The organism is Curtobacterium sp. ME-Dv--P-122a, from assembly GCF_030209645.1.
GTDB classification, from domain to species: Bacteria; Actinomycetota; Actinomycetes; order Actinomycetales; family Microbacteriaceae; genus Curtobacterium; species Curtobacterium flaccumfaciens.
On sequence record NZ_JARVRO010000012.1, the window covers coordinates 1 to 57,139 of the forward strand.

Here is a 57,139-nt window from a genome sequence, read left to right on the forward strand (position 1 = left end):
GCCCCGGCTGCCCCCGCGGCCGCCGCGGCTCGGGCAGCCCCGGCGGCCCGGCCCGCGCAGGCACCCGCACCCGCTCGTGTGTCCGTCGACGTGGAGCTCGCCGTCGCGGACTCCGACATCGGCATCCACCGCACCTTCGACCCCTACTTCGCCGTCCTCCGCGTGACGTTCCCCGACCTCGACGTCGCGGTCCGCCCTTCCGCCCTCGCACTAAGGTTCTCCTATGACCAGCACTGACCCGAACAGGCTCTCGGAGGGGTCGCCGTCCCTCCCGAACCCGGGAGCACGACGTGTGCGGCTGGCCATCCTCGACGACCACGAGGTGCTGCTGGACAGCCTGTCGAGCTGGATCGCGGTGAACGCGTTCGACTTCGACCTGGCCCTGACCGCGCACACCTGGCTCGAGATGGTCCACAGCGACAGCTTCCCGACCGACCTGGTGTTCCTGGACTTCCAGCTCAAGGAACCGGTCTCGATCGAGGCCCGCGTCCGCACCTGCCGTGCCGCGGGGGCGAAGGTCATCGTGCTCTCGAGCGTCGACAGCCGTGAGTCCCGAGACCGCGCCCTGGCCGCCGGCGCCGCGGCGTTCCTGTCGAAGTCGCTCCCGATGCGCGAGGTCATGGACGTCGCCCGCGAGATCATGGGCGTCGCCCGCGAGACCCCGCAGCCCCGCGAGTGGCGTCCGCTGCCGACGGGTGCCGCCGCGCACCAGCGGCCGAAGCTCAGCGCCGGTGAGGAAGAGGCGCTGCGGCTCTACGTGTCCGGCTACTCGACGAACGAGGTCGCCGCGCAGATGAACGTGCAGTACGAGACCGCCAAGACCTACCTGCGTCGCGTGCGCGAGAAGTACAGCAAGGTGGGCCGCCCCGCCTCGAAGAAGTCCGACCTCATCCGTCGGGCCGCCGAGGACGGGTTCCTCGCGTAGTGGCGAAGCTCTACTTCCGCTACGGCGCGATGAACAGCGGCAAGAGCACGGGCTTGCTGCAGGCCGCCTACAACTACGAGGAGCGCGGGCACCGGGTGCTGCTCGCCAAGCCCGCGGTGGACACCAAGGGCGACCGTGAGATCGTCTCCCGCCTCGGCGTCACCCGGACCGTCGACATCGTGTTCTCGCCGGACGCCGACGTGCGCCAGGCCGTCTCCGCCGCCGGCGCCGTCGACCCCGAGTCGGACCGCCTGGACGGCATGGTGCGGCCCGTCAGCTGCGTGCTCGTCGACGAGGCGCAGTTCCTCACCCCGCGGCAGGTCGACGACCTGCTGCGCATCGCGGTGCTCGACGAGATCCCGGTCATCACCTACGGCATCCGCACGGACTTCCGCACCGAGGCGTTCCCCGGCAGCGCCCGCCTGCTCGAGGTCGCGCACTCCCTCGAAGAGCTGAAGACCATCTGCCGCTGCGGCCGCAAGGCGGTCTTCAACGCCCGCACGGTCGACGGCCGGTTCGTCTTCGACGGCTCCCAGGTCGCGATCGACGGCGTCGACGTCGCCTACGAGTCGCTCTGCGCCAACTGCTACCTGACGGAGTCCGGCGGCCGCCTCGACGGCGCCTGACCGCTCGTGCCGGCGTGCGTCCGGTCCGCACCCAGCTGACGGACTGGAGGCCCGTGGCGGCGCCGCCACGGGCCTCCAGTCCGTCGCGTGCACAGGAATGCACGTGCGCCGGTGCGCGTTGGTGACCACATGACCGACGACACCCTGCACCTGTCCGTCCTCGACCTGGCCACCCGCGAGTACGGCCAGTCCAACACCGAGGCCCTGCAGGGGTCCATCGACATGGCCGTGCACGCCGAGCAGCTCGGGTACGAGCGGTTCTGGGTCGCCGAGCACCACGGGATGCCGGGCATCACGTCCTCGGCCCCGGCGGTGTTGCTGAGCGCCGTGGGCGCGGCCACCTCGACCATCCGCATTGGGTCCGGTGGCGTCATGCTGCCCAACCACGCGCCGCTCGTCGTCGCCGAGCAGTTCGGAACGCTCCGTGCGCTGTACGGCGACCGGGTCGACCTCGGGCTCGGGCGCGCTCCCGGCACCGACGGCGCGACGGCGATGGCCCTCCGCCGCACGGACCGACTCGACGTCGACGACTTCCCGGACCGCCTGGCCGACCTGATCGGGTTCTTCACCGGCATGGGCGCGGAGAACCCGCTCGCCGGCATCCGCGCCGTACCGGGCTACGGCGACGTGCCGGAGTTCTGGCTGCTCGGGTCCTCCGGCTACAGCGCCCAGGTCGCCGGTGCGCTCGGCATCTCGTTCGCCTTCGCCCACCACTTCGCGTCGGACAACACCGAGGCGGCACTCGCCCTGTACCGCGACTCGTTCCGTCCGTCGCGCTTCCGGCAGACGCCGAACGCGCTGATCGGTGTGCAGGTCGTCACCGACGAGGACCCCGCCGTCATCGACGAGCAGAGCGCCCCGGGCATGATCTCCTTCATCCGGATGCGCTCGGGCCGGAAGCCCGAGCCGGTCTCGATGGACGAGGCGCGTGCGTACGAGTTCAACGACCTCGAGCGTCGGTTCATCGCGGCCCGCACCGAGCGTCAGGCCTACGGCAACGCCGAGCAGGTCGCGGAGAAGATCAACGCACTCGTTGCCTCGACCGGGGCGAACGGCGTGATCGTCTCGCCCGGTGCCGCGCAGGCACGGTACCGGCACCAGGCGCTCGACGTCGTGGCCGGGCTGCACGCGGCCGGCACGCTCGTGCCCGCGGGTGCTGCTGCTGGCGCCGGGGCGTCGTCCGTCGGCTAGTCCGGGTCGCTTCGTCGAGTTCGTTCGCTTCGTGAGCAGGAATGGTCGGGTGTCCGCTGGGCACCCGACCATTCCTGCTCACGAAGTTCCGTGGTGCCTCAGGTGAGCAGGCCCAGGCGCGTGGCTGCGGCCACCGCCCCGACGCGGGAACCGACGTCGAGCTTGCGGAAGACGTTGTAGACGTGCCGCTTGACGGTGCCGATCGCGAGCTGCAGGTCGGCGGCGATCTCGGCGTTGGTGCGCGCGGCGGCGAGGAGTCGCAGGACCTCGAGCTCGCGGTCGCTCAACGGTGAGCCGGCTCGGGCCTCGGTCACGAGGTCGACCGGGAACGTGACCGGTGCCGCATCGGCGTGGGCTGCGCGGGCGATCCGGTCGACGAGTTCGCGGCTCGGGGTGTCCTTCGTGACGAAGTCGACCGCGCCGGCATCGAGCAGGGTGCGGCGGAGGACGGCGTCCCGGTGCATCGTGAGCACCACCACCCGGATGTCCGGGCGGGTGCGGCGGACCGTGGCGATCGTCGTCCGTGCCGGCGGGCCGTCCAGCTCGACGTCGAGCAGCAGGACGTCGATCGCGGCGGCCTCGGGGGAGTCGAGCACCTCTGACGGTCGTTCGCCGTGTGCGACGACGCGGATCGTGGGGACCGCGGCCAGGATCGTGGCGAGTCCTTCGCGGAAGAGCCGGTGGTCGTCGACGATGGCGACGTGGGTGACGGTCACAGGGTGCCCCTCGGGATGGTCAGTCGGACGGTGGTGCCGTGGTCTCGGCTGCCGCGGACGCTCTCGACGTCGAGCCGGGCGCCGATCACCGCCGCACGCTCGCGCATGGTCTGCTGGCCGAGGCGGCCGTCGGCGTCGCGCTCCACGTCGAAGCCCGGGCCGTCATCGGCGACCGTCACCACCAGCGCTGCGGGTGACCAGAGGAAGCGCACCGAAGCCGTCGATCCACGCGCGTGCTTGCTGCGGTTCGTGAGCGCCTCGAGCAGGATCGTCAGCGCTTCCTCGGCCTGCCAGTTCGGCAGGGGACCGGCGACACCGGTCGACTCGATGGACAGGAGGTCGTCGTCGGGGAACAGGTCGCGCACGTGCCGTCGGAGCGCGTCGTCGAGCAGGGCATCCCCGACCCGGGCGTGCAGGCTCACTGCGAGGTCCTGGACGTCGCCGAGTGCGCTCCGGAGCAACCGCGCTGCGTCGTCGAGCTGATCGGCTCGTTCGTCCGCCGGCGGATCCGTCAGCAGGACGAGGTCGAGGCGCTGCAGCCCGGCGAGGATGCCGTGGGCGACGCGGTCGTGCAGGTCCCGGGCGATCTGCGTCCGGGAGTCCAGGTGCGCCGTGGTGAGGCGTTGGCGCAGTGCCTCCGTGTACGCGACCGCCCCGGCCGGGAACCGGCTCCAGATGCCGGCGTGCAGGGCCCTGGTGGCGCGCAGGACCTCGGCGGTGGACGCCGCGCCGACCTCGTCGACGAAGACCGGCAGGTAGGCGTCGAACAGCATCTCCGCCGCGAGCATGGCGCCGGCCGGGTGCTGGGCGTGCTCGGCGTGCAGACTGCCGGTCGCCAGGTGCTCGGGGTCGAGGAACGCGTGGCTCACGACGCTGCCGTCGGTTCCCGCGGCGTAGCGCTCGTGGGCCTCGGCGATCATCGACGAGACGTTCTCGGTCAGGCTCTGCGCCAGGGCCGGGTCGTCCGCGATGTCGGGGAACTCGGCGGCGATCGCGACGAGCACGGCGGCGAGGGGATGGTCGTTCTGCATGGCGCTTGCGAGCGTAGCGGGAGGGCTGCTCGCGATGGGTCGGGGAACGGCTGACTGGGTCGTGCGACCCATCGGGCAGCCGAGATGCACCCGGGGAAAGCAGAAGGCCCTGGTTCCGGAGAACCAGGGCCTTCTTCGTACTGTCTCAACACAGTGTCGGGGTGACAGGATTTGAACCTGCGACCTCCTCGTCCCGAACGAGGCGCGCTACCAAGCTGCGCCACACCCCGCGGTGTGATCACTCCGTACCGGAGCAACCAGACAATACTATCCGATGATCGGGGATGCTCACGACCATCCGGCGAACTCCCGGGCGCGTCGGCTCAGGAAGCCCGTGCCGTCAGGGTGACCACGACGGCCTCGGGCCGGCAGGCGAACCGGACGGGCGCGTAGATCGAGGTGCCGAGGCCCGCGGAGACCTCGAGCCACGACCAGTGGTTGCGGTGCTCCCACTTGTGCAATCCGCTGGCGTAGCGGCGGGGGAGGTCGCTGTTCGTGACGAGCGCGCCGACCCCGGGGACCGCCACCTGACCGCCGTGGGTGTGCCCGGCGAAGATGATGTCGGCACCCTGCGTCACGAAGGCATCGAGCACGCGACGGTACGGCGCGTGCGTGACACCGATCGCGACCGGTGCGGGGCCGTCCTCGTCCTCGGACCACGGCACGTCGCTGCGCATCTCGTCGACGTTGGTGGGGAGCAGGTCGAGGCGGTCCCAGTCGCGGTGCGCGTCCGAGGTGCCGAACAGCTCGAACCGGGAGCCGCGGAGTTCGATCGCGTGCGCCTGGTCGTTCAGGTCGAGCCAGCCGAGCGACTCGAAGAACGCCGTCTGCCGATCGATGTCGAGACCGACGGGCTCCGCAGCCTTGTGCATCCGGCTCGGCCCCGAGAAGTACTTGAGCGGGTTGCGCGGGGAGGGCCCGAAGAAGTCGTTCGACCCGTAGGCGAAGACACCGGGCACCCCGCGGAACGGCTCGAGCGCGTACTCCACGGCGGCGTTCGCGGTCGCGTGGCCGAGGTTGTCCCCGGTGTTCACGATGAAGTCCGGTTCAACCAGGCTCAGGTCGCGCAGCCACTGCTGCTTGTCGGCCTGCCACGGGGCCATGTGGATGTCGGAGAGGTGCAGGACGGTGACGTCACGGGATCCCGGCGGGAGCACCGGGACGGTCTCCCACCGGATCCCGAAGCGACGCCGCTCGACGAGCGAGCCCCACGCCGCCGAAGCAGCTCCGACGGCCGCGCCGGCAGCGAGGACGCCGAGTGCGGTGCGACCGCGGGTCACTTGCAGTCCTTGGGCGCCTTGCCGTTCTTGTCGCCGTAGAGCTGGATCGTCACGTTGTCGTTCTTGTTCGCCGTGGCGTTGATCGCCGGCTCGACCGCGGCGACCTTGCAGGTCTTGCCACCGCCGCCCTTGGCGTAGCTGTCGGCGAGGTTGACGCTCGTGAACCCGGCATCGTTCAGGGCCGAGCGGGCGTCCCCGAGGGAGTCGCCGCCGATCTCCGGAACGGTCGCCTGGGTGCCGTCGGACGTGTAGACGGTGACGCTCGAGCCCGAGGACAGGAGCGCACCCGCCGCCGGGGACGTCGAGGTCACGGAACCGGGGTTCCCCGTGCCGGGACGCGCGCCGCCGTCGACGTACGTGAACCCGGCGCCCGAGATGGCCGCGCGGGCCTCGTCCGCCGTCTTGCCCTGCAGGTTCGGCAGTGCCTTGGCGTTGCCGCGGAGCGCCGAGGTGTTCGGGTCGGTGAACGGACCCGCTGGGTAGATCGCGTTGACCGGCGTCTGCGCCTGCCGCCACACGTCCGCACGGCTGGCGGCGTAGGTGCCGCTCACCCCGTTGCTGAAGTTGCGGAGGTTCGTGAGCTTGCCGTCGGTGTTGCCCTGCCAGTAGGCGGTGGCGACACGCGAGCTCGAGCCGACCAGCCAGATCTGGTTGCCGTCGTCAGTCGTACCCGTCTTGCCGAACAGCTGCATGCCGTCCGGGGTCTGTGCGCCGCGAGCGGTGCCGTTGGCGATCGTGCCCTTCATGGCGTAGATGGCGGCGTGAGCGACCTCGGGGTCGATCGCCTGCTTGCAGTCCTTGGTCTGTCCGCCGAGCTTCTTGCCGGACGGCGAGGTGATCTGGTCGATGGCGATCGGCTTGCAGTAGATGCCGTTGTTCGCGACAGCGGCGTACGCGGCGGCCATCGTCATGGGCGCGATCTCGTTGATGCCGAGGACCGACGATGGGTTGGAGAGGAGCTCTCCGCCGTCCGCACGGTGGACGCCGAGGGATTCGGCGACCTTCTTGATGTCGCAGAGGTCGAGCTTCTGCGCCATGTTGAGGAACGCCAGGTTGATGGACTGCGCCGTCGCCGCGGCGACGGTGTAGTTGCCGCTCTCGCCGGGACTGTCGTTCTTCGGCCGGTATCCGCCTCCGACGTAGTACGGCTGGCCGCACTGGGTCCACCCCGTTGACATGTCACGCGGCGCGCCACTGACGACCTCGTTCAGCCCGTGCCCGGCCTGCAGCCACGCGAGCAGGGTGAAGAGCTTGTAGGTCGAGCCCGTCTGGAAGCCCTTGGCGCTGCCGTACTTCTCGTCGACGCTGTAGTTCAGGGACGTCGATGTCGGCGCGGACTTCAACGACTCGTCGAAGTCCTTGTTCTGTGCCATCGTGACGATGCGGCCGGAGCCTGCCTCGATCGAGTTCAGCGTGGCGCCCAGGGCCAGGTTCGTCTCGGCCTTGTTGTCGTACGTGTTGACGAGACGCTTCTGCTCGGCGTTCAGGTCGATGTTCAGCGTCGTCTGGATCTTGTACCCGCCGTTGCGCCAGGCGGTGTCGCGAGCCTTCTGCGACGAGCCGAGCTGCGACATCTCGAGCACGACCTTCTTGGCGTAGTCGCAGAAGAACTGCGACCCGTCGCCGACCGAGGCACGGCAGCCCTGCGACGGCTGCGTCAGGTGCACGTAGTCCGCCGGCTTCGACTGGCGGGCCTTGCGGTACTCGGCCTCGGTGAGGTTCTTCTGGTCGTACATCGAACGGAGCACGACGTTGCGCCGGGCGACGTTGGCGTCGTACTTCTTCGGGCTCGACAGGTTGCGCGCCTCGGGGTACTGCACGATCGCGATGAGCGACGCGGCCTCGGCCGGGGTCAGGTCGGTCGCGCTCTTGTTGTAGTAGTGCTGCGCCGCGGCCTGCACGCCGTAGGTCTGGTCGCCGAAGTAGGCGATGTTCAGGTAAGCGGTGAGGATCTCCTTCTTGGAGTACTTCTTTGCCAGCCCGATCGCGAGCTTCATCTCCTCCAGCTTGCGGGGGATGGTCTGCTCGACGGCCTCGTTGTAGGCCTTCTCCTGCTCCTTCTTGGTGGGGAGGTTCAGGGCTTCGTTCATCTTGATGTTGCGGACGAGCTGCATGGTCAGCGTCGACCCTCCACCCGAGTCGCCGAGTCCGCCCGCGATGCTGCCCACACCGGCGCGGATGAGCGACGTCATGTCGACGCCGCCGTGGTCGTAGAAGCGCTTGTCCTCGCCGTCGATCGCCGCGTTCTTCAGCTGATCGCTGATCTGGTCGAACTTCAGCTCTTGGCGGTTCTGGTCGTACAGGGTGGCGAAGTGCACGGACTTGCCGCCCGAGTACGCGTACAGCTCGTTGCGCTGCGGCAGGTCACCGATCTCGATGTACTCCGGGAGGGACTCGAACACACCGATCGTGGACGTCGTCGTGACACCGGCGACGGCGATGGCCGGGGTGACCCCGATCGTGACGAGCAGGCCGGCGAGGGCACTGAACCCGACGAATCCGATGAAGGCGCCGACTGCTGAGACGGGCTTGGTCCGCGATGCAGACGTCTTCTGGGCAGACATAGGATGCAGCCTAAACGACACCCCCGACTGAAAGGCTGGCAAGGAACCGCATGACTCGCTGGGAGTACTTCACCACGCCGCTGATGATCCACAACACCACCGCGATCCTCAACAACTACGGGGACGAGGGCTGGGAGCTGGTCCAGATCGTCACCGGGCCCGAGGGCGGTCTCGTCGCCTACCTGAAGCGCCCCAAGGCCGACGCATGAGCGTCTCCGACCGGCTCACTGAACTGGGCCTGACGATCCCCGCGGTCGCCGCGCCCGTCGCCGCCTACGTGCCCGCCGTCGTGACGGGCCAGTACGTCTACACGGCGGGCCAGCTGCCGTTCGTCGACGGCGCCCTGCCCGTGACCGGCAAGGTCGGCACCGACGTCGACGCCGAGACCGCTGCCGCGCAGGCTCGTGTGGCCGCACTGAACGCCCTGGCCGCCGTGCAGTCGGTCGCCGGTTCGCTCGACCGCGTGGCCCGAGTCGTCAAGGTCACGGTCTTCGTCGCGTCGGACCCGTCGTTCACCGGCCAGCCCGGTGTCGCGAACGGCGCGTCGACGCTGGTCGGCGAGGTCTTCGGCGACGCCGGCGTCCACGCGCGCAGCGCGGTGGGCGTCGCCGTGCTCCCGCTGGACGCGCCGGTCGAGGTGGAGCTGGTGGTGGAACTCACCGCCTGACGGCAGCGACCGACGGAACGAACGTGAGCAGGGCCTCCAGTCTGTATCTGACTGGAGGCCCTGCTTCCGTCTGGCGGGACTACATCAGTTCCGCGATGGTCGCCATGATCGTCGGGTCGGCGAGCGTCGTCGTGTCGCCGATGCGGCGGCCCTCGGCCGCGTCGCGGAGGAGTCGCCGCATGATCTTGCCGGAGCGTGTCTTCGGCAGCTCCGGCACGATGACGACCTGGCGCGGCTTCGCGATCGCGCCGATCCGCTTGCCGACCCAGTTGCGGAGCTCCGCGGAGGCGGTCTCGCGGTCGACGTCTGCGGCGGCCTCGGCCGTCAGGATGACGAAGGCGACGACGGCCTGCCCGGTGGTCTCGTCGGCGGCCCCGACCACGGCAGCCTCGGCGACGCCCTCGTGGCCGACCAGGGCGGACTCGATCTCAGCCGTCGACAGGCGGTGTCCCGAGACGTTCATGACGTCGTCGACGCGCCCCTGTACCCAGATGTCGCCCTGCCCGTCGAGCCGCGCGCCGTCGCCGGCGAAGTAGCGGCCGGGGAACCGCGACCAGTACGTCTCGACGAACCGGTCCGGGTCGTTCCAGATCCCGCGCGCCATCGACGGCCACGGCTCGGTGATCGTGAGGTAGCCGCTCTCGCCGGGTTCGGCACGGTTGCCGTCGTCGTCGACGATCTCGGCGACGATGCCCGGCAGGGGCGTCTGCGCGGCGCCGGGCTTGAGCTTCGTGACGCCGGGCAGCGCGGAGATCATGATGGCGCCGGTCTCGGTCTGCCACCACGTGTCGACGATCGGCGTGCGGTCGTGGCCGATGACCTGGCGGTACCACTGCCACGCCTCGGGGTTGATCGGTTCGCCGACGCTGCCGAGCAGGCGGAGGGTCTCGAGGCTGCGCGCCTCCGGGATCTCGCGGCCGGCCTTCATCGCCGCACGGACCGCCGTGGGTGCGGTGTACAGGACGGTGACGCCGTACGCGTCGACGAGGTCCCACCAGCGGCCGGGCTTCGGCTCGTCGGGGGTGCCCTCGTAGAGCACCTGGGTGACGCCGTTGGCGAGCGGGCCGTAGACGACGTAGGAGTGGCCGGTGATCCAGCCGATGTCGGCGGTGCACCAGTAGACGTCCTTCTCCGGGTGCATGTCGAAGACGTTCTTGTGCGTGTACGCCGCCTGGGTCAGGTAGCCGCCGGAGGTGTGCACGATGCCCTTCGGCTTCCCGGTCGTGCCCGAGGTGTACAGGATGAACAGCGGGGTCTCGGCGGGGAACGCCTGGGCCTCGTGGGTCGGCGCCGCCTTCGCCAGCTCGTCGTGCCACCAGACGTCGCGGTCGTTCCAGGCGATGTCGTTGCCGCCGCGCTTGACGACCAGGACGTGCTCGACCGTGTCGGTGCCCTCGCCGGTCAGCGCCTCGTCGACGGCGGGCTTGAGCGGTGAGACGGCACCGCGCCGCCACCCGCCGTCCGCGGTGACGACGAGCTTCGCGCCGGCGTCCTCGATGCGGGCACGGAGGCTCTCCGCGCTGAACCCGCCGAAGACGACCGAGTGCACGGCACCGATGCGGGCGACGGCGAGCATCGTCACGACGGCTTCGGGGATGAGTGGGAGATAGACGACCACCCGGTCGCCCTGGCCCACGCCGAGGTCGGTGAGCATGTTCGCGGCGCGCTGCACCTCGGCGGTCAGCTCGGCGTAGGTGATCCGGCGCGTGTCGCCGGGAGCGCCCTCGAAGTGGATCGCGACCCGGTCGCCGTTGCCCGCGCGGACGTGCCGGTCGAGGCAGTTCTCGGCGACGTTGAGCGTGCCGTCGGCGAACCACTTCGCGAACGGGGCGCCCGACCAGTCCAGGGTCTGCGTGAACGGGGTGCGCCAGTCGAGCAGGGAGCGGGACTGCTCGGCCCAGAACGCCTCGCGGTCGGCTGCTGCTGCGCGGTGGAGGTCCTCGCCGGCGACCGCGTCGGCCACGAACTCGGGCGGCGGTGCGAAGGTCGCTCCGTCGTCGCCTCGGGGGTCGGTCTGGGTCGGAGTGGACATCGATGTCCTTTCGCGTCGTTGCGGCCTCTGGTGGCATCCGTCGTGGATGCATGCGTGCGTCCGCCGTGGATGCGTGCGTGCATCCGCGGCGGGTGCGTGCGAGCATCCGTCGCCGGTGCCTGCGTGCATCCGGAGACTACCCCTCGGCCGGGTCGGGGCGCGGCACGCCCGGAGGTCGTGTCCGGGGTTGCCCTGGAGGGCCGATCGTGGGGTACAGTAGATCCCGCTGGACTCGTTTCCGGCGGCATCGAATCGGATTCCCCCCAATCCCTCGATGTCAAGGCGGCACCTGTTCCCCCCAACCGGTGCCGCCTCTTCTGTTTCCCGGGGTCCGACTCGAGCGATGGCGGCTCGTCGGGCTCCGCCGTGTGCCCCGATCCGCGCAGGGACGCCGGTCGCGTGGACAGACCGGTCCATGCTCGTGCATGCATTCTGCATGTTCTTGCGTAGCAGGTGCTACGCACAGTCCGGCAGCGGGAAGCGGGGGTGGTGGGCGACCCCGAGCACGTCGGTGTCGCATCATCGACCGGGGTACGGCTTTCCGTTTCGGGGGACAAACCGGTCCGTTGGTGGGGCGCTCCGATGTTGTCCACAGAAGTGGGGACCGTCCCGGCTGAGGGCTGACGTGCTCCCTACCGTCGGCGGCATGCCCCTGCACCGTGCTCCACTGCTTCCCCGCGCGTCGGCGCCGTCCGCGTCGACATCCTCTGCGTTCTCGGCACCGGCACCGGCACCGGCACCGGCACCGGCGCGGGCGCATGCTCCGTCGGCTCCGTTCCTGCCCGGAGCAGCGCCTCCGGCTCGTCGCCGGGCGTCCGTGGTCGTCGAGTTCGAGGAACTCGCCGCCCTGGTGGCCGATGCCACCGTGACGGACGTCCTGGTGGTCGGTGGCGTGGGGACGTGGGTCGACCGCGGCACCGGCCTCGAAGCCGTGCAGCCGCGACTGACCGAAGCACGTACCCGCGAACTCGCGACGCGGCTCGTCGCGCTCGGCGGCCGCCACGTCGACGAGACCACCCCGTGCGCGGACGTCCGGCACGGCGACGGCGTCCGGGTCCACGTCGTCCTCGCTCCGGTGTCCGTCGGTGGCACCGCGGTGTCGATCCGACTGCCACAGGTCCATCGACCCACCCTCGCCACCCTCGAGCGCGGCGGGACCTTCGCGTTCGTCCCGCGGTCGGTCGTCGAGGATGCCGTCGCCGCACGCCGGAACGTCCTGGTCACCGGCGCGACCGGCAGCGGCAAGACCACCCTGCTCGCGGCGATGCTCGGGAACGTCCCCGTCGACGAGCGCATCGTGACGGTGGAGGACGTCGCCGAGCTCCGGATCGCCCATCCGCACGTCGTCGCGCTCGAGGCGCGGCAGGCGAACGCCGAGGGGGTCGGCGCGCTCGGCCTCGACCGGCTCGTGCGCGAGGCGCTGCGGATGCGCCCCGACCGGATCGTCGTGGGGGAGTGCCGCGGCGCCGAGGTCCGCGAACTCCTCTCCGCCCTGAACACCGGGCACGACGGGGGAGCCGGCACCGTGCACGCCAACGGCATCGCCGACGTGGCCGCGCGCCTCGAAGCGCTCGGGGCACTCGCCGGCCTCGGTGCCGAGGCGCTCGCCCGGCAGGCCGTCAGCGCCTTCGACCTGGTCCTGCACGTGGAGCGACGCGCAGGCCAGCGACGGCTCGGTGGTGTGGGCACGTTGTGCGTCGGCCCGGACGGGAGGCTCGAGGTGCGCCCGGTGGACGGGCTGCGGTGAGACGACCCACACCCGACGGCCCGGCGCGGGTGGCCGGGGTGCTCGACCGGGTGGCGACGCTGGTCGCGGCAGGCGTCCCGCCGCCGCGGGCCTGGCGGCTCGTCGGCGGGCTGCCCGGGGTCGGAGGACCCGCCCAGCAGGACATCGTCGTCGTCCTCCGCGTGGCGGACCGGACGGGAGCGCCCGTCGCGGAGACCCTCCGCGGGCTCGCCGGCGCGCTCCGGCGCGCCGCAGCGTCGGACCGGGCGATCCGGGTCGCCCTGGCGGGCCCGCGGACGAGCGCCCGGGTCGTGCTCGCGCTGCCGCTCTTCGGGTTGGGGCTCGGTGCGACCTGGGGTGCCGGTGCCGTCGAGGTCCTGGTCGGCTCACCGGCCGGTTGGGCGTGCTCGTGCACCGCGGCGGCCCTCGTGCTGGTCGGGCGACGGTGGACCGCCCGGCTGGTCCGTTCCGCGACCCCCGACGGCCGGGTCCCCGGGGTGCTCCTCGACGCCTGGGCCGTGGCGGTCGCCGGAGGCGGGTCGTGGAGCACCGCCGGGCAGGCAGTCGCCGAGGCGTCCGCGGGAGCCGCCCCGCCCGCCGGGGACGTGCACCGGCTGCGGGAGGTCCTCGACCTCGCCCGGCGCGCCGGGGTGCCCGCCGCGGGCTTGCTCCGCCGCGCCGCCGAGGACGTGCGCGACGAGGCCGCTGCCGACGGGCTCGTGGCGGCGGAACGACTGGCGGTCCGACTGGTGCTGCCGCTCGGGGTCTGCGTCCTGCCGGCGTTCGTGCTCGTGGGGGTGGTGCCCGTGGTGGTCGGGGTCCTCTCCTCCACGGTGGGCGGGGCCGCGTGACCTCTCCACAGATGGCGCCGAGGCCGCTTCGTCGACACCCCGGCCAGGACACGCTGGTCCCACCCAACAGAAAGGACGGACTCCATGAGCACCACGTCATCCCCCGACCGCCGCACCCGTCGGGCCATCCGCCACCACCGTCGCCCGCGTCGCCTCGTCGCCCGGTGGTCGTCCCGGCTGCGGGACGACCGGGGATCAGCCACCGCCGAGTACGCGGTCGTCATCCTCGCCGCCGTGGCCTTCGCGGGTGTGCTCGTCGCGGTCATGCGCTCCGGCGAGGTCCAGACCATCCTCACCGACCTCGTCCGTGGCGCGCTCTCGCTGTGAGCGCGGCTCCGTGACCGTCGAGTTCGCGGTGGCGCTCCCCGTGGTGGCGATCGTGTTGACCGCCCTCGTCGCGGCCGTCCTCGTCGTCGACGCGCAGGGCCGTCTGCAACTCGCCGCAGCCACCGCCGCCCGGGCGATCGGGCGTGACGACGAGCACGAGGGCCGGTCCGCGGCCGACCGGATCGCTCCGGGGGTCTCGGTCGTCGTCCGGTCGGACGGTGACATGGTCTGCGTCGACGCCACGCGCGGCGGGACCGGTCCCTTCGCGGCGCTCCCGCTGACCGCGACGGCGTGCGCCGCGGCCCGAGGGGGGTGACGTGACGATCCCCGACGGCCAACGCGGCTCGGCGACCGTGCTGCTCGTGGCGGTCCTCGGCGTGGGGGTCCTCGTCGGGTCGACGGCGCTCGCCGCCGCCGGTCACCGCACGCAGGCCCTCCGCGCCCAGGGCGCCGCCGACGCCGCCGCCGTGGGCACCGCGGCGGCCGCCACCGGGCTGGTACCGGGGGAGCCGTGTGCGGTCGCGACCCGGATCGCCACGGCGAACGGGGCCGCCCTCGACGCCTGCGAACTCGTCGCCACCACGGCCCGCGTCCGCGTGGTCGTGGGCACCGGACCGTTCGTCGTCGGCGCACTCGCGGTGGCCGGTCCGGCAGGCGACCCGCCCGAACACTATGTGTATGGTGTGCCTGTCGGCCCGCGGTCACCGATGTCCCGGTCGACCCGGACACGCTCGTGGCCAGGGCCGATCAGCACCATCGATCAAGGAGACACGTGCCAGGCACGAAGAAGCTCGTGATCGTCGAGAGCCCTGCGAAGGCGAAGACGATCGCGCAATACCTCGGTGACGGATACGAAGTCCAGGCCTCGGTCGGACACATCCGCGACCTCGTCGAGCCGAAGAACCTGCCGCCCGAACTCAAGAAGGGCTCCCTCGGCAAGTTCTCGGTGGACGTCGACAACGGCTTCGAGCCGTACTACGTCGTGTCCGACGCCAAGAAGAAGACCGTCTCCGAGCTGAAACGCGCCCTCAAGGACGCCGACGAGCTCTACCTCGCAACAGATGAAGACCGCGAGGGTGAAGCGATCGCGTGGCACCTGCTGCAGGTCCTGAAGCCGAAGGTCCCCGTCAAGCGGATGGTCTTCCACGAGATCACGAAGGAGGCGATCCAGCGCGCGCAGGAAGCCACCCGTGAGCTCGACACCGCCCTCGTCGACGCGCAGGAGACCCGCCGCATCCTCGACCGGCTGTACGGGTACGAGGTCTCCCCGGTCCTGTGGCGCAAGGTCGCCCCTGGTCTGTCCGCCGGCCGCGTGCAGTCCGCCGCCACCCGTCTCGTCGTCGACCGCGAGCGCGAGCGCCTGGCCTTCGTGTCCGCCAACTACTGGGACCTCTCCGCCCGGTTCGAGAAGGCCGGCGAGTCCTCCTTCTCGGCGCGACTCGCCCGGATCCACGGCACCCGCGTCGCCTCCGGCCGTGACTTCGACGACCGCGGCACGCTCAGCGGTGACGTCGTCCGGCTCGACGAGGCCGCTGCCGCGTCGCTGACCACGGTCCTCGAGCGCGCCGGCGACGCCACCGTCCGCAGCGTCGACTCGAAGCCGTACACGCGACGCCCGGCCGCGCCGTTCACCACGTCGACGCTCCAGCAGGAAGCCGCGCGCAAGCTCCGTCTGTCCCCGCGACAGACCGCTCGCGCTGCGCAGACCCTGTACGAGAACGGCTACATCACCTACATCCGTACCGACTCGGTCTCGCTCTCGAAGCAGGCCATCGACGCGGCCCGCAAGCAGGCAGCGGACCTGTACGGCTCGGCCACCGTGCCCGACAAGCCCCGCCTGTACGCGAGCAAGAGCAAGAACGCGCAAGAGGCGCACGAGGCGATCCGTCCCGCCGGCGACTCCTTCCGTACCCCGCAGGACCTGCAGGGCACCCTCACCGGTGTCGAGTGGCGCCTCTACGACCTCATCTGGAAGCGCACCATCGCGTCCCAGATGGCGGACGCGAAGGGTTCGACCGCGTCGATCGTGCTCGGTATCTCCTCGACCGAGTCGGTCGAGGGCATCGCCTCGACCGCGAACGGCACGGACGCCGAGTTCACCGCCTCCGGCACCGTCATCACGTTCCGCGGCTTCCTCAGCGCCTACGAAGAAGGCCGTGACGAGGACCGCCACGAGTCCTCCGAGCGTGCCGGTCAGGACGTCGCCCTGCCGAACGTGGCCCAGGGCGAGCACCTCTCGGTCACCGACGTCGAGGCGAAGGGGCACGACACCACCCCGCCGCCGCGCTTCACCGAGGCGAGCCTCATCAAGACGCTGGAAGAGCTGGGGATCGGGCGTCCGTCGACCTACCCCACGATCAGCCCGACGATCATCGACCGCGGCTACGTCTCGCTCCGCGGCACGCAGCTGGTGCCGAACTGGATCGCGTTCAGCGTCGTGCGCCTGCTCGAGGAGTACTTCGGCGAGCTCGTGGAGTACGACTTCACCGCCGAGATGGAAGAAGACCTCGACCGCATCGCTCGCGGCGACGCGGACCGGGTGGACTGGCTCAAGGGCTTCTACTTCGGGGGCGGCGACGACGACCAGCGCGGCCTGCGGACGGTCATCGACAACCTCGGTGAGATCGACGCCCGCGAGATCAACTCGGTCGAGCTCGCTCCGGGCCTCACGCTCCGGATCGGTCGGTACGGCCCCTACATCGAGGTGCCGAGCGACGACCCCGAGAAGCCGCGGCGCGTGAACGTGCCCGAGGACCTCGCTCCCGACGAACTGACCGTCGAGAAGGCGAAGGAACTCGTCGACGCCCCGGTGATCGGCGACCGTGTCGTCGGGATCAACCCGGAGACCGGAAAAGAGGTCCTGGCGAAGGACGGCCGCTTCGGCCCCTACGTCACGGAGCGCACCCCGGAGCCCGAACCCACCGTGGACCCGAAGACCGGCGAGGTCGTCGAAGCGCCAGCGGCGGCAGAGGCCCCCGTGGCCGACGCGGCTGCTGCGACCGCGACGAGCGAGACGGCCTCGGCGACGGCGACGGCGAAGAAGGCCCCCGCCAAGAAGGCGCCTGCGAAGAAGACGACGAAGAAGGCCGCGGCGCCGAAGGAACGCACCGCTTCGCTCTTCAAGTCGATGGACCCGCAGACCGTCGACCTCGAGACCGCGCTGAAGCTCCTCGACCTGCCCCGCGTCGTCGGCCAGGACCCGGAGACGGGCAACGACATCACGGCGCAGAACGGCAGGTACGGACCGTACCTGAAGAAGGGGACCGACACCCGGACCCTGCCCGGCGAGGACGCGATCTTCGACATCGACCTGCCCGGTGCACTCGAGCTGTTCGCGCAGCCGAAGTACGGCGGCAACCGCACCGCGAGCGCCGCGCTCAAGGAGTTCGACGCCGACCCGGTGTCCGGCAAGCCGATCAAGATGAAGGACGGCCGGTTCGGCCCGTACGTCACCGACGGCGAGACGAACGCGACCATCCCGAAGGGCGAGGACGTCGAAGCCGTCGACCACGCCCGCGCGGTCCAGCTCATCGCCGACAAGCGTGCCAAGGGGCCGGTCAAGAAGAAGACCCCGGCTCGTCGGACGGCGGCCAAGAAGAAGTGACCGGTCGCTTCATCACGCTCGAGGGCGGCGACGGCGCGGGCAAGACGACCCAGGCGGAGCTGCTCTCGGCGTGGCTCGGTGCGCACGGTCGGACCGTGGTCCGCACCCGCGAGCCCGGCGGCACCGACCTCGGCGTCCAGATCCGGCAGATGGTCCTGCACGAGCGGGGCCACGTCGCGCCCCGGGCCGAGGCGCTGCTGTACGCGGCCGACCGAGCCCAGCACGTCGAGACGGTCGTCCGTCCGGCGATCGCACGCGGCGAGGTCGTCCTGCAGGACCGCTACATCGACTCGTCCGTCGCCTACCAGGGCGTCGCGCGCGGGCTCGGCGCCGAGCAGGTCCGGTCCGTCTCGGAGTGGGCAGCGGACGGTCTCGCACCGGACCTCACGATCCTGCTCGACCTCGACGTCACCGTCGGACGCGCCCGGGTGGCCGCGGCGCGGGGCGACACCTTCGACCGTCTCGAGTCCGAGGCTGCCGCGTTCCACGAGTCCGTCCGTCAGGCCTTCCTCGCGATGGCCGAGGCCGAGCCGGCGCGCTTCCTGGTGGTCGACGCCTCGGCCCCGACCGACACCGTGCAGGACGCGGTCCGTCGAGCGGTCGCCCCGCTCGTCGGGATCGACCCGGCATGACGGTGGTCACTGACAGGATGGTCCCGTGAGCGTGTGGGACGGCCTGACCGGGCAGGAAGAAGCGGTCGCGTCGCTGCGCAACGCGGCCGAGTCCACCGACGGCACCGGCGGCATGACGCACTCGTGGCTCATCACCGGCCCGCCCGGGTCGGGTCGGTCGAACGTGGCGACCGCCTTCGCCGCGGCGCTCGTGGGCAACGGCCCCGACGACGACCACACCCTGCGGCAGATCACCGCGAAGACCCACCCCGACGTCTCGGTGCTCACGACCCAGCGCGTGATCATCACCATCGACGAGATCCGGCAGCTCGTCACCTCGTCGTACTACTCGCCGTCGGTCGGCCGCTACCGGGTCGTCATCATCGAGGATGCCGACCGCATGACCGAGCGCACCTCGAACCTGCTGCTCAAGGCGCTCGAGGAACCCCCGGAGCGCACGGTGTGGATCCTCTGCGCCCCCAGTGAGGCCGACCTGTTGCCGACGATCCGGTCACGCGTCCGCTCGGTCCGCCTGCGCGTGCCCGGCATCGAGTCCGTCGCCGACCTGCTCGTCGCCCGGACCGGTGTCGACCGTGCCCTCGCGATGGATGCTGCTCGTCAGGCGCAGAGCCACATCGGCATGGCACAGCGCCTGGCCACGAGCGAGCCGGCCCGAGACCGTCGCCGCCGCACCCTGACGACCGTGCTCGGTGTGCGGAGCGTGGGTGACGCGGTCATGGCGGCCGCCGAACTCCTCGCCGTCGCCGACGAGGACGCCAAGTCCATCACCGAGCAGCGCGACTCCGAAGAGCGCGACGCAGCCCTGCGCTCGCTCGGGGTCGAACCCGGCGGGACGATCCCGCCGGCGCTCCGGTCGCAGCTCCGTGCTCTCGAGGACGACCAGAAACGCCGGGCGACCCGCAGCCTGCGTGACGGCCTCGACCGGATCCTGGTCGACGTCTCGTCCCTGTACCGCGACCTGCTCCTGCTGGGGCTCGGAGCCCCGGCGGAACCGGTCAACCTGGCCATGCAGGACCAGCTCGAACACGCGTTGCCGACGACACCGCCCGCTGCCGCGCTCGAGGTCCTCGATGCCGTCGCCCTGGCGCGCCAGCGCATCGCGGCGAACGTGGCGGCACTCCTGGCGCTCGAAGCACTGCTCGTCACCATCGCCCGCGCCCGCCGCTGAGGCCCGGCGTGCGACAATCACGGCATGCCCGACGCTGAACCCGGCCTGCGCGAACGGAAGCGCCGCGCCACCCGGCGCGCCATCCAGCAGGCTGCGCTCCGGATCGCCATCGAGGACGGCCTCGGCGCGGTGACAGTGGACGAGATCTCCCGGCGGGCCGACGTCTCGCCCCGGACGTTCTTCAACTACTTCCCGAGCAAGGAGCAGGCGATCCTCGGGGACGACCCGCAGCTGCCCGACGACGCCGTGTTGCAGGCGTTCGTCGACGGTGGTCCGAGCGGAGACCTGCTCGCCGACATCGGCACGCTGCTCGTGCACTCCACGCGGGAACTGATCGAGGAGCGCGGGCTCATCGAGGAGCGGCAGCAGGTGCTCCGCGCGAACCCGGAGCTGTTCAGCCGTCGCATGGCGTCCATGAAGGAGTTCCAGGCGGAGCTGCAGACGGCCGTCGCGCGCCGGCTCGAACACGCCGACCCGGAGCTCGCCGCCGACGCCGAGGCACTCCGCCGCCGCGCGGGTCTCGCGGCCATCGTCGCCCTCGCCGCCCTGCGCCACGCGTGGTGGGAGTGGTCGGGTTCCGAGGCCGGAACACACCTGGTCGACGAGCTCGAACGGTCCTTCTCCGAGCTCGGCGTGCTGGTTTCGCGTTCACTCGTCTGAACCTGTATAGTCATTGCTCGTGCCACTCCGGATATGGAGTGTGCGCCGCCTTAGCTCAGTCGGTAGAGCGATTCACTCGTAATGAATAGGTCGTCGGTTCGATTCCGACAGGCGGCTCCGTGAACACCCCGGTCAGGCCCACTCGAAGTGGCTCTGACCGGGGTTTTCGTATTCCGGACGAAACCCGTGTCCCTCGCCCGAGGGACAGACGTCGGGCGCGTTCGCGGGCTAACCTTGTCCGCGAAACGGGGGACACGATGACCGACCACCAGCCCAGCGCTCCACCGGCGGTGCCGCCGTGCTGAAGCGTGTCCTGGTCATCGTCGTGGTCGCTGCCACCGCCGGAGCCCTCGCGGTCACCGCGGCAGCCGTGCCCGAGTCCCGTGCCACGTCCGCATCGACCTCGTCGCCGAGCACCGGTCCGTCCGCGACCCCGACGGCGTCCGCGACCGGCCCCGCGTACCTCGCGGACCGCGAGCCGACCTTCTCCGAGGACTTCGACACCCCCGCCGCAGCTGGCGGCCCCTTCGCCGAGACGTACCGGAACTCGTGGCAGCCGTACCCCGACGGCACGGGCGGCAAGTACTACTCGGACAAGCTCATCAGCGCCCACGACGGCTACCTGGACGTCGCGATGGACGGGGAGCACGGCGCTGCCGGAACGTTCGGCACGCCCACCGGCGCCTGGTCACACGTCGGCGGCACCTTCAGCATCCGTGCGCGGGCGACCGGTGGTGACGGCAACGGGATCGCGGTCATGCTCTGGCCGACGTCGAACGCCTGGGCGGACGGCGAGCTGAACTACCCGGAGGGCCAGTTCAACGGCTCACCGCGCGTCTTCCACCACTCGATGCTCCAGGGGCTCGAGAAGCGGACCGAGCACTACAACACCCGGGTGTCCTGGAACGACTGGCACACCTACACGACCGAGTGGGTGCCGGGGAAGATCATCCGGTACTACCTCGACGGCAAGCTCGTGTTCACGGTGCCGCGCAACGTGCCCACCACGCCGCACCGCTACATGTTCCAGATCGGCAACTGGGGCGACCCGGGGCACGTGCAGATCGACTGGGTCCGCACCTACGACACGGAGTGACCAAACCCCCCGGACGGGGGCTCCGAATCAGTCCGGTCGTACGACCCGACACCCGTGTGCTCGCGTCGATGACCCGAACCTCGACGCGGGTGCGCGGGCGGGAACGATCCCCGTTCTGGGGATTCCCCTGCCGGGCCACTCGGACAACGATGGGACACGAACCCGTTCCGTCGTCACCGAGAGGTCGTCATGCTGCTGTCCCTGGTCTACATGAGCGCAGCGAACGAGGTGTTCGACCAGGAGCGGCTCGACGCACTGCTCGAGCACGCACGGGTCCGCAACACCGCGTCCGGCCTGTCCGGTCTGCTCGTCTACAAGGACGGCCGGTTCATGCAGCTGCTCGAGGGCCCCGAGGCAGCCGTGCTCGAGACGTACCAGCGCATCATCGACGACCCGCGGCACACCGACGTCGGCCTGCTCGTCGAGGAGCGCATCCACACCCGGCGTTTCGGCGAGTGGAAGATGGCGTTCCACCGGGAGGCCGAAGCCGACCTGCCCGACGGCTTCGACTCGTTCCTCGCCGAGGGCGATGCGAGCGCCGACACGAGCCGTGCCCGTGAGCTCCTGCGCTGGTTCCGGAACCACCCGATGGCCGCCCCGGACGCCGCGCTCGGCAAGCACCGCCGCTGACGACCCGAAGCGGGCACCGCCGCTGACCGCCCGACGCGGACCCCGCTGACGACCGCCGCGAGCCGCGCCACACCCCGCGCTGGTAGACAGGACCCATGACGGTTCGCTGGGGAGTCATCGGCACAGGAGGCATCGCACGGTCCTTCGTGGGTGACTGCACCGCGGCCGGCATCGTGTTCACGGCCGTGGGCAGCCGCACCCGCGAACACGCCGAGGCCTTCGCCGCCGAGTTCGGCATCGAGCGGGCCCACGGTTCCTACGAGGACCTGGTGGCGGACGACGACGTCGACGCGGTCTACGTCGCGACCCCGCACGTCCGGCACGCCGAGGACGCCCTGCTCGCGATCCGCGCGGGCAAGCACGTCCTGGTCGAGAAGGCCTTCACGATGACCGCGGCCGAGGCCAGGACGGTCGTCGACGCGGCTCGGCAGGCGGGCGTCGCGGTGATGGAGGCGATGTGGACCCGGTTCCTGCCCCAGATGGCGATGATCCGCGAGATCGTCGCCGAGGGCCGGATCGGCCGCCCGATGGCGGTCGAGGCGACCCACCACCAGGCGCTCCCGACGGACCCCGGCCACCGGTTGCGCGACCCGGCACTCGGCGGGGGAGCGATGCTCGACCTCGGGATCTACCCGGTGTCCTTCGCCGTGGACGTGCTCGGGGTGCCGACCGCGTTGGTCGCAGCCGGGACGCTGAGCGAGCAGGGCGTCGACGAGCAGATGGGCCTGGTCATGACGCACGAGGGAGGTGCGCAGTCGATGATCCACTTCGGGATGGACCTGCGGAGCCCGAACACCGCGTCGATCATCGGCGAGACCGGCCGCATCGACCTCGACGCCACCTGGTACACGCCGACCACTTGGCGGATCCGTGACCGCGACGGTGCCGTCGTCGAGGAGTTCGACGGCCGCGAGGAGCTCGCCGGCTACGAGCACGAGGCCCGCGCCTTCGAGGCGATGATCACGTCGGGCCGCCACGACGGCGGCCCGATGGACCCGGACGAGACCGTCGCGATCATGGCGGTGCTGGACGAGGCACGACGCCAGGTCGGGGTCCGGTACCCGGCCGACGGTCCCGTCACGGCTCCCTGATCCGGCGCCCGTCCGCCACGGATCCCGGATCCGGCCTGGAGGCTCCTGCCGCAGTTCCGTAGGATCGGTCGCGATGTCCGAGCAGCAGCCCACCCCGCGTTCCGTCCCGGAGCGGTTCCGCGCCGCCGTCACCGCGGTGCGCGCCTCCGCCGCGCGACGCCCGGTCCCGTGGATCGCCGGTGGTCTCGCGGCGCTGCTCGTGGTCGGTTCCGGTGGGGCCGTCGCCGTCGCTGCGGCCACGACCCCGGACTCCCGGGCCGCTGCGGCGCCCAGCCCGACCCGGACCGCGTCCTCGGCTCCGGACCGGACGACGACCACGAAGCGCCCGACCACGAAGCCGTCCCCCACCCCGACCGCCGATGCCCGCGCGGTGCCGGACGACCTCGCCGGTCCGTCCGCGCTCCGGACCTGCTCGATCGCGACGGCTGCGTCGGCGAGCGGCCTCGGCGACTTCGAGGGGTACGTGATGGACGCGAAGACGGGCAAGGTCCTGTTCTCCAAGCACGGCGAGCGGGCCGCCCAGACCGGCAGCGTCATGAAGACCCTGACCTCGGCGACCGCGCTGTCCGTGCTCGGGGGCGACCACCGCATCCCGACGACCGTCGCACGGGAGTCCGCGAACACCGTCGCCCTGGTCGGCCACGGCGACGCGACGCTGTCCGCCGGCGGCGGCACGGTGTACCCGGGCGCCCCGACCCTCGCCCAGCTCGCGCAGCAGGTGAAGGCGAAGGTCGGCGACACCCCGGTCACCACGATCGTCACCGACGACTCGTACTGGAGCGACGCCGACGCCTGGGACCCCACGTGGCCGGTGTCCGAGCGCACCATCGGGTACCAGCCGAAGGTCACGGCGCTCATGGTCGACGGTGACCGGGCGAACCCCGCAGCGGCGACCTCGCCCCGGTCGGAGGACCCGGTCGGACGCGCCGGCATCGCCTTCCGGACGGCACTGGCGAACGCTGGCGTCGCCGGCGCCTCGTCCGCGCAGATCGTCAAGCGGGCGACCACCGGCACCGAGACGATCGCCACGGTGTCGTCGCAGCCGGTGTCGACGCTCATCGGGCAGATGATCCCGAACTCGGACAACACCCTGGCCGAGATGCTCGCCCGGGTGTCCTCGAAGGAGTCCGGGTCGAACGGCTCGGCGGCGTCGCTGTCGTCCGTGTACCAGTCGGCACTGCGCTCCTACGGCCTCGACCCGGCCGGCATCGTGATCAAGGACGGCTCGGGCGAGAGTGCCTCGAACGCCGTGTCGCCGGAGTTCGTCGCACACCTCATGGTGCAGGTCGCCTCCGGCGCGAAGGGCCTCGGCACGCTCGCGAACGCCCTGCCGGTGTCCGGCCAGTCCGGCACCCTGGCCAGCCGGTTCACCGGCGCGAACGCGGTCGCTCGCGGCAAGGTGCACGCCAAGACGGGCTGGATCGACAGCGCGAACACCCTCGGCGGCTACATCGACGCCGCCGACGGGTCGCGGCTGACCTTCGCCTTCTACGCCATCGGATCGCCGCGTGCAGCAGCACTGCCGGCACTCGATGCGGTGACCGCCGCGACGTACTCGTGCGGGAGCAAGCTCACCGGCTCCTGAGCCGACGGGTGTTGGATGGACCCATGGCAAGAGCACTGCTCGTCGTGGACGTTCAGAACGACTTCACCGAGGGCGGTGCGCTCGCGGTCACCGGGGGAGCGGCGCTCGCGAAGCGCATCACCGCGTTCCTCGGTCGGCACGGGGACGAGTACGACCTGATCGTGGCGTCCCGCGACTGGCACCACGGCGACGACGACAACGGCGGACACTTCGCCGGGCCCGACGGACCCGACTTCGTCGACACGTGGCCGGTGCACTGCGTCGCCGGCACGCCCGGTGCCGAGTACCACCCCGATCTCGACACCGCACTGATCGACGTCGACGTCCGCAAGGGGCAGGGGACGCCGGACTACTCGGCGTTCCAGGCCAGGACCGAGGCGGGCGTCCCGCTGGCCGAGGTGCTCGCCGAGCGCCGCGTGCACACGGTCGACGTCGTCGGCATCGCGACCGACCACTGCGTCCGTGCCTCGGCGCTCGACGCCCGTGCCGCGGGCCTCGACGTCGCCGTGTACGAGGACCTGGTGGCCGGCGTCGACGTCGAGCGCAGCGCCCGGGCGCTCGACGAGATCCGGGCGGTCGGCGGACACGTCGACCGCAGCGACATGGACGAGGGCCTCGCGAACCCAGGAGGAGCACGACTGTGACCGACACCATCACGAACGAAACCACCACCACCGTCGCCGACGAGCACGTCCGCGTCGAGGGCGTCCCCACCGGACTCTTCATCGGCGGCACCTGGCGCGCCTCGTCGAGCGGGTCCACCTTCGCCGTGCACGACCCGTCGACCGGTGCCGTCCTGGCCGAGGTCGCCGACGCCTCCCCCGAGGACGGCCTCGCGGCCCTCGACGCAGCCGCCGCGGTGCAGGAGTCGTGGGCGGCGACGGCCCCACGCACGCGCTCGGACATCCTGCGCCGGGCCTTCGACCTGGTGCACGAGCACGCCGACGACCTCGCGGCCCTGATGTCGCTCGAGATGGGCAAGCCCCTGGCCGAGGCCCGCGGTGAGGTCGTCTACGGCGGCGAGTTCCTGCGGTGGTTCTCGGAGGAAGCGGTCCGCATCACCGGCGACTACCGCACGAACCCCGAGGGCACCGGCCGCGCGATCGTGCTGAAGCGTCCGGTCGGCCCCGTGTACGCGATCACCCCGTGGAACTTCCCGCTCGCCATGGCGACGCGGAAGATCGGCCCGGCCCTGGCCGCCGGCTGCACGGTGGTCGCGAAGCCGGCCGACCTCACCCCGCTGACGACCCTGTTCCTGGTCGAGCTGTTCCGCCGTGCCGGGCTGCCGGACGGCGTGCTCAACGTGATCCCGTCGAGTGACGCCAAGGGACTGTCGGAGCCGATCATCGCCGACCCGCGCCTGCGCAAGCTGACGTTCACCGGTTCGACCCCGGTCGGTTCGGCGCTCCTCAAGCAGGCGGCGGACAACGTGCTCAAGACGAGCATGGAGCTCGGCGGCAACGCTCCGCTGCTCGTGTTCGACGACGCCGATCTCGACGAGGCGGTGGACGCGGCGATGCTCGCGAAGTTCCGCAACACGGGCGAGGCCTGCACCGCCGCGAACCGGTTCTTCGTGCAGGACGGCATCGCCGACGCGTTCGTCGCGGCCCTCACCGCGAAGGTGGACGCCCTGCGCGTCGGCCGGGGCACCGAGGACGGCACGACGCTCGGACCGCTCATCGACGACCGTGCCGTGGACAAGGCCGCCTCGCTCGTCGACGACGCCCTCGGTCGCGGTGCCCGGCTCGTCACCGGCGGCAACCGGATCGACCGTCCGGGCACCTTCTACGAGGCGACGGTGATCGACGACGTGCAGCCCGGCTCGGAGATCATGACGACGGAGATCTTCGGACCGGTCGCCTCGGTCACGCGCTTCAGCACCGAGGACGAGGGGATCCGGCTCGCCAACGACACCGAGTACGGGCTGATCGCCTACGCCTTCACGACCGACTTCCGGCGCGGTCAGCGGCTCGCCGAGCGTCTGGAGACGGGGATGCTCGGGCTGAACACGGGCGTCGTCTCGAATGCGGCGTTCCCGTTCGGCGGCGTGAAGTCCTCCGGCCTCGGCCGCGAGGGGTCGCACGAGGGCATCGAGGAGTACCTCGAGACCGTCTACGTGCTGACGCCGGACCCCTTCGCCGCCTGAGCCAGAGCCCGAGTCCGAGCCCGAGCCCGAGCCCGGGCCCGGGCCCGGATCGACGGTACGGCCGCGGTACTCGCGGCCGTACCGGCAATCACACCAGCAGCTGGTGCTTCGCCAGGTCGCGGTAGAGCGGCGTCGACTCGACGAGCTCGGAGTGCGTGCCGCTGCCGACGACGCGGCCGTGCTCGAGCACGACGATCACGTCGGAGTCGACCACCGTCGACAGCCGGTGGGCGATCACGAGCAGGGTGCGGTCCTCGGCGACGGCGTCGATCGCGAGCCGCATCTTCTGCTCGTTGACCCCGTCGAGTGACGACGTCGACTCGTCGAGCAGCAGGATCGGGGGAGCGGCGAGCAGCGCGCGGGCGATGGCCAGGCGCTGTCGTTCGCCACCGGAGAGCATCACGCCGTCCTCACCGACCTGCGCGTCGAGACCGCGGGGATCGCGGTGCAGGACCTCGCCGAGGTTGACCGCCTCGAGCACCCGGACGCAGTCGTCCTCGGTGGCGTTCGGCGACCCGAGCAGCAGGTTGGCGCGGATCGTGCCGGCGAGCACGGGGGCATCCTGCTCGACGTAGCCGATCTGAGCCCGGAGCTCGTCGCGGTCCATGCCGCGGACGTCGATGCCACCCAGGCGGATCACGCCGTCGGTGGGGTCGTAGAACCGCTCGATCAGCGCCAGGGTCGTCGACTTGCCGGCACCGGACGGACCCACGAGTGCAACACGCGAGCCGCGGGGCACCCGGAACGACACGTCGTGGAGCACCACGTCGTCGGCCGGGCGCTCGTCGTCGACGCGATCCGGGCCTCCTGGACGGTCCGCGGGGTCGGACGCGACCGCGCCGTCCGCACCCGAGGCGTCCGCCTGGGCGCGGTACCGGAACGAGACGTGCTCGAACGCGATGGCGTCGTCGGTGGCGACCGCTGCGGCGGGCCGGACCGACTCGTCGTCCTGGGACTCGGTCGGCAGGTGCAGGATCTCCTCGATCCGGCCGAGCGCGCCGAGCGCCTGGGCGACGGCCACGGCCGCGCCCATCGCCTGGCCGAGCGGCATGATCATCATGAAGAGCAGCAGGATGAACGTGATGAGCGTCGCGATGGTGATGGTGCCGGCGGCGACCTGTGCCCCGCCGACGCCCAGGACGGCGATGAACGCGACCTGCATGACGATGCTCGCGACGGGGACGACGAACGCGGACATCTTGGCGATGTCGAGGCCCCGCTTGTAGGCCTCGGTCGCGTGGCCGTCGACCTCGCGCACCTCGCGTTCGGTGGCGCCGGCTGCTCGGATGGTGCGGACCGCGCCGATCCCGCGTTCGACGGCCGCGGTGAGGTCGCCGACCTTCTCCTGTGCACGCTTCGAAGCGACCCGGATGCGGCGGCTCAGCCCGCCGACGACGACGATGGCGATCAGGACGATCACGATCACGATGCCGAGCAGCAGCGGGTCGATGATCGCCATCGCGATGATGGCGCCGATGAACGTGAGCGCGCCGCCGATCGACTCGATCAGCCCCTGGGTCAGGACGGCGCGCAGGAGCGTGGTGTCGCTGCCGACGCGGGACACCAGGTCACCGGTGCGCCGCGTGTCGAACTCCGAGATCGGCAGGTTGAGGATGCGGGCGATGAGCTTGCGGCGGGTGGAGAGTACGACGCCCTCGCCCGCACGCTGCAGCAGGAAGTGCTGCACGCCGTTCAGCACCCCCGCGACGATGACGAGCCCGACCAGCAGCCACACGAGCGTGCTGAGGGTGTTGCCCTGCTGCACCGCGGTGATGACCTGGTTGACCAGGAGCGGCTGCGCGAGCGAGGCTCCCGCACCGAGGACGCTCAGCACGATGATCACGACCATCGCGGGCTTGTTCTCGAACAGGTAGGACAGCAGGCGACCGAACGTGGCGCGGGGGCCGTCGGAGGTCTTCGGGCGTGCGAAGGGGAAGCTCATCGTGTTCCTAGTTTCTGCCGTACTTCTTGTGCACTGCCTGTCGGCTGACACCGAGCAGCGTCGCGATCTCCTGCCACGAGGCGCCGGCGGTGCGGGCACGTCGCGCGGCGAGCTCTTCGGTCCGGTCGAGCTCACGGCGCAGCTCCCGCACGTTGGCGAGGGCGGAGAACGGGTCGTCCCCTGATGCTCCGGCCGCGAGGCTCGTGATGGTCGGTCGATCCATGCCTGTCAACCTACATTGACGCACCGACATCCGTCAACCTGCGTTGACGGCGCGAGCCGCGCAGTGGGGTCGCGCACACGACGGACGGGAGGCCCGGTGCCAGCTGGCACCGGGCCTCCCGTCGATCAAGTGGTCGCCGATCAGGCGTCGGCGATGTCCTTCGACTTCGTCTCGCGCACGAAGAGCAGCGCGACCAGCGTCACGACCGCGGCGATCGTCAGGTACAGGCCGACCAGGAAGATGTCGCCGTCCGGCTTCCAGAGCGCCAGCGCGATGGTCGGGGCGAGCGACGCACCGAGGATCGACGCGACGTTGTACGCGATGGCCGAGCCGGTGTACCGGACGTTCGTCGGGAACAGCTCGGGCAGCAGCGCACCCATCGGACCGAAGGTCAGCCCCATCAGCGAGAGCCCGACGATGAGGAACGTCACCACGGTGATCGGGCCGCTCGACGCCGCGAACCAGAACTGGAACGTCAGGCCGAACAGCGCGATGCCGATCGTGGTCGGGATGAGGGTCTTGCGGCGGCCGAACTTGTCGGCGAGCAGCCCCGCGATCGGGGTGAAGATGCCGAAGAACACGACGCCGATCATGAGCAGGGTCAGGAACTCGCCACGGGTGTACCCGAGACCGATCTTCGGCACGAGCGCGCTGTTCTCGGTGCCGGTCGTGCCGTACTGCAGGGTGAACGTCGTCAGGAAGTAGAAGAGCACGTACGTGGCGACCATGCCGAAGGTGCCGACGATGACGGCCTTCCACGAGGTGCGGAACACCCGGCCGAGCGGGACCTTCGCGACCGTGCCGGATTCCTGCACGCCGCGGAACACCGGCGACTCGACGAGCTTGAAGCGCACGTAGAGACCGACGATGACGAGCACGGCGGAGAGCAGGAACGGGATCCGCCAGCCCCACGCCTGGAAGTCGGCGTTCGGGGTGCCGTCGGCGCCGGCGGGCATCGCCGCGTTGATCGCGATGAACAGGCCGTTGGCGAGCAGGAAGCCGATCGGGGCACCGAGCTGCGGCATCGATCCGAACACGCCGCGCTTGCCCTTCGGCGCGTTCTCGGTCGCGAGCAGGGCCGCACCGGACCACTCGCCGCCGAGTCCGACACCCTGGGCGAAGCGCATCACGGCGAGCAGGACCGGGGCCCAGACACCGATGGTGTCGAACGTCGGCAGGCAGCCGATGAGGAACGTGGCGGTGCCCATCACGAGCAGCGACGCGACGAGGGTGGTCTTGCGGCCGATCCGGTCACCGAAGTGCCCGAAGATGATCGACCCGACCGGCCGGGCGAAGAACGCCAGGGCGAAGGTGACGAAGGACGACAGCTGCGAGGCCGTCGGGTCCTCGTTCGGGAAGAACAGCGTCGGGAAGACGAGCACCGCAGCGGTCGCGTAGACGTAGAAGTCGTAGAACTCGATCGACGTTCCGACGAGGCTCGCGATGACGACGCGGGAGCGTGGATTGCCGGCGGGTGCCGGAGCGGAGGTGGGGGTTGCGGGTGCCGGGGCGGCGGTCATGACAGTGCGGGGTCTTCCGTGCTGCGTGCTCCCGACGGGGAGCACGAGGATCCGAAACGGCGGACACCGATCGGTTCGCGCGGGGTGGCGCGGGCACCGATCGGGTGCGTTCGGCTGAGGGGGGACCGCTTGTGACGGAAGCCCGATCATACGACAGATGTCGTCTGCCTGCGAATCAGCCCAGAGTCAGCTGGCCGCAGCGTCTGCCGCCTGCGCGCGCTCAGGCGCCCGCGCCGGCGCCCGCTTCGAGGTGCTCGGGCAGCTGGTGGCCCATCCGGTCGCGCTTGGTGTCGAGGTACCCGGCGTTCTGCGCCGAGATGCCGACGACGAGCGGCACGAGGGAGTCGACGGTGATGCCGTGCTCCTCGAGCTGGCGGCGCTTCTCGGGGTTGTTCGACAGCAGCCGGACGCGGGTGATGCCGAGGTCGGCGAGGATGCCCGCGGCGCCGCCGTAGGCGCGGGAGTCCGCGGGCAGGCCGAGCGCGAGGTTGGCGTCGAGGGTGTCGAGACCGTCCTCCTGCAGGCGGTAGGCCTTGAGCTTGTTGATGAGGCCGATGCCGCGGCCCTCCTGCCCGCGCAGGTAGATGACCACGCCGCCCTCGGCCGCGATCGTGTCGAGCGCGGCGTCGAGCTGCGGGCCGCACTCGCACTTCAGCGACCCGAAGGCCTCACCGGTCAGGCACTCGGAGTGCACCCGGACGAGCGCGCCGTCGGCAGGCATCGAGCCGTCGGGCAGGGTGCCGATGATCGCGACGTGCTCCGCGCTCGTCACGAGGTCGCGGTAGGCGCGCATCTGGAAGGTGCCGTGGGTGGTCGGCACGTTCGTCGACACCTCGAACTTGACCGGGCTCCCCGGCGTGGGGGAGGTCAGCGCATCGGTCATGGGGTGCTCCGGTCGTTCGTGGGCCCGTCGTTCCCGAGCCCGGGTGTCGCGTCGTGCTGCTGCTGGCGGTCGTGCTGGTGCTGGTTCTGGTGATGCGGATGCTGCGGTCGGGCCCGGACCAGCAGGTCGGGGCCGAGGCTGGTGGTCGATAGTACGTCCAACCGCCGACGGTCGGAGATGCTTCCCACGCCCAGGTCGTCGAGGGCGACACGGGGGCCGCCGAGCAGGAGCGGGGCGATGTACACCAGGTACTCGTCGACGAGTCCGGCGGCGATGAGCGCCGAGGCGACCGTGGGGCCACCCTCGACGAACACCGAGTGCACCCCGTGCCCGCGCAGTGCGCCGAGCGAGGTGGCCAGGTCGTGTCCGGGCAGGGTGACGAGCCCCCGCGGGTGCCGACGGACCGCGGCGTCGGCCGGCACCGGGCGGTCGCCGAGCACCACGGCGAGGGGCTGGTCGGCGAGCAGTTCGCCGGCATCCCCGCGCGCGGTCAGGCTCGGGTCGTCGGCCAGGACGGTGCCGGTGCCGACGAGGATCGCGTCGTGGGCGGCGCGCTGTTCGTGCACGTGCTGGCGCGCGGCGGCGCCGGTGATCCACTTGCTCGTGCCGTCGGCGGCGGCGGCACGCCCGTCCAGGCTGGACGCCCACTTCACGGTGACCCACGGTCGGCCGAGCCGGACCGAGAGCAGCCACCGTTCGAGGAACGCCTCGGCCTGGTCGGCCAGGACCCCGGAGACGACCTGGACCCCGGCGGCACGGAGTCGGTCGGCGCCGCCGTGCACGTCGGCTCCGGGGTCGTCGATCGCGTACACGACCCGGGCGATCCCGGCGTCGAGCAGGGCCACGGCGCACGGCCCGGTGCGGCCGACGTGGTTGCAGGGTTCGAGGGTGACGACCGCCGTCGCGCCGCGCAGCAGTGCCGGGTCGACCTTGGCCATCGCGTCGACCTCGGCGTGCGGGGTGCCGGCGCCCTTGTGCCATCCCTCGGCGAGGACCTCGCCGGTGGGGGAGAGGATCACGGCGCCCACGCGGGCGTGGTCACCGACGACGGGCCCGAGGGCCGCGAGTTCGAGCCCGCGGCGCATCGCCCGGACCTCGGTGGGTCGTGCCGTGTCGCTCACGGGCCGAGCTTACCGGCGGCGGTTGGGTGACACGTCACCACGGATGTGAGCGCGTTCAGGCGACGGGCCAGGGGAGTTCGGAGGCTGGGGTGCCGTCGGCGCGTCGCAGTGCGGTCCACGCCGCGGTCGGGCCGCCGTCCCGGTCCGGCACCCGTGCTGCGCCGAGTCCCGTGAACGAGAACCCGGCCGCACGGGCGACCGCCGCCGACGCTGCGTTGCCCTCGTAGCACTCCCAGTAGACGTCCGGCGCACCCTGCTCGAACGCCCAGTCGACGACGAGCCGGACGGCGTCGTGCATGAGTCCGGCACCGCGCGCGGACGGTGCGAGCCAGAACCCGAGGTCACGGCCGGCGGTGCGGTAGCTGATGATGCCCGCGAGCCACGTCGAACCGGCCGGTCGGATCGCCCACGTGTACTCGCGGTCCGATGCCCACCCCGGTCCGACCAGGGCGTCGACGAAGGTCCGCGCGTCCTGCTCGCGGTACGGCGTCGGCACCGTCGTCCACCGGACGATCTCCGGGTCCTGGCAGGCCTCGGTGATCGCCGCGGTGTCGGCGCGGGTGGGCAGGTCGAGCCGGACCCGCGCGGACTCGAGCGTGGCGGGCTGCACGGTCAGCCGCGCGACCGCGGGACGAACCCGATGCGGTCGTAGACGCGGGCCAGGGTTTCCTGCGCGATCGACTCGGCGCGGTCGGCGCCGACGGCGAGCAGCCGGTCGAGCTCCGCCGGGTCGTCGAGGAGATCGAGTGTGCGGGCGCGGACCGGTTCGAGCTCGGCCACGACGGCGTCGGCGACCTCGCCCTTCAGATCGCCGTAGCCCTTGCCGGCGAACGACTCCTCGAGCGCGGCGATCGAGGTGCCGGTGAACGCCGACAGGATCGACAGCAGGTTCGTCACACCGGGCTTGGCCTGGCGGTCGGCCCGGATCTCGCGCTCGGCGTCGGTGACGGCCGACTTGATCTTCTTCGCGGTGCGCTTCGGATCGTCGAGCAGGCGGATGAGGCCGTTGTCCGATGCTGCGGACTTGCTCATCTTGCTGGTCGGGTCCTGCAGGTCGTAGATGCGCGCGGTCTCGGTCAGGATGCGTGCCTCGGGCGTGACGAAGGTGTCACCGAACCGCGAGTTGAAGCGTCCGGCCAGGTCACGCGTGAGCTCGACGTGCTGGCGCTGGTCGTCGCCGACCGGCACGACCTTGGTGTCGTAGAGCAGGATGTCCGCGGCCATCAGGACCGGGTAGGTGAAGAGCCCGACCGACGCGGCCTCGGCACCCTGGCGTGCCGACTTGTCCTTGAACTGGGTCATCCGGCTCGCTTCGCCGAAGCCGGTCAGGGTGTTCAGCACCCAGGCGAGTTCGGCGTGCGCGGGCACGTGCGACTGCACGAACAGCGTCGCCTTGGACGGGTCGATGCCCGACGCGATGTACTGCGCAGCGGTGGCCCGGGTGTTCGCGCGGAGCTCGGCCGGGTCCTGCGGCGAGGTGATCGCGTGCATGTCGACGACGCAGTAGATGGCGTCGTAGTCGTCGAGCAGGGTCCTCCACTGCATGAGCGCCCCGACGTAGTTGCCGAGGTGCAGCGATCCGGCGGACGGCTGGATGCCCGAGAAGATGCGGGTCTTGGTCATGGTGGTGCTCCGGTGCGTCAGGTGAAGCGAGAGAAGAGGGGTCAGAGTTCGTAGTCGACGACCACGGGGGCGTGGTCGGACCATCGCTGGTCGTACGCTGCAGCGCGGTCGACCGTGTACTCCGTGACCTTGGCGGCCAGGTCGGGCGTCGCCATCTGGTAGTCGATGCGCCAACCGGTGTCGTTGTCGAACGCCTGACCGCGCCACGACCACCATGTGAACGGGCCGTCGACGTCGCCGGCCTGGGCGCGACCCACGTCGACCCATCCGAGCCCGGGGCCCGTGGAGCCGTCGGCGCCCTCGACCGGTTCGCCGTCGGCGCCGAAGAACCGCGAGAAGTAGGCACGCTCGCGCGGCAGGAAGCCGGCTCGCTTGACGTTGCCCTTCCAGTTCTTGATGTCGCGCTCGTCGTGCCCGACGTTCAGGTCACCGACGACGACCGCGAGCGGGTTGTGCGCCCGGAGTGCCGGCAGCCGCTCGGTCATGGCGTCGAGGAACTTCCACTTCTCGTCCTGCTTGGGGGTGTCGACCTCGCCCGAGTGCACGTAGGTGGAGACGACGGTGACGGTCGTGCCGCCGATCTCGTAGTCGGCCTCGAGCCAGCGGCCGGCCGAGTCGAAGTCGTCCGCGCCGAGCGCGACGCGGTGGATCTGGGCCGAGTGACGCGAGGCGATGGCGACGCCGGCCCGGCCCTTCGCGGTCGCCGGGTCGTGCACGATGTCCCACTCGTCGCCGAGCAGCGCCGCCAGGTCGTCGCTCGACGCGCGCACTTCCTGCAGGGCCAGCACGTCGACGTCGCGGGTGGCGAGCCAGTCGCCCATGCCCTTGCGGAAGGCGGCGCGGACGCCGTTCACGTTGACGGATGCGAGGCGCAGGCGTGTCATGCAGAACACCTTATCGGCGGGTGCCGACAGCCCTCGGTCGTACGATCTGGCCATGACCGTCGTGATGACCGTCGGCGAGCTGCTCGCCGCGTTCCGACCCGTGGCAGCGCAGATGCTCCGTCCGGACGAGTTCCGCTCCGCCCGCTTCTGGGTGAGCCCGCACGGGGACTGGGAACTCGACCACGAGGAGGACGAGTTCATCGACGGCTCGATGAGCGTCGTCTGGGAGATCGGGGGCGAGACCCAGGGGACGAGGAGCCTCGTCGAGGACGTCGACGACCTGCCCGGACTCCTCCACGACCTCGCCGATGACCTGCAGGACTTCATCGCCGAGAGCTCCTTCGCCTGGGGCGAGCTTCGCGCGATCCCGCCCATCGCGCCGTAGCGGCGACCGGACGACGGACGGGAGGCCCGTGGCTGCGCAGCCACGGGCCTCCCGTCCGTCTGGTGGTCGCGTGCAGGACGCGACCTGCGCGATCAGGCCGCGTCGTGGTCCGTCTTCAGGAACTCGACCAGGCTGTCCGCGGTGGTCTCGGCGTCGTCGCCCGAGACGGTGAGGGTGACCTCGTCGCCGTTCTCGATGCCGAGCCCGAGCAGGGCGAGGATGCTGCCGGCGTTCCCGGACTTGTCGCCCTTGGCGATCGTGACCTGGTGCCCCGACGCCGTCACGGTCTGGACGAAGAGGGATGCGGGGCGAGCGTGCAGGCCGGATGCGCTGGCGACGGTCACGGTGCGGGTGGCTTCGGACATCGATGTACTCCTGTCGATGGGTGGTTGGCTCATGCTAGCGAGCACTGGGTGGGCGGGGACGGGGCACGGTCAGGGTCGGCCGGGCCAGAAGACCTCGGTGCCGGCGGCCTCGACCTCGCGGACCAGGTCGAGGTTGACGGCGGGGTCGGTGATGATCGTGTCGATCGCGGCGAGCGGGGCGACGCGACCGAACTCCTCACGGCCGAACTTGGTGTGGTCGGCGAGCAGGATGCTCCGTCGTGCGGACTTGATCATCGCGCTCTTCACGGCGGCCTCGGCCATGTTGTGGGTCGTCAGGCCGCGCTCCGGCGTGATGCCGTTGATGCTGATGAAGGCGACGTCGACGCTGACCATGCCGATGAGCTGGTGCGTCCAGGTGCCGACCCCGGCCAGGGAGTCGCTGCGGATGTTGCCGCCGAGCAGGTGCAGGTCGATGCCCGGGCGGTTCGCGACGGCGGTGGCGACGGGCAGCGAGTGCGTGACGACGGTCAGCCCGCGGTCGGTCGGCAGCAGCTCGGCCAGGCAGATGGTCGAGGTGCCGGCGTCGATCATGATCGAGCCGTTCTCGGGCAGTTCCGCCAGGGCGGCCTCGGCGATGACCATCTTCTCGGTCTGGTTGATGCCGCCGCGGTCCCCGACGCCGGGGTGCAGGGTGATCCGCTCGACGGGGATCGCCCCGCCGTGCGCACGACGGACGAGGCCGCGGCGCTCGAGGCTCGTCAGGTCGCGGCGGATGGTCTCGGGCGTGACGGCGAGCAACTCGGCCAGGTCTTTGACGTCCACCCGGCCCTGCGCGCGCGCCTGCTCGACGATGCGCTGGTGGCGTTCTGGTGCGTACATCGGACCTCGTCGTCTCGGGTCGGAACGGAACGGACATGCTCGGGCACGACATCCGCGATGTCGTCCCGTGCGTTCGATCCGCCAGACGCAAACGGGCATCTGTTTCTGCATTTTTATCCCCGGATGTGTTTGTTTGTCAACGCGAAGCGGGGTAGTGTGCTGATCAGCCGCACGGGCGTGGTCTGTTCCCGTGTCGTGTGCACCGAACGATTTACCCCACCGCAAGCGCGTGTGAGATGAAGGAGTCTCGAATGTCCGAACTGCTCGGCACCGGCGTCGGCCGTGGCGTTGCCCACGGCCCCGTGCTCCGGATGGCTGACCCGCTCGGCGAACCGTCGAAGGACGCCCTGGTGGGCTCGGCGGACGACGCGAAGCAGGCCGTGCACGACGCACTGGCCGCCGTGGCGGACGACCTCAACAAGCGCGGACAGCTCGCCGGTGGCGACGCCCAGGCCGTGCTCGAGGCTCAGGCGCTCATGGCGCAGGACCCGACGCTCCTCGACGACGTGCACACCCGCATCGACGGTGGCACCAACGCCGAGCGCGCCGTGTACGAAGCGTTCGCCCAGTTCCGCGACCTGCTCGTCGGCATGGGCGGCTACATGGGGGAGCGCGCGGCCGACCTCGACGACGTCGCCCAGCGCATCATCGCCAAGCTCCGTGGCGTGCACGCCCCCGGTGTCCCCGAGTCGGACACCCCCTTCGTCCTCGTCGCCCGCGACCTCGCCCCGGCGGACACCGCGCTGCTCGACCTCGAGAAGGTCCTGGCACTCGTCACCCGTGACGGCGGCCCGACCTCGCACACCGCGATCCTCGCCCGTGCCAAAGGCATCACCGCCATCGTCGGCGTGACCGGTGCCGACGACCTGGCCGACGGTCAGTCCGTCGTCGTGGACGCCATCGCCGGCACGGTCGTCACCGACCCCGACGCCGCACTGGTCGCGGACGTCGAGCGCCGCATCGCCGACCGTCTCGCCGCCGCAGCGGCACCGCTCACCGCCGGTGCCCTCGCCGACGGCCACGTCGTGCCCCTGCTCGCGAACCTCGGCAGCCCCGCCGACGCCGCCGGCGCCGTTGCTCTCGGTGCGGAGGGCGTGGGGCTCTTCCGCACCGAGTTCCTCTTCCTCGACTCGCCGAAGGCCCCCACGGTCGACGAGCAGACCGAGTCGTACCGTCAGCTCCTCGCGGCGTTCCCCGGCAAGAAGGTCGTCGTGCGCGCGCTCGACGCCGGCGCCGACAAGCCCCTGCCGTTCCTCACCGACAAGGACGAGGAGAACCCGGCCCTCGGGCGCCGCGGTCTCCGTGCCCTGCGGAACCACCCCGAGGTCCTGCGCGACCAGCTCACCGCGCTCGCCCAGGCCGACGCCGCGACCGAGGCCGATCTGTGGGTCATGGCGCCGATGGTCGCCGACGCCGAGGAGACCGAGTACTTCGTCACCCTGGCCCGTGAACTCGGCATCCGCACCGCGGGTGTCATGGCCGAGGTGCCGTCGCTCGCGCTGATGGCCGAGCAGGTGTTCCAGAACGCCGACTTCGTGTCGATCGGCACGAACGACCTGACCCAGTACACGATGGCTGCCGACCGCATGCTCGGCACCGTCGCGTCGTACCAGGACCCGTGGCACCCCGCCGTCCTGCGCCTCGTCGCGCAGCTCGGCTCCGCGGGCGCCACGGCCGGCAAGGCCGTCGGGATCTGCGGTGAGGCAGCAGCCGACCCGCTGCTCGCCGTCGTCCTGGTCGGTCTCGGCGCCACCACCCTCTCCATGACTCCCGCGGCCCTGGCCGACGTGCGCGCCGAACTCGGTCGCTACACGCTCGAACAGGCCCGCGAGATGGCGACGGCGGCACTCGCCGCGAGCACGGCGGCGGCCGCGAAGTCCGCTGCCGCGTCCGCGGTGCACGCCGCCTGACCCACCACCCCCAGCACCACCCCTCCCAGCACCACGCAGCAGCTCCACCACACAGAAAGTCACCGCACATGACAACGTCGTCCGTTGCAGCGCCCGACGCACCCGCGAAGTCGCGGGGCGGCGGACGCGTCGCCGTTCAGAAGTTCGGCACGTTCCTCTCCGGCATGGTCATGCCCAACATCGCGATCTTCATCGCGTGGGGCATCATCACGGCCTTCTTCATCGAGACCGGCTGGACGCCCGTCGGCGTCCTCGGCGGGTTCGGTGAGACGGCCGGCGTCGCCAACCCCGGCCTCGTCGGCCCGATCCTGACCTACCTGATCCCGCTCGCGATCGCCATCCAGGGCGGCCGGATGGTCTACGACACCCGCGGTGCGGTCGTCGGTTCGATCATGACCATGGGCGTCATCATCGGCGCCAACGGCACGACGATGATCCTCGGCGCGATGATCTGCGGGCCGCTCGGTGCCTACCTGATCAAGCAGATCGACAAGATCTGGGACGGCAAGATCAAGCCCGGCTTCGAGATGCTCGTCAACAACTACGCGGCCGGGATCCTGGGCTTCGCCCTCGCGATGGTCGGGTTCTTCTGGCTCGCGCCGCTGTTCAAGCTCATCGCCGAGGGCCTCGGTGACATGGTGGACTTCCTCGTGCAGCACTCGCTCCTGCCGATCGCCAGTGTCATCATCGAGCCGGCGAAGGTGTTCTTCCTGAACAACGCCATCAACCACGGTGTGCTCGACCAGCTCGGGGCCGACCAGGTGAAGGAGTCGGGCAAGAGCATCCTGTTCCTGCTCGAGGCGAACCCCGGCCCCGGCCTCGGTCTGCTGCTCGCCTTCACCTTCTTCGGTGTCGGCATCGCCCGCTCGACCGCTCCCGGCGCGATCATCATCCAGTTCTTCGGTGGCATCCACGAGATCTACTTCCCGTACGTGCTGCAGAAGCCGGTCCTGTTCATCGCCGTCATCCTCGGTGGTGCTACGGGTGTCGCCACGAACGTCGCGTTCCAGTCCGGTCTCGTCGCCCCGGCGTCGCCCGGCTCGATCTTCGCGGTGCTCGGTGCCACGGAGCGCAACAGCTTCCTCGGCGTGATCCTGTCGGTCATCCTGTCCGCCGCGGTGTCGTTCGCGGTCTCGTCCTTCTTCCTCCTCGCCAGCCGCAAGCGCGACCTGGCGAACGGTGGCGGTGACATGAGCGCCGCGATGGCGAAGCTCCAGGCGAACAAGGGCCGCGACGTCAACTCGGCGACCGCCGGCCTGCTCGGCAACAACTCCCCGGCCAACGAGGGAGAGGCCGAGGCCTCCCTCGGCGGCGTCGGCTCGGCGAGCACGGCGACGGCGACGAAGGTCCAGAACCTGGTCTTCGCCTGCGACGCCGGCATGGGCTCGAGTGCGATGGGCGCCAGCGTCCTGCGCAACAAGATCAAGAAGGCGGGCATCGAAGGGGTCACGGTCTCCAACAAGGCGATCGCGAACCTGTCCGGTGACGAGGACCTGATCATCACGCAGGAAGAACTGACGGACCGCGCGAAGCAGAAGAACCCGAACGCACAGCACGTGTCGGTCGGCAACTTCATGAACGCTCCGCAGTACGACCAGGTCGTCGAGCAGCTGAAGAACCAGTAACGCCACAACCAGTAACGAAGTGCAGTATCGGAGGGGACGGGGCTGACCCGTCCCCTCCATCTCGTCCTCAACACAAGGAGAACCCCCGATGCCCGTCCTGCAGGAGAGCCAGATCCGCATCCACACCGAGGACACCGCGCCGACCAAGTCGGAAGCGATGAAGGAGGCGGCCGAGATCCTCGAGGCTGCGGGCGCGGTCACGGCCGACTACTACCCGGCCATGCTCGAGCGTGAGAAGAGCGTGTCCACCTACATGGGCAACTTCCTCGCCATCCCGCACGGCACCAACGACGCGAAGGATGCCATCAAGTCGTCCGCCCTGTCGTTCATCCGCTACGCCAGCCCGATCGACTGGGACGGCAACCCCGTGCGCTTCGTCGTCGGCATCGCCGGCGTGAACAACGAGCACCTCGACATCCTGTCGAAGATCGCGATCGTGTTCTCCGACGAGGACGAGGTCCAGAAGCTCACCGACGCCGCCGACACCGCCGCGATCCTGTCGATCCTCGGCGAGGTCAACGAGTGAGCACCAGCACCGCCGTCCACTTCGGCGCCGGCAACATCGGCCGTGGCTTCGTCGGGCTCCTGCTCCACGAGGCCGGGTACGAGGTCGTCTTCGCCGACGTCGCCGCCCCGCTCATCGACGCCCTGGCCGCAGCCGACTCGTACACCGTGCACGAGGTCGGGGCCGGGGCCCAGGACCACGAGGTCACGAACTTCCGTGCACTGAACAGCGCACAGGACGAGGACGGTGTGGTCGCCGAGATCGCGAAGGCCGCGATCGTCACGTGCGCCGTCGGCCCGAACGTCCTGAAGTTCATCGCCCCGGTGATCGCCCGCGCGCTCGTCGCCCGCGACGCGGACGCCGCACCGATCGCCGTCATGGCGTGCGAGAACGCCCTCAACGCCACGGACCGCCTGCGCGAGTTCATCGTCGCCGCCCTGCCCGAGGACGGCCGCGACGCCGCCCTGGCCAAGGCCGTCTTCGCGAACACCGCCGTCGACCGCATCGTGCCCGCGCAGCCCGAGGGTGGCGGACTCGACGTGACCGTGGAGACCTACTTCGAGTGGGCCATCGATCGCACGCCGTTCGGTGGGAACGAGCCGGAGATCCCCGGCGCGCACTACGTCGACGGCCTCGCCGCCTCGATCGAGCGCAAGCTCTTCACTGTCAACACCGGGCACGCGACCGTCGCGTACCACGGCTTCGTCGCCGGGGCCGACAAGATCTCGGACGCCATCGCGATCCCCGCCGTGCGCTCCGAGCTCGAGTCCGTGCTCGCCGAGACGAGCGACCTGCTCATCCGCCGGCACGAGCTCGACCCCGAGGTGCACCGCGCGTACGTGCAGGCGATCATCGGCCGGTTCGAGAACCCGCACCTGCCCGACACGGTGACCCGCGTCGGCCGTCAGCCGCTCCGCAAGCTGTCGCGCGACGAGCGGTTCGTCTCGCCCGCCGCCGCACTGGCCGAGGACGGCACCGAGCCGACCGCGCTCCTCGACGCGATGGCCGCGGCGCTCCGCTTCGACGTCGCGGACGACGAGCAGAGCGTCGAGCTGCAGGCGCTGTTGGCATCGGACGCGTCCGACGCGGACGTGGCCACGCAGATCACCGGTCTCGCCGCGGAGCACCCGCTGCACGCCGCGTTCACCGAGCGGATCCGGTCCGCGCGCGCCTGAGGACGTCCGCAAGGACGGCTTGCGACGTCCGCACGGACGGACGGGAGACCCGTCACCAGCTGGTGACGGGTCTCCCGTCCGTTCCGCGGTCGCGACGCGTACCGTCGCCAACATGACGAAGCACTGGGTGGCCCCACGGTTCGGCGGCAGCGAAGTCCTGGAGTCCGTCGACACCGAGGTGCCGGCACCCAGCACCGGCGAGGTCACGATCGCCGTCCGCGCCGCCGGCATGAACCCCGCAGACACCAAGCACACCCGCCAGGGCGACCCCGCTGACCTGCCGATCGCCGTCGGGTACGAGGTCGCGGGCGTGCTGTCCGCAGTCGGCCCCGACACCGAGATCGCGTCCGGTGGGGGAGCGGTCGGCGACGAGGTCCTCGCCTTCCGCGTCAGCGGCGGCTGGGCCGAGTCGGTCACTGTGCCCGCGGCCGACGTCTTCGCGAAGCCCGCTTCGCTCGGCTTCCCGGAGGCCGCCAACCTGCTCCTCGCCGGCTCGACCGCCGCCGACATGCTCCGCGTCACCCGCGCGGAGGGGCGCGACACCGTCCTGGTGCACGGCGCATCGGGCGCGGTCGGCGTCAGCCTGCTCCAGCAGCTGCGGCTGCTCGGCACCCGCGTCATCGGCACCGCGTCGGAGCGTGGTGCGGACGTCGTCCGACGCTTCGGCGGTGAGTGGGTCGCGTACGGCGACGGCCTGGAGGCGCGTGTCCGTGATCTCGCACCCTCCGGCATCGACGTGGCACTGGACTGCGTCGGTACCGACGAGGCCGTCGACGTCTCGCTCGCGTTGGTCGCGGACCGGTCACGGATCGTGACGATCGCCGCGCAGGCGCGGGCCGCATCAGACGGCATCGCCGCGGTGGGCGGCGCGCAGCCGGCCAGCAAGGCGTTCCGTGACTCGGTGCGGCGGCGGCTCATCGACCTCGCGGGTGCCGGACAGCTCGAGGTCCCGGTGGCGCGGACCTTCCCGCTGGCGGAGGCGAAGGCGGCGGCGGAGCTGCTGGAGTCCGGGCACCCCGGGGGCAAGCTCGCGCTCCTGCCCTGACCGCATCGTCGGGCCAGGTCCTCGGTCGGGTCAGGTGTCGTCCGGGCGGATGACGCTCACCGGCTCGGGGGAGTGCCACACTCTGTGTGGACCGACAGCCGCGCCGGAAGGAACCCACCGATGAGCGACCAGTACCCGCCCCGTGACCCGTACGGCCAGCAGCAGGGCCCGCACGGACAGCAGCCGTGGGCACAGCAGCCTCCGGGGCAGTATGGGCAGTACGGGCAGCCCGGTCCGGGGCAGCCGAGCGGTGGGAGGTCCGAGCCGCCGCTCTGGGCACCCTGGTACGGCATCCCCTTCCCCCAGGCCTTCCGGCGGTTCTGGAAGAAGTACGTGCGCTTCGACGGTCGGGCCAGTCAGTCGGAGTACTGGTTCTGGGCGCTCTGGTACCTCATCGGTTCGGCTGCCGCCGGCATCATCGGCAGCGGGTTCGACGTGCTGCCGTTCGTCGACGACGGTTCGGACGGACTCGGCAGTCTCTGGAGCCTGGCCTGCGCACTCGGCTTCATCGCGCTGACCGTGCGACGGCTGCACGACGTCAACCTCAGCGGTCTGTTCGCGCTGTTCTTCATCATCCCGCCGATCGGCATCCTGTTCTCGCTGATCATCGGCCTGATGTCGTCGAACCCGCAGGGGCAGCAGTACGACCGTCCGCTGCAGGGGTGACGCGCGGTACCGGTCCTGACCGCCGCTCGGGAGTTCTGGTTGACTCAGACGCGACCATCAGCCGACACTCGAGGGGGACCACGTGAGCGACCAGTACCCGCAGGATCCGAACAACCAGCCGAACGCCCAGTTCGGTGGCGCGCCGCAGTACGGTGGCGCACCGCAGTACGGCCAGCAGCCGCCGACCGGACCGAACGGTGAACCGCCGCTCTGGGCACCGTGGTACGGGATCTCGTTCGGCAAGGCCGTCGGCCGCTTCTTCAAGAAGTACGCCACGTTCAGCGGTCGTGCCAGCCGGAGCGAGTTCTGGTGGTGGTACCTCGCCAACGCGATCGTGGTCATCGTCCTCAGCATCCTGTACGGCATCGGTATCGGCACCTCGGAGCGCTCGACGGTGTCGATGTCGACCGCGACGTCCACCAGTGTCCAGTCGACCGTCACCGAGCCGTCGGCGCTGTTCGTCATCTCGGGCATCCTGTTCCTGCTCTGGGGCCTCGCGATCATCGTTCCGACGCTCGCCCTCGGCTGGCGCCGCCTGCACGACGCGAACCTGACGGGCGCGCTGTGGATCATCGCGATCTTCGTCGGCATCGTCGGCATCGTCTTCGGCCTGCTGCCCTCGAACCCGCAGGGTGCGCGGTACGACCGCCCCGTCTCGAGCCGATGAGCAACGACGGGACGCCCCAGTGGGGCCAGCCCGGCGGCGACCAGCAGCAGGGACAGCCGGGGGCCGGCGCGCAGCCTGGCTACGGGCAGCAGCCTGGGTACGGGCAGCAGCCTGGGTACGGGCAGCAGCCTGGGTACGGGCAGCAGCCCGGGTACGGGCAGCAGCCCGGCCACGGACAGCAGCCGTACCAGCAGTACGCCCAGCCGTACGTCGGTGGGTACCCGCAGCTGGCGGAGCCGATACCGGTCGGCCCGGACGGCGTTCCGCCGCTGTGGGCCCCCTGGTACGGCATCGGGTTCCTCGACGCGTTCCTCCGGTTCTTCAAGAAGTACGCCCGCTTCGACGGCCGTGCCGGTCGCAGTGAGTACTGGTACTGGTTCCTGGCCAACGCCATCGTCACGATCGTGCTCTACGGGGGCTTCATCGCCCTGCTGATCGCCACCAGCCCGACCACCACCGTCGTGGACGACTACGGGTACTCGCGCGACGTGTCGGGGGCGCCTTCGCCGTTCGCCTTCGTGCTGCTCGGGCTCTTCGGGCTGTGGTGGCTCGCCACCCTCGTGCCGAACCTGGCACTCGCGTGGCGCCGACTCCACGACGCGAACCTGCCGGGCCCGCTCTGGCTCGTGTCGCTCATCGCGAGCCCCGCAGCCATCGTGTTCGGCTGCCTGCCGTCGAACCCGGCCGGTGCGCGGTACGACCGCCCCGACCTGCGGTAGCTCCACGAACGAGAACAGCCCGCCCCACGCATCGAGCGCGGGGCGGGCTGTTCGTGTATAGGTGGGCTCAGACGACCCGGAGGCGGACGAGCGCGCCGTCGACCACCAGGTCACGCACGGTGGCCGACGGGTCGGCGATCTGGAAGCGCAGGGCGCCGCCCGGCTGCTCGAACCACGGCTGGACGAAGCGGACGTTCACCAGGAACGGCCGGTCGACGACGTACCGGTGGGTCTCCGGCGAGGAGGTCACGTGCGGGGGCAGTGACCGGCTGGGCAGTGGGGTGTCGAGCGGGTGCAGCAGGTAGCCGTCCGGGCCACCGATGCGGTCGACGGGGACACCGGCCGGGATCTGGATGGTCAGCCCCTGCTCGCCGGCCTGCGCGACCTGCTGCGCGAGCTGCGGGTAGGTCGACGCCGCGCGGTCGCGGAGCCCCTCGAGCTCGTGGCGGGGGATGTCGCGCGGCTCCGGGAACGGACGGTTCAGGAACCGGCGCAGCATCTCGACCGCGTCGTCCTCGCCCGTGGCCTGCGCGAGACGACGAGCCGTGCCGTAGTCGACGACCTCGAGCGCGTAGCCGGAGGCGTCGGTCTGGACGATGCGGAGCGCCCCCTCGACCGGCGGTTCGTGCAGGGTCTCGCCGGGGAGCTGCACGTACCGGGTCGTGTAGCCGAGCTGGTCGAGGATGGGGCGGGTGTCCGCGAACGTCATGGTCGGGAGCCTATCGGTCGACGTGGTGCTGGGCCTTGGACGGAGCCGGGACTACGCCCGGCCGCGCATGATCGCCTGCTTGACCTCGGAGATCGCCTTCGTCACCTGGATGCCGCGGGGGCACGCGTCGGTGCAGTTGAAGGTCGTGCGGCAGCGCCAGACGCCTTCCTTGTCGTTGAGGATGTCGAGACGGACGTTCGCGGCGTCGTCGCGGGAGTCGAAGATGAACCGGTGTGCGTTCACGATCGCCGCGGGGCCGAAGTACTGCCCGTCGGTCCAGAACACCGGGCAGGACGACGTGCACGCGGCGCAGAGGATGCACTTCGTGGTGTCGTCGAAGCGGGCGCGGTCGGCGACGGACTGCACACGCTCCTTGCCGGGCGTCGGGGCCGACGAGGACTGCAGGAACGGCTGCACCTCGCGGTAGCTCTGGAAGAAGGGCTCCATGTCGACGACGAGGTCCTTCTCGAGCGGCAGGCCCTTGATCGCCTCGACGTAGATCGGCTTCGAGACGTCGAGGTCCTTGATCAGGGTCTTGCACGCCAGGCGGTTGCGACCGTTGATGCGCATCGCGTCGGAACCACACACGCCGTGCGCGCACGAGCGGCGGAAGGTCAGGGACCCGTCCTGCTCCCACTTGATCTTGTGCAGGGCGTCGAGGATGCGGTCGGTCGGCAGCATCATGACGTCGAAGTCCTGCCAGCGCGGCTCGTCGTCGACGTCGGGGTCGAAGCGACGGACGATGACCGTGACGGAGAAGGATCCGGGAGGGGCGTCCTGCACGGTGTCGGTGCGGGGTGCCTCGGAGACCAGGGTGTCGGTCATCTCAGTACTTCCTCTCCATCGGCTGGTACCGCGTGATGACGACGGGCTTCCAGTCGAGCGTGATGTGGTCGTCGGCGAGTGACGAGTGCGGGTCGCCCGTCAGGTACGCCATGGTGTGCTGCATGTAGTTCTCGTCGTCGCGCTTCGGGTAGTCGTCGCGCATGTGGCCGCCGCGGCTCTCCTTGCGGTTGCGCGCCGAGTAGACGACGACCTCGGCCAGGTCGAGCAGGAATCCGAGCTCGACGGCCTCGAGCAGGTCGGTGTTGAACCGCTTGCCCTTGTCCTGCACGGAGACCTGCATGAAGCGGTTGCGGAGCGTGTGCAGGGTCTCGGTGACACGGGCGAGCGACTCGTCCGTGCGGAACACCTGCGCGTTCTTGTCCATCTCCTCCTGCAGTTCCTTGCGGAGGGCGGAGACGCGCTCGGTGCCGGTCGAGGCACGGAGCTGGTCGAGCATGCCGCGGACGCCGGCCGCCGGGTCTTCCGGCAGGGGGAGGAACTCGGCGGTCTGGACCCACTCGGCGGCGTTGTTGCCCGAGCGCTTGCCGAAGACGTTGATGTCGAGCAGCGAGTTGGTGCCGAGGCGGTTGGAGCCGTGCACGGAGACGCAGGCGCACTCGCCGGCGGCGTACAGGCCGGGGACGACGGTGGTGTTGTCGTACAGGACCTCGGCCTTGACGTTCGTCGGGATCCCGCCCATCGCGTAGTGCGCGGTCGGCATGACGGGCACCGGCTCGACGACGGGGTCGACGCCGAGGTACGTGCGGGCGAACTCGGTGATGTCCGGCAGCTTCGTCTCGAGGACCTCGGCCCCCAGGTGCGTGCAGTCGAGCAGCACGTAGTCCTTGTTCGGTCCGGCACCCCGGCCCTCGGCCACTTCCTGCACCATGCAGCGCGCGACGATGTCACGCGGTGCGAGGTCCTTGATGGTGGGGGCGTACCGCTCCATGAAGCGCTCACCCGAGGCGTTCCGGAGGATCGCGCCCTCACCGCGGGCACCCTCGGTCAGCAGGATGCCGAGCCCGGCGAGCCCGGTCGGGTGGAACTGGAAGAACTCCATGTCCTCGAGCGGCAGGCCCTTGCGCCACACGATGCCGACGCCGTCGCCGGTCAGGGTGTGCGCGTTCGAGGTGGTCTTGTACATCTTGCCGAAGCCGCCGGTCGCGAAGATCATCGCCTTGGCGTGGAAGACGTGCAGCTCACCGGTCGCGAGCTCGAACGCGACGACGCCGGCCGGCTGCTGGCGGGTGACACCGTCGTCACCGACGACGTCGACCATGATGAGGTCGAGCGCGTAGAACTCGTTGTAGAACTCGACGCCGAGCTTCACGCAGTTCTGGAACAGCGTCTGCAGGATCATGTGCCCGGTGCGGTCGGCGGCGTAGCAGGCCCGGCGGACCGGGGACTTGCCGTGGTCGCGGGTGTGCCCACCGAAACGGCGCTGGTCGATCTTGCCCTCGGGCGTGCGGTTGAACGGCAGGCCCATGTTCTCGAGGTCGATGACGGCGTCGATCGCCTCTTTCGCGAGGATCTCGGCGGCGTCCTGGTCGACCAGGTAGTCGCCGCCCTTGATCGTGTCGAAGGTGTGCCACTCCCACGAGTCCTCTTCGACGTTCGCGAGGGCCGCGGCCATCCCGCCCTGCGCCGCACCGGTGTGCGACCGGGTGGGGTAGAGCTTCGAGATGACGGCCGTCTTCGCCTTCGGGCCGGCTTCGATCGCGGCTCGCATGCCCGCGCCTCCGGCGCCGATGATGACGATGTCGAACTGGTGGTGGTGGACGGTGGTCTCGGTCACAGGGGTCTTTCCGTAGACGGTGGGAACGCGGGCAGCAACGGTGGTGGTGCTACTGCGCCGGGCAGAAGGACGGCAGGTCGGCGGCAGCGGCGCCGGCGGGGCACGGGTCGAAGGTCCAGCAGACGAGGAGCCCGAGGACGATCAGCACGACGCAGGCGGCCAGGATCGCGACGAGGAGCGTCTTGCGGATGCCGGGCTTCGACACGTAGTCGTTGACGATCGTGCGCATGCCGTTCGAGCCGTGGATGAGGGCGAGGACCAGCATGAGCGAGTCCCAGACCTTCCAGAAGGGGTTGGCCCACTTGCCGGCGACGAAGGCGAAGTCGATCTGCTTGACGCCCTCGCCGGCCACCATGTTGACGAAGAGGTGGCCGAAGATCAGCACGACGAGCAGCACGCCCGAGGCGCGCATGTAGATCCAGCCCCACTTCTCCCAGTTGGTGGTGCTGCGGGCGGCTGCGGCCGAGCGGGGAGGTTCGACGATCTGCGTGGTCATCTTCGTGCCCCTCAGTTGAAGTCCGCGACGAGGTTCATGAGCTGGCGGGGCAGGAAGCCCGCGATCGCCACCGCCCACAGGACCATGACGATCCAGAACATGGCCCGCTGGTACTTCGGGCCCTTCGACCAGAAGTCGATCAGGATGATCCGCAGGCCGTTGAAGGCGTGGAACACGATGGCCATGACCAGCGCGATCTCGCCGAGGTTCATGATCGGGGTCTTGTACGTGCCGATGACCGCGTTGTACGCCTCTGGGGAGAGCCGCACGAGCGCCGTGTCGAGGATGTGCACGAGCAGGAAGAAGTAGATCGCGACCCCGGTGATGCGGTGGAGGACCCACGACCACATCCCGATCGAACCGCGGTAGAGCGTGCCCTGTGGCGTCCGAGAAGCCCGCGGGGCTTCGATCGAGACGTCGGGCACCGCGGTCGCCGTACCCCCGCCGGTGTGCTCAGCCATGAGCTCGTCCTTCCATAGGACGGGCTCGCCCGATCGGCGAGCCCTTGCCGTTCGTGTTCGTGTGGAACACGACCCATCCTATGCGCGGGCGCTGACCTTCTCGTCCCGACCTGCCCGGAGGCCCCGTCCGACGGGCGGCGCGCCGATGGTGCGGGCCGTGTCGTGGTGGTCGAGGAGCTGGTCGCCGACGGCCTCCCAGGTCGTGCCCTCGACCCGGAGCCGACCGGCGGAACCCATCCGCTCCGCCAGCGCGCGGTCGTGGTGCAGCCGCAGGACCGCGTGCCGCATGGCCTGCGGCGCATCGGCGTCGTAGAGCTCGCCGTCGAGCCCCGGGGCGACCAGGTCGAGCGGGCCGCCGGACGCCGGCGCGATCACGGGCAGGCCGGAGGCGTGGGCCTCCTGCAGGGTCTGCCCGAAGGTCTCGGCCGGACCGGTGTGCACGAACAGGTCGAGCGACGCGTACGCGTCGGCGAGTGCGTCGCCGCGCAGGGGGCCGGTGAAGGTGACGTCGAGGTGCCGGAGCCGACGTTCGAGCATCGCCCGCGACGGACCCCCTCCGGCCACGACGACCCGGATGCCGGGGACGCCGCCGAGTTCGGCGAGCCGCTCGACCTCCTTCTCCGGGGCCAGGCGTCCGACGTACCCGACGATGGTCTCGCCGTTCGGGGCCAGGCGGCGGCGGAGTGCCCGCACGTGCCCGGTGGACCGGCGCGCGGGGTGGAACAGCTCGGTGTCGACGCCGCGACCCCAGCGGGCGACGCGGGGCACGCCCTCCTCGGCGAGCATCGTGGCCGTCGCGCTCGACGGGGCGAGCGTCAGCGAGGCGCCGGCGTGGATGCGTCCGAGGATCTTCCGCACCAACGGGACGGTCGCGGTCAGGCCGTTGCGGCGGGCGAACCCGGCCACGTCGGTCTGGAAGACGGCGACGGAGGGGATGCCGAGCCTCCCGGCTGCCGTGATCGCGCGCCCACCCAGCAGGAACGGACTGGCGGCGTGGAGCACGTCGGCGCCGGAGGCGGCGAGGATCGTGTCGAGCACCGGGTGGGGGAGTGCCACCGGGAACTGGCGGTAGGCGACGGCGGGGATGCGGTGGACGTCGAAGGAGCGGTAGCGCTCGACGGCGCTGCGCGACCGGAACTGCGCCAGGCCGGGGGTGTCCGGGGCGATCACGACCGCGCGGTGACCCCGTCGTTCCAGGTGGTCGAGGACCGCCAGGACACTGGTGGTCACGCCGTTGAGGGTGGGCAGGAAGCTCTCGGTCACGACGGCGACGGTCCGGGGGGACGTGCCGCGCTCCACGCTGCGTGCGCTCATGGTGCTGCCCATGCTCCGGGCGTGACGTGACCCGGCGGGGCCGACGACGTGAACGGGACGCGCGCGCCGGGTGAACAACGCGACGCCCTCCGGCGCGGACGCCGGACGGCGCCCTGCGGGAGGCCGCATGCGGGAATCGTGCGGAGACCACCCAGGATCCGCCCGGCGGGGGCGGTACGGTGAGCGCGTGGCTGACGCTCTCGAAGACTTCTACGCGATCATCCCCGCAGGGGGCATCGGATCGCGCCTGTGGCCGTTGTCGCGCGCGGACGCACCCAAGTTCCTGCACGATCTGACGGGTTCCGGCACCTCGCTGCTGCGGCAGACCTGGGACCGCCTGGCGCCGCTCGCCGGCGACCAGCGGATCATGGTCGTCACCGGCCGTGCGCACCGGGTCGCGGTGGAGTCGCAGCTGCCCGGCGTCGAGGACCACAACGTGGTGCTCGAGAGCGAACCGAAGGACTCCACGGCGGCCATCGGCCTGGCCGCGGCGATCCTGGTGCGCCGCGAGCCCGACGTCGTCATCGGCTCGTTCGCCGCCGACCACGTCATCGGTGACGCACGCGGTTTCCGCCGCTCGGTGCGCGAGGCCGTCGCCGTCGCCCGCGCCGGCTACGTCACCACCATCGGCATCACCCCGACGGAACCCGCGATCGGCTTCGGCTACATCAACGCCGACACCGCCGGGCTCGACATCGAGGGTGCCCCGACCGCACACGCGGTGAAGTCGTTCGTCGAGAAGCCGGACCTCGACACCGCCCGCTCGTACGTCGAGCAGGGCAACTACCTCTGGAACGCCGGCATGTTCATCGCGCGCGCCGACGTGCTGCTCGCCGAGATCGGCCGGACGAAGCCCGAGCTGCTCGCGGGCATCAACGAACTCGCCGACGCCTGGGACACCTCGGCCCGCGGCGCCGTCGTCGATGCCGTCTGGCCGATGCTCGAGAAGATCGCGATCGACTACACGGTCGCCGAGCCCGCCGCCGCTGCCGGACGCATGGCGGTCGTCCCCGGTGACTTCGACTGGGACGACGTGGGCGACTTCGCCTCGCTCGCCAAGCTGCAGTCCGGCGGCCGGCCGAACAACCTCGCGGTGCTCGGGGACGGCGCCCGCATCCTGGCGGACTCGTCGAGCGGCATCGTGATCTCGCACAGCCAGCGGCTCATCTCGCTCATCGGCGTCGAGGACATCGTCGTCGTCGACACCCCGGACGCGCTGCTCGTCACCACGAGTGCGAACGCACAGCGGGTCAAGGGCGTCGTGGATGCCCTGAAGATCAGCGGCCGCGGCGACGTCCTGTAGCGCTCCACCGACAAACCCCTCGAACTGGGGGTGCGTGGGTTGCCCCGCGTTACGGGCGCGTTTCGGCGGGGTCGCGATCCCGTAACCGATCCGCAGGAGCCCCGCAACGGGTCCTGTACCGACCCGACGGTCGTGTACTGTCGCCACGATCGCCCGGAACGCACGTGGTCCGGGCACGCTCCCCGGAGGAACCAACCCGTGACATCTCGTACCCGACAGGTCGTCCTCAGCGGCCTCGCGCTCGCCGGCACCGTCGCCGTCCTGGCCGGCTGTGCCTCGGCGCCGTCCACCACCGACACGGCGAAGAAGACCGACTTCCGCCCCTGCATGGTCTCCGACGCCGGTGGGTTCGACGACAAGTCGTTCAACCAGCTCGGCTACGAGGGCATGAAGGACGCCGCCAAGGACCTCGGTGCCACCTACAAGGAGGCCGAGTCGAAGGACGCCACCGTCTACGACTCGAACATCGAGCAGCTCATCGGCCAGAACTGCAACCTCGTCGTGACCGTCGGCTTCAACCTGGCCGACGCCACGAAGAAGCAGGCCGCTGCGAACCCCGACACCGACTTCGCGATCATCGACGACAACTCGATCGACGCGAAGAACGTCAAGCCGATCACGTTCGACACCTCGCAGGCGGCGTTCCTCGCCGGCTACGCGGCTGCGTCCTACTCGAAGACCGGCGTCGTCGGCACCTTCGGTGGCATGCAGATCCCGACCGTCACCATCTTCATGGACGGCTTCGCGGACGGCGTGAAGTACTACAACGAGCAGAAGGACAAGGACGTCAAGGTCGTCGGCTGGAACGTCGACACCGGCAAGGGCTCCTTCACCGGTGGCTTCGAGGCCGGCACGCAGGCCAAGTCGGTCGCGCAGACGCTCCTCGACCAGGACGCCGACGTGATCCTGCCCGTCGGTGGCCCGATCTACCAGTCCGCTGCCGAGGCCATCAAGGACGCCGACAACGGCTCCGTCCTGATCGGTGCGGACAGCGACCTCTACGAGGCCGACCCCCGCTACAAGGACATCGCCTTCACCTCGGTCGAGAAGGGCATGCGCCCGGCCGTGAAGGACGTCGTCGAGCAGGCGGCTGACGACAAGTTCTCGAAGGACCCGTACGTGGGCACCCTCGAGAACGACGGCGTCGGCATCGCGCCGTTCCACGACTTCGAGTCCAAGGTCGACAAGGGCCTGCAGGGCGAGCTCGACGACGTGAAGGCCGGCATCATCGACGGCTCGATCAAGGTCAAGACCCAGTCCTGACCCGATGAACGCGGGCGGGGGAGCATCCCTCGCCCGCGTTCTCGTGCGCCCGGGTGGCGCACACCACATCGTGCGCCCGGCGGCGCACACCACATCGTGCATCCGCGGGCTGCACGCGACACCGTGCGCCCGCGTGGCGCGCGCGAGACAGAAATAGACTCCCGAACATGAAGCTCGAACTCCGCGGCATCACCAAGCGGTTCGGCGCCCTGGTCGCCAACGACCACATCTCGCTCACCGTCGAGCCGGGTGAGGTCCACTGCCTCCTGGGTGAGAACGGCGCCGGCAAGTCCACCCTGATGAACGTCCTGTACGGCCTGTACGACGCCGACGAGGGCGAGATCCTGCTCGACGACGTGGTGCAGGACTTCGACGGCCCCGGTGACGCCATGCGCGCCGGCATCGGCATGGTGCACCAGCACTTCATGCTCGTGCCCGTGTTCACCGTCGCCGAGAACGTGATGCTCGGCCAGGAGCAGACCACCTTCGGCGGGCGGCTCGACCTGGCCGGTGCCCGGAAGCGCGTGCAGGAGATCTCCGATCGCTTCGGGTTCGACGTCGACCCCGACGCCAAGGTCGAGGACCTGCCCGTCGGTGTGCAGCAGCGCGTCGAGATCATCAAGGCGCTGTCCCGCGACGCCTCCGTGCTGGTGTTCGACGAGCCGACGGCCGTCCTCACCCCGCAGGAGACCGACGAGCTGATGGGCATCATGCGCCAGCTCCGCGAGGCCGGCACCGCGATCGTCTTCATCACCCACAAGCTGCGCGAGGTGCGCGAGGTCGCCGACCGCATCACGGTCATCCGTCTCGGCAAGGTCGTCGGCGAGGCATCGCCGACCGCCACGAACAACGAGCTGGCCGCGCTGATGGTCGGCCGTGCTGTCTCGCTCGTGGTCGACAAGGCTCCCGCGACCGGTGGCGCGGACGCCCTGGTCGTCGAGAACCTGACCGTGACCGACCCGTCCGGCATCGTGCTCGTCGACGACGTCTCCTTCACGGTGCGCCGCGGCGAGGTCCTGGCGATCGCCGGGGTGCAGGGCAACGGGCAGACCGAGCTCACCGAGGCGATCATCGGTCTCGAGCCCGCCCATGCTGGCCGCATCACCCTCGACGGCAAGGAACTCACCGGTCGGAGCGTCAAGCAGGTGCTCGACGCCGGCGTCGGCTTCGTCCCCGAGGACCGCAAGGAGGACGGCCTGGTCGGCGAGTTCACGATTGCCGAGAACCTGATGCTCGACCGGGCCGACCACGCCGAGTTCGTCCGCGCCGGCACGATCCGCTCGGCCGAGCGTGACGCCTTCGCCGACGAGAAGATCGCCGAGTTCGACATCCGGACGCCGGGTCGCACCACCGCGGCCGGTCGGCTGTCCGGTGGCAACCAGCAGAAGATCGTCCTGGCGCGCGAACTGAGCCGTGAGCTGCGGCTGTTCGTCGCCGCGCAGCCCACCCGCGGCATCGACGTCGGCTCGATCGAGTTCGTCCACAAGCGCATCGTCGCCACCCGCGACACCGGTGTGCCGGTCATCGTCGTCTCCACCGAGCTCGACGAGGTCGTGGCCCTGGCCGACCGGATCGCCGTGATGTACCGCGGCGGCATCGTCGGCATCGTCCCCGCGACCACCCCCCGTGACGTCCTCGGCCTCATGATGGCCGGGGAGATCCCTGAAGGAACGGAGCTGGCAGCGTGACCACCCCACCGCCAGACAACACGCAGCAGCCAGCCCCCGAGGCGCCGCTCACCGACGACCGTCTGCAGGAGGTCGAGTCGACCCCGCACCTGATGACGGACTCGGCAGAGGACACCGAGCGCCGCAACGGCGCCGGTGGTGACCGCTGGCAGGCCGCCCTGCAGGGGATCCTGAACGGCTCCGTGCTCGTCACGGTGCTCGCCGTCGTCCTCGCGCTGGTCGCGTGCGGCATCCTCATCGCGGTGACGGACGAGAACGTCCGTGCCACCGCCGGCTACTTCTTCGCCCGACCCACGGACATGCTCCAGGCGATCGGCACCGCGGTCGGCGGCGCCTACGCCTCGCTGTTCCAGGGCTCGGTGTTCAACTTCGGCGCGGACTCGTTCCAGCAGGCGATCGGGCCGCTCACGCGCTCCGTCGACTACTCGGTGCCGCTCATCGCCGCCGGACTCGGGATCGCGCTGTCGTTCCGCGCCGGACTGTTCAACATCGGCGGCCAGGGCCAGATCCTGATGGGCGCCGCTGCCGCCGGTTGGGTCGGGTTCTCGTTCGACGGCCCCGCCGCGATCCACATCCCGCTCACGATCATCGCCGGCATCGTCGGCGGCGCGGTCTGGGGCGGCATCGTCGGGGTGCTCAAGGCCCGGACGGGTGCGAACGAGGTGGTCGTCACGATCATGCTCAACTACGTCGCGCTCTACCTGGTCAGCTACCTGCTCCGCACCCCGGGCCTGCTGCAGGCCCCGGGCAGCAGCAACCCGATCTCGCCCGCCACGAAGGACAGCGCGCTCCTGCCGCAGCTCTTCGGTGTGCGGTACGGCGTGGACCTCGGGTTCATCGTCGCGATCATCGCGGTCGTCGTCGTCTGGTGGCTCGTCAACAAGTCCTCGCTCGGCTTCCGCTTCCGCACCATCGGTGAGAACCCCCGTGCCGCCCGTGTGGCCGGCATGAGCGTCCCGTCGCTGACCATCTGGGTCATGGTCATCTCCGGTGCACTGGTCGGCATCGCCGGTGCCTACCAGGTGCAGGGCGCCGTCACCACGGGCTTCACCTCGGGCATCGACGCCGGCATCGGATTCGACGCCATCACCGTGGCCCTGCTCGGCCGTTCGAAGCCGTGGGGCGTGTTCTGGGCGGCGATCCTGTTCGGCGTGCTGAAGAACGGTGGCTACGCCATGCAGGCCGCCAACGGCATCCCGATCGACATCGTCGGCGTCATCCAGGCACTCATCGTCCTCTTCATCGCGGCGCCGCCGCTCGTCCGCGCGATCTTCCGGATCCCGCAGCCGGGTGCACGCAAGCGCACGAAGACGAGCAAGAACAGCAAGAAGGCGGTCGCCGCATGAGCACCCTCAGCCCCACCGCGGCCGCGCCGCGCATGCCCCTGGACGACCGCCCGGTCGAGACGACCCGCAGCTGGAAGCTCCCGATCGGGTACGGCGTGTTCACGCTGCTCGCGCTCGTGCTGTTCGGCTTCGGACACCGTCCCGGAACGGCGACGCTCCGCCTGGCCTCGAAGGGCGACTTCTTCGCGCTGCCGAACCTCCCGCTGCCGGCGACGGCCACCGGGATCGTCGTCACCGTGCTGCTCGCGCTCGCCACGGTGTACGCGATCGTCGAGACCCGTGCCTCCCGTCGTGTGCCGCTCTGGGTGACCTCGGTGTTCGCGATCGTCTTCGTGGTCGGTTTCCTCGCATGGGCGGTCGCCGGCGACTCGATCACCATCCCCGGCATGCTCTTCGGTGCGCTCGGCCTCGCGGTCCCGCTCGTCTTCGGTGCACTCGGCGGCGTCATCTCCGAGCGGGTCGGCGTGGTGAACATCGCGATCGAGGGCCAGTTCCTCGCCGGTGCGTTCACCTCGGCGCTCATCGCCTCGCTCACCGGGTCGCCCTGGGTCGGCCTCGTCGGCGCCCTGGTCGCGGGTGTGCTCGTGTCGTTCGTCCTCGCGGCGTTCAGCATCAAGTACCTTGTCGACCAGGTCATCGTCGGTGTCGTCATCAACGCCTTCATCTCGGGCCTGACCGGCTTCCTCTACTCGCAGGTGCTGTCCCCGAACCAGCAGACGCTCAACATCGGCATCCGGTTCCCGAAGTTCGAGGTCCCGGTGCTCCACCAGATCCCGATCATCGGACCGATCTTCTTCGAGCAGTCGGTCGTCGTCTACCTGGCCTACGTCGCCGTCGCGGTCGTCACCTTCGGCCTGTTCAAGACCCGCTGGGGTCTGCGACTCCGCGCCGTCGGCGAGCACCCGCAGGCCGCCGACACGGTGGGCATCAACGTCACGAGCACCCGGTTCTGGAACGTCTCGCTCGCCGGTGCGATCGCGGGCCTCGGCGGGGCGTACTTCACGCTCGACGCCACCGGCGGGTTCACGAAGGACATGACCGCGGGCGCGGGCTACATCGCCCTGGCCGCCGTGATCTTCGGCCGCTGGGACCCGATCAAGGCCACGCTCGCCGCCCTGCTGTTCGGCTTCGCGTCGAACCTGCAGAACACGCTCAGCGCGGTCGGCTCGCCCGTGCCGAGCGAGTTCCTGCTGATGCTGCCGTACGTGGTGACGATCTTCGCCGTGGCCGGCCTGGTCGGGCAGTCGCGCGGCCCCGCCGCGTCCGGCAAGCCCTACATCAAGAGCTGACGGC

Annotated in this window: 55 protein-coding genes, 2 tRNA genes and 1 pseudogene; 36 read left to right on the top strand and 22 right to left on the bottom strand. The window is 70.6% G+C overall.

Annotation, left to right across the window (positions count from 1 at the left end; translation table 11 throughout):
- The 4 genes from QRN49_RS12475 to QRN49_RS12490 form a co-directional block, all read left to right on the top strand.
- The coding region (locus tag QRN49_RS12475; RefSeq protein ID WP_284756188.1) for a hypothetical protein at positions 1-237 on the top strand (237 nt) is incomplete at its 5' end.
- Positions 224-925 (top strand): response regulator transcription factor, encoded by a 702-nt coding sequence (locus tag QRN49_RS12480; RefSeq protein ID WP_035808846.1) that lies wholly within the window; start codon positions 224-226, stop codon positions 923-925. The genes QRN49_RS12475 and QRN49_RS12480, both read left to right, overlap by 14 nt.
- Positions 925-1,551, top strand: a complete 627-nt coding sequence (locus QRN49_RS12485; protein ID WP_111022274.1) for a thymidine kinase — start codon at positions 925-927, stop codon at positions 1,549-1,551. Before QRN49_RS12480 ends, QRN49_RS12485 begins: the two co-directional genes overlap by 1 nt.
- A gap of 129 nt (positions 1,552-1,680) precedes the next feature.
- The gene (locus QRN49_RS12490) at positions 1,681-2,742 is read left to right on the top strand and encodes an LLM class flavin-dependent oxidoreductase (RefSeq protein WP_284756190.1); all 1,062 of its coding nucleotides are present in this window, start codon (positions 1,681-1,683) and stop codon (positions 2,740-2,742) included.
- Positions 2,743-2,840: 98 nt separating this feature from the next.
- Here QRN49_RS12490 and QRN49_RS12495 read toward each other — a convergent pair whose 3' ends face one another.
- From QRN49_RS12495 to QRN49_RS12515, 5 genes are all read right to left on the bottom strand, one after another.
- Positions 2,841-3,458, bottom strand: coding sequence for a response regulator transcription factor (locus tag QRN49_RS12495; protein WP_111022276.1), 618 nt, complete (start codon positions 3,456-3,458; stop codon positions 2,841-2,843).
- Complete coding sequence (locus QRN49_RS12500; protein WP_284756192.1) at positions 3,455-4,489, bottom strand: sensor histidine kinase; 1,035 nt, start codon at positions 4,487-4,489, stop codon at positions 3,455-3,457. The genes QRN49_RS12495 and QRN49_RS12500 overlap by 4 nt, the downstream gene beginning before the upstream one ends.
- Before the next feature lie 156 nt (positions 4,490-4,645).
- Positions 4,646-4,719, bottom strand: a tRNA-Pro gene (locus QRN49_RS12505).
- Between the two features lie 93 nt (positions 4,720-4,812).
- Entirely contained in the window at positions 4,813-5,769 is a 957-nt protein-coding gene (locus QRN49_RS12510; RefSeq protein ID WP_071405008.1) for a metallophosphoesterase, read from the bottom strand.
- Complete coding sequence (locus QRN49_RS12515) at positions 5,766-8,333, bottom strand: transglycosylase domain-containing protein (RefSeq protein WP_284756196.1); 2,568 nt, start codon at positions 8,331-8,333, stop codon at positions 5,766-5,768. Before QRN49_RS12515 ends, QRN49_RS12510 begins: the two co-directional genes overlap by 4 nt.
- 50 nt (positions 8,334-8,383) lie before the next feature.
- Here QRN49_RS12515 and sp36 point away from each other — a divergent pair, with 50 nt between their 5' ends.
- On the top strand, positions 8,384-8,542 hold the full coding sequence (gene sp36, locus QRN49_RS12520) for a Sp36 family protein (RefSeq protein WP_017888699.1): 159 nt from the start codon (positions 8,384-8,386) through the stop codon (positions 8,540-8,542).
- Positions 8,539-9,000 carry a RidA family protein gene (locus QRN49_RS12525; protein ID WP_284756202.1) on the top strand — a complete coding sequence of 154 codons (462 nt, stop codon included), beginning with the start codon at positions 8,539-8,541 and terminating at the stop codon, positions 8,998-9,000. The genes sp36 and QRN49_RS12525 overlap by 4 nt, the downstream gene beginning before the upstream one ends.
- Positions 9,001-9,079: 79 nt before the next feature.
- Here the strand turns inward: QRN49_RS12525 and acs are convergent, their stop codons facing one another.
- A complete protein-coding gene (acs, locus tag QRN49_RS12530) occupies positions 9,080-11,032 on the bottom strand; it encodes an acetate--CoA ligase (protein WP_111022279.1) in 1,953 nt (650 codons plus the stop codon).
- Between the two features lie 817 nt (positions 11,033-11,849).
- Between acs and QRN49_RS12535 the strand changes: the two genes are divergently transcribed.
- From QRN49_RS12535 to QRN49_RS12610, 16 genes are all read left to right on the top strand, one after another.
- Positions 11,850-12,779, top strand: a complete 930-nt coding sequence (locus QRN49_RS12535) for a TadA family conjugal transfer-associated ATPase (protein ID WP_284756366.1) — start codon at positions 11,850-11,852, stop codon at positions 12,777-12,779.
- Positions 12,776-13,609: a type II secretion system F family protein gene (locus tag QRN49_RS12540; protein WP_284756206.1), complete on the top strand. Its 834-nt coding sequence runs from the start codon at positions 12,776-12,778 to the stop codon at positions 13,607-13,609. The genes QRN49_RS12535 and QRN49_RS12540 overlap by 4 nt, the downstream gene beginning before the upstream one ends.
- Before the next feature lie 84 nt (positions 13,610-13,693).
- Positions 13,694-13,936: a DUF4244 domain-containing protein gene (locus QRN49_RS12545; protein WP_175330804.1), complete on the top strand. Its 243-nt coding sequence runs from the start codon at positions 13,694-13,696 to the stop codon at positions 13,934-13,936.
- A gap of 10 nt (positions 13,937-13,946) precedes the next feature.
- Positions 13,947-14,252 (top strand): TadE family type IV pilus minor pilin, encoded by a 306-nt coding sequence (locus QRN49_RS12550; RefSeq protein ID WP_284756209.1) that lies wholly within the window; start codon positions 13,947-13,949, stop codon positions 14,250-14,252.
- A 1-nt stretch (position 14,253) separates the two neighbouring features.
- A complete protein-coding gene (locus QRN49_RS12555; RefSeq protein ID WP_110863361.1) occupies positions 14,254-14,733 on the top strand; it encodes a hypothetical protein in 480 nt (159 codons plus the stop codon).
- The gene (topA, locus tag QRN49_RS12560; protein WP_284756213.1) at positions 14,709-17,540 is read left to right on the top strand and encodes a type I DNA topoisomerase; all 2,832 of its coding nucleotides are present in this window, start codon (positions 14,709-14,711) and stop codon (positions 17,538-17,540) included. The genes QRN49_RS12555 and topA overlap by 25 nt, the downstream gene beginning before the upstream one ends.
- On the top strand, positions 17,537-18,172 hold the full coding sequence (gene tmk / locus QRN49_RS12565) for a dTMP kinase (protein ID WP_111022285.1): 636 nt from the start codon (positions 17,537-17,539) through the stop codon (positions 18,170-18,172). The genes topA and tmk overlap by 4 nt, the downstream gene beginning before the upstream one ends.
- Before the next feature lie 25 nt (positions 18,173-18,197).
- Complete coding sequence (locus QRN49_RS12570; protein WP_071404998.1) at positions 18,198-19,340, top strand: DNA polymerase III subunit delta'; 1,143 nt, start codon at positions 18,198-18,200, stop codon at positions 19,338-19,340.
- A gap of 24 nt (positions 19,341-19,364) precedes the next feature.
- Positions 19,365-20,000 (top strand): TetR/AcrR family transcriptional regulator, encoded by a 636-nt coding sequence (locus QRN49_RS12575; protein WP_284756218.1) that lies wholly within the window; start codon positions 19,365-19,367, stop codon positions 19,998-20,000.
- Positions 20,001-20,044: 44 nt separating this feature from the next.
- Positions 20,045-20,117, top strand: a tRNA-Thr gene (locus tag QRN49_RS12580).
- Between the two features lie 181 nt (positions 20,118-20,298).
- The gene (locus tag QRN49_RS12585) at positions 20,299-21,096 is read left to right on the top strand and encodes a glycoside hydrolase family 16 protein (protein WP_071404996.1); all 798 of its coding nucleotides are present in this window, start codon (positions 20,299-20,301) and stop codon (positions 21,094-21,096) included.
- 189 nt (positions 21,097-21,285) lie between these two features.
- Complete coding sequence (locus QRN49_RS12590; RefSeq protein WP_071404995.1) at positions 21,286-21,726, top strand: BLUF domain-containing protein; 441 nt, start codon at positions 21,286-21,288, stop codon at positions 21,724-21,726.
- A gap of 95 nt (positions 21,727-21,821) precedes the next feature.
- The gene (locus QRN49_RS12595; protein WP_284756220.1) at positions 21,822-22,817 is read left to right on the top strand and encodes a Gfo/Idh/MocA family protein; all 996 of its coding nucleotides are present in this window, start codon (positions 21,822-21,824) and stop codon (positions 22,815-22,817) included.
- Between the two features lie 73 nt (positions 22,818-22,890).
- The gene (gene dacB, locus QRN49_RS12600; protein WP_284756222.1) at positions 22,891-24,402 is read left to right on the top strand and encodes a D-alanyl-D-alanine carboxypeptidase/D-alanyl-D-alanine endopeptidase; all 1,512 of its coding nucleotides are present in this window, start codon (positions 22,891-22,893) and stop codon (positions 24,400-24,402) included.
- 23 nt (positions 24,403-24,425) lie between these two features.
- The gene (locus QRN49_RS12605) at positions 24,426-25,046 is read left to right on the top strand and encodes an isochorismatase family protein (RefSeq protein WP_284756224.1); all 621 of its coding nucleotides are present in this window, start codon (positions 24,426-24,428) and stop codon (positions 25,044-25,046) included.
- Positions 25,043-26,548 (top strand): NAD-dependent succinate-semialdehyde dehydrogenase, encoded by a 1,506-nt coding sequence (locus QRN49_RS12610; protein WP_502869001.1) that lies wholly within the window; start codon positions 25,043-25,045, stop codon positions 26,546-26,548. Before QRN49_RS12605 ends, QRN49_RS12610 begins: the two co-directional genes overlap by 4 nt.
- An 88-nt stretch (positions 26,549-26,636) precedes the next feature.
- On the opposite strand, the gene QRN49_RS12615 is transcribed toward QRN49_RS12610, so the two are convergent.
- The 8 genes and pseudogenes from QRN49_RS12615 to QRN49_RS12650 all read right to left on the bottom strand — a co-directional run bounded on the left by QRN49_RS12615 (position 26,637) and on the right by QRN49_RS12650 (position 34,744).
- On the bottom strand, positions 26,637-28,490 hold the full coding sequence (locus QRN49_RS12615; RefSeq protein ID WP_071404991.1) for an ABC transporter ATP-binding protein: 1,854 nt from the start codon (positions 28,488-28,490) through the stop codon (positions 26,637-26,639).
- 7 nt (positions 28,491-28,497) lie between these two features.
- Positions 28,498-28,713, bottom strand: coding sequence for a hypothetical protein (locus tag QRN49_RS12620; RefSeq protein ID WP_027466417.1), 216 nt, complete (start codon positions 28,711-28,713; stop codon positions 28,498-28,500).
- Between the two features lie 140 nt (positions 28,714-28,853).
- The gene (locus tag QRN49_RS12625) at positions 28,854-30,233 is read right to left on the bottom strand and encodes an MFS transporter (RefSeq protein ID WP_284756227.1); all 1,380 of its coding nucleotides are present in this window, start codon (positions 30,231-30,233) and stop codon (positions 28,854-28,856) included.
- A 220-nt stretch (positions 30,234-30,453) separates the two neighbouring features.
- Positions 30,454-31,083: pseudogene (gene ribA, locus QRN49_RS12630) on the bottom strand (GTP cyclohydrolase II); the annotation flags it as partial.
- A 29-nt stretch (positions 31,084-31,112) separates the two neighbouring features.
- On the bottom strand, positions 31,113-32,201 hold the full coding sequence (ribD, locus tag QRN49_RS12635; RefSeq protein WP_260690137.1) for a bifunctional diaminohydroxyphosphoribosylaminopyrimidine deaminase/5-amino-6-(5-phosphoribosylamino)uracil reductase RibD: 1,089 nt from the start codon (positions 32,199-32,201) through the stop codon (positions 31,113-31,115).
- Positions 32,202-32,292: 91 nt separating this feature from the next.
- Complete coding sequence (locus QRN49_RS12640) at positions 32,293-32,847, bottom strand: GNAT family N-acetyltransferase (protein ID WP_260688971.1); 555 nt, start codon at positions 32,845-32,847, stop codon at positions 32,293-32,295.
- 2 nt (positions 32,848-32,849) lie between these two features.
- Positions 32,850-33,860 carry a tryptophan--tRNA ligase gene (gene trpS / locus QRN49_RS12645; RefSeq protein ID WP_260688973.1) on the bottom strand — a complete coding sequence of 337 codons (1,011 nt, stop codon included), beginning with the start codon at positions 33,858-33,860 and terminating at the stop codon, positions 32,850-32,852.
- Positions 33,861-33,901: 41 nt separating this feature from the next.
- Positions 33,902-34,744, bottom strand: coding sequence for an exodeoxyribonuclease III (locus QRN49_RS12650; RefSeq protein WP_260688975.1), 843 nt, complete (start codon positions 34,742-34,744; stop codon positions 33,902-33,904).
- A gap of 52 nt (positions 34,745-34,796) precedes the next feature.
- Here QRN49_RS12650 and QRN49_RS12655 point away from each other — a divergent pair, with 52 nt between their 5' ends.
- The gene (locus tag QRN49_RS12655) at positions 34,797-35,129 is read left to right on the top strand and encodes a hypothetical protein (RefSeq protein WP_111038045.1); all 333 of its coding nucleotides are present in this window, start codon (positions 34,797-34,799) and stop codon (positions 35,127-35,129) included.
- 92 nt (positions 35,130-35,221) lie between these two features.
- On the opposite strand, the gene QRN49_RS12660 is transcribed toward QRN49_RS12655, so the two are convergent.
- Both QRN49_RS12660 and QRN49_RS12665 read right to left on the bottom strand, forming a co-directional pair.
- Positions 35,222-35,494 (bottom strand): HPr family phosphocarrier protein, encoded by a 273-nt coding sequence (locus QRN49_RS12660; protein ID WP_022905912.1) that lies wholly within the window; start codon positions 35,492-35,494, stop codon positions 35,222-35,224.
- A 69-nt stretch (positions 35,495-35,563) separates the two neighbouring features.
- Positions 35,564-36,334: a DeoR/GlpR family DNA-binding transcription regulator gene (locus QRN49_RS12665; RefSeq protein WP_027466423.1), complete on the bottom strand. Its 771-nt coding sequence runs from the start codon at positions 36,332-36,334 to the stop codon at positions 35,564-35,566.
- A gap of 251 nt (positions 36,335-36,585) precedes the next feature.
- Between QRN49_RS12665 and ptsP the strand changes: the two genes are divergently transcribed.
- The 8 genes from ptsP to QRN49_RS12705 all read left to right on the top strand — a co-directional run bounded on the left by ptsP (position 36,586) and on the right by QRN49_RS12705 (position 44,646).
- Entirely contained in the window at positions 36,586-38,244 is a 1,659-nt protein-coding gene (gene ptsP, locus QRN49_RS12670; protein ID WP_071406395.1) for a phosphoenolpyruvate--protein phosphotransferase, read from the top strand.
- 68 nt (positions 38,245-38,312) lie between these two features.
- Positions 38,313-39,869 carry a PTS mannitol transporter subunit IIBC gene (locus tag QRN49_RS12675; protein WP_284756236.1) on the top strand — a complete coding sequence of 519 codons (1,557 nt, stop codon included), beginning with the start codon at positions 38,313-38,315 and terminating at the stop codon, positions 39,867-39,869.
- Positions 39,870-39,957: 88 nt separating this feature from the next.
- The gene (locus QRN49_RS12680) at positions 39,958-40,395 is read left to right on the top strand and encodes a PTS mannitol transporter subunit IIA (protein ID WP_071244331.1); all 438 of its coding nucleotides are present in this window, start codon (positions 39,958-39,960) and stop codon (positions 40,393-40,395) included.
- Entirely contained in the window at positions 40,392-41,549 is a 1,158-nt protein-coding gene (locus tag QRN49_RS12685; protein WP_111031944.1) for a mannitol-1-phosphate 5-dehydrogenase, read from the top strand. The genes QRN49_RS12680 and QRN49_RS12685 overlap by 4 nt, the downstream gene beginning before the upstream one ends.
- Before the next feature lie 112 nt (positions 41,550-41,661).
- A complete protein-coding gene (locus tag QRN49_RS12690; protein ID WP_284756240.1) occupies positions 41,662-42,594 on the top strand; it encodes an NADP-dependent oxidoreductase in 933 nt (310 codons plus the stop codon).
- A gap of 120 nt (positions 42,595-42,714) precedes the next feature.
- A complete protein-coding gene (locus tag QRN49_RS12695; protein WP_284756242.1) occupies positions 42,715-43,260 on the top strand; it encodes a DUF805 domain-containing protein in 546 nt (181 codons plus the stop codon).
- A gap of 82 nt (positions 43,261-43,342) precedes the next feature.
- On the top strand, positions 43,343-43,927 hold the full coding sequence (locus QRN49_RS12700; protein WP_284756244.1) for a DUF805 domain-containing protein: 585 nt from the start codon (positions 43,343-43,345) through the stop codon (positions 43,925-43,927).
- A complete protein-coding gene (locus tag QRN49_RS12705) occupies positions 43,924-44,646 on the top strand; it encodes a DUF805 domain-containing protein (protein WP_350309135.1) in 723 nt (240 codons plus the stop codon). Before QRN49_RS12700 ends, QRN49_RS12705 begins: the two co-directional genes overlap by 4 nt.
- Before the next feature lie 67 nt (positions 44,647-44,713).
- Here the strand turns inward: QRN49_RS12705 and QRN49_RS12710 are convergent, their stop codons facing one another.
- The 6 genes from QRN49_RS12710 to QRN49_RS12735 form a co-directional block, all read right to left on the bottom strand.
- Complete coding sequence (locus QRN49_RS12710) at positions 44,714-45,355, bottom strand: TNT domain-containing protein (RefSeq protein WP_071244287.1); 642 nt, start codon at positions 45,353-45,355, stop codon at positions 44,714-44,716.
- 51 nt (positions 45,356-45,406) lie between these two features.
- Positions 45,407-46,180, bottom strand: coding sequence for a succinate dehydrogenase iron-sulfur subunit (locus tag QRN49_RS12715; protein ID WP_017888736.1), 774 nt, complete (start codon positions 46,178-46,180; stop codon positions 45,407-45,409).
- A 1-nt stretch (position 46,181) separates the two neighbouring features.
- Positions 46,182-47,975, bottom strand: a complete 1,794-nt coding sequence (sdhA, locus tag QRN49_RS12720; RefSeq protein ID WP_027466445.1) for a succinate dehydrogenase flavoprotein subunit — start codon at positions 47,973-47,975, stop codon at positions 46,182-46,184.
- 49 nt (positions 47,976-48,024) lie between these two features.
- Positions 48,025-48,471 carry a succinate dehydrogenase, hydrophobic membrane anchor protein gene (gene sdhD / locus QRN49_RS12725; protein ID WP_071406401.1) on the bottom strand — a complete coding sequence of 149 codons (447 nt, stop codon included), beginning with the start codon at positions 48,469-48,471 and terminating at the stop codon, positions 48,025-48,027.
- Positions 48,472-48,482: 11 nt separating this feature from the next.
- On the bottom strand, positions 48,483-48,932 hold the full coding sequence (gene sdhC, locus QRN49_RS12730; protein WP_017888739.1) for a succinate dehydrogenase, cytochrome b556 subunit: 450 nt from the start codon (positions 48,930-48,932) through the stop codon (positions 48,483-48,485).
- Positions 48,933-49,010: 78 nt separating this feature from the next.
- Positions 49,011-50,246: a glycosyltransferase family 4 protein gene (locus tag QRN49_RS12735; protein ID WP_284756249.1), complete on the bottom strand. Its 1,236-nt coding sequence runs from the start codon at positions 50,244-50,246 to the stop codon at positions 49,011-49,013.
- A gap of 187 nt (positions 50,247-50,433) precedes the next feature.
- Between QRN49_RS12735 and QRN49_RS12740 the strand changes: the two genes are divergently transcribed.
- The 5 genes from QRN49_RS12740 to QRN49_RS12760 all read left to right on the top strand — a co-directional run bounded on the left by QRN49_RS12740 (position 50,434) and on the right by QRN49_RS12760 (position 57,135).
- A complete protein-coding gene (locus QRN49_RS12740) occupies positions 50,434-51,549 on the top strand; it encodes a mannose-1-phosphate guanylyltransferase (RefSeq protein WP_027466449.1) in 1,116 nt (371 codons plus the stop codon).
- Between the two features lie 198 nt (positions 51,550-51,747).
- Positions 51,748-52,812, top strand: coding sequence for a BMP family lipoprotein (locus tag QRN49_RS12745; RefSeq protein ID WP_163342629.1), 1,065 nt, complete (start codon positions 51,748-51,750; stop codon positions 52,810-52,812).
- A 167-nt stretch (positions 52,813-52,979) separates the two neighbouring features.
- Positions 52,980-54,500, top strand: a complete 1,521-nt coding sequence (locus QRN49_RS12750) for an ABC transporter ATP-binding protein (protein WP_071406403.1) — start codon at positions 52,980-52,982, stop codon at positions 54,498-54,500.
- Entirely contained in the window at positions 54,497-55,846 is a 1,350-nt protein-coding gene (locus QRN49_RS12755) for an ABC transporter permease (RefSeq protein WP_284756254.1), read from the top strand. The genes QRN49_RS12750 and QRN49_RS12755 overlap by 4 nt, the downstream gene beginning before the upstream one ends.
- Positions 55,843-57,135, top strand: coding sequence for an ABC transporter permease (locus tag QRN49_RS12760; protein ID WP_084741425.1), 1,293 nt, complete (start codon positions 55,843-55,845; stop codon positions 57,133-57,135). The genes QRN49_RS12755 and QRN49_RS12760 overlap by 4 nt, the downstream gene beginning before the upstream one ends.
- The last annotated feature ends 4 nt before the right edge of the window (positions 57,136-57,139 follow it).

Coding starts and splice junctions, on each gene's coding strand:
- QRN49_RS12480 (WP_035808846.1), top strand. CDS start 224: ATGACCAGCACTGACCCGAACAGGCTCTCGGAGGGGTCGCCGTCCCTC.
- QRN49_RS12490 (WP_284756190.1), top strand. CDS start 1,681: ATGACCGACGACACCCTGCACCTGTCCGTCCTCGACCTGGCCACCCGC.
- QRN49_RS12500 (WP_284756192.1), bottom strand. CDS start 4,489: ATGCAGAACGACCATCCCCTCGCCGCCGTGCTCGTCGCGATCGCCGCC.
- QRN49_RS12515 (WP_284756196.1), bottom strand. CDS start 8,333: ATGTCTGCCCAGAAGACGTCTGCATCGCGGACCAAGCCCGTCTCAGCA.
- sp36 (WP_017888699.1), top strand. CDS start 8,384: ATGACTCGCTGGGAGTACTTCACCACGCCGCTGATGATCCACAACACC.
- QRN49_RS12525 (WP_284756202.1), top strand. CDS start 8,539: ATGAGCGTCTCCGACCGGCTCACTGAACTGGGCCTGACGATCCCCGCG.
- acs (WP_111022279.1), bottom strand. CDS start 11,032: ATGTCCACTCCGACCCAGACCGACCCCCGAGGCGACGACGGAGCGACC.
- QRN49_RS12545 (WP_175330804.1), top strand. CDS start 13,694: ATGAGCACCACGTCATCCCCCGACCGCCGCACCCGTCGGGCCATCCGC.
- QRN49_RS12575 (WP_284756218.1), top strand. CDS start 19,365: ATGCCCGACGCTGAACCCGGCCTGCGCGAACGGAAGCGCCGCGCCACC.
- QRN49_RS12590 (WP_071404995.1), top strand. CDS start 21,286: ATGCTGCTGTCCCTGGTCTACATGAGCGCAGCGAACGAGGTGTTCGAC.
- QRN49_RS12595 (WP_284756220.1), top strand. CDS start 21,822: ATGACGGTTCGCTGGGGAGTCATCGGCACAGGAGGCATCGCACGGTCC.
- dacB (WP_284756222.1), top strand. CDS start 22,891: ATGTCCGAGCAGCAGCCCACCCCGCGTTCCGTCCCGGAGCGGTTCCGC.
- QRN49_RS12605 (WP_284756224.1), top strand. CDS start 24,426: ATGGCAAGAGCACTGCTCGTCGTGGACGTTCAGAACGACTTCACCGAG.
- QRN49_RS12615 (WP_071404991.1), bottom strand. CDS start 28,490: ATGAGCTTCCCCTTCGCACGCCCGAAGACCTCCGACGGCCCCCGCGCC.
- QRN49_RS12620 (WP_027466417.1), bottom strand. CDS start 28,713: ATGGATCGACCGACCATCACGAGCCTCGCGGCCGGAGCATCAGGGGAC.
- QRN49_RS12625 (WP_284756227.1), bottom strand. CDS start 30,233: ATGACCGCCGCCCCGGCACCCGCAACCCCCACCTCCGCTCCGGCACCC.
- ribD (WP_260690137.1), bottom strand. CDS start 32,201: ATGCGCCGCGGGCTCGAACTCGCGGCCCTCGGGCCCGTCGTCGGTGAC.
- trpS (WP_260688973.1), bottom strand. CDS start 33,860: ATGACCAAGACCCGCATCTTCTCGGGCATCCAGCCGTCCGCCGGATCG.
- QRN49_RS12650 (WP_260688975.1), bottom strand. CDS start 34,744: ATGACACGCCTGCGCCTCGCATCCGTCAACGTGAACGGCGTCCGCGCC.
- QRN49_RS12655 (WP_111038045.1), top strand. CDS start 34,797: ATGACCGTCGTGATGACCGTCGGCGAGCTGCTCGCCGCGTTCCGACCC.
- QRN49_RS12660 (WP_022905912.1), bottom strand. CDS start 35,494: ATGTCCGAAGCCACCCGCACCGTGACCGTCGCCAGCGCATCCGGCCTG.
- QRN49_RS12665 (WP_027466423.1), bottom strand. CDS start 36,334: ATGTACGCACCAGAACGCCACCAGCGCATCGTCGAGCAGGCGCGCGCG.
- ptsP (WP_071406395.1), top strand. CDS start 36,586: ATGTCCGAACTGCTCGGCACCGGCGTCGGCCGTGGCGTTGCCCACGGC.
- QRN49_RS12675 (WP_284756236.1), top strand. CDS start 38,313: ATGACAACGTCGTCCGTTGCAGCGCCCGACGCACCCGCGAAGTCGCGG.
- QRN49_RS12680 (WP_071244331.1), top strand. CDS start 39,958: ATGCCCGTCCTGCAGGAGAGCCAGATCCGCATCCACACCGAGGACACC.
- QRN49_RS12690 (WP_284756240.1), top strand. CDS start 41,662: ATGACGAAGCACTGGGTGGCCCCACGGTTCGGCGGCAGCGAAGTCCTG.
- QRN49_RS12695 (WP_284756242.1), top strand. CDS start 42,715: ATGAGCGACCAGTACCCGCCCCGTGACCCGTACGGCCAGCAGCAGGGC.
- QRN49_RS12705 (WP_350309135.1), top strand. CDS start 43,924: ATGAGCAACGACGGGACGCCCCAGTGGGGCCAGCCCGGCGGCGACCAG.
- QRN49_RS12710 (WP_071244287.1), bottom strand. CDS start 45,355: ATGACGTTCGCGGACACCCGCCCCATCCTCGACCAGCTCGGCTACACG.
- QRN49_RS12715 (WP_017888736.1), bottom strand. CDS start 46,180: ATGACCGACACCCTGGTCTCCGAGGCACCCCGCACCGACACCGTGCAG.
- sdhD (WP_071406401.1), bottom strand. CDS start 48,471: ATGACCACGCAGATCGTCGAACCTCCCCGCTCGGCCGCAGCCGCCCGC.
- sdhC (WP_017888739.1), bottom strand. CDS start 48,932: ATGGCTGAGCACACCGGCGGGGGTACGGCGACCGCGGTGCCCGACGTC.
- QRN49_RS12735 (WP_284756249.1), bottom strand. CDS start 50,246: ATGAGCGCACGCAGCGTGGAGCGCGGCACGTCCCCCCGGACCGTCGCC.
- QRN49_RS12750 (WP_071406403.1), top strand. CDS start 52,980: ATGAAGCTCGAACTCCGCGGCATCACCAAGCGGTTCGGCGCCCTGGTC.
- QRN49_RS12760 (WP_084741425.1), top strand. CDS start 55,843: ATGAGCACCCTCAGCCCCACCGCGGCCGCGCCGCGCATGCCCCTGGAC.